General features: G+C 65.5%; 56 protein-coding genes, 1 tRNA gene, 3 pseudogenes and 1 riboswitch (1 of these 61 only partly in view). Of the genes and pseudogenes, 11 read left to right on the top strand and 49 right to left on the bottom strand.

What is annotated here, in order from left to right:
- Both tssK and icmH read left to right on the top strand, forming a co-directional pair.
- Positions 1-1,288, top strand: partial view of a type VI secretion system baseplate subunit TssK gene (gene tssK / locus HWX08_RS28425; protein WP_069255602.1) — the 3' portion only. The gene continues 59 nt to the left of window position 1, outside the view; 1,288 of the gene's 1,347 nt are visible here — the last part of the coding sequence; the start codon falls outside the window, past its left edge; it ends in the stop codon at positions 1,286-1,288.
- On the top strand, positions 1,285-2,067 hold the full coding sequence (icmH, locus tag HWX08_RS28420; protein WP_069255601.1) for a type IVB secretion system protein IcmH/DotU: 783 nt from the start codon (positions 1,285-1,287) through the stop codon (positions 2,065-2,067). The genes tssK and icmH overlap by 4 nt, the downstream gene beginning before the upstream one ends.
- A 94-nt stretch (positions 2,068-2,161) precedes the next feature.
- Here the strand turns inward: icmH and HWX08_RS28415 are convergent, their stop codons facing one another.
- Entirely contained in the window at positions 2,162-2,464 is a 303-nt protein-coding gene (locus HWX08_RS28415; protein ID WP_174922165.1) for a DUF7716 domain-containing protein, read from the bottom strand.
- Positions 2,465-2,715: 251 nt separating this feature from the next.
- Between HWX08_RS28415 and HWX08_RS28410 the strand changes: the two genes are divergently transcribed.
- A complete protein-coding gene (locus HWX08_RS28410; protein ID WP_174922166.1) occupies positions 2,716-3,309 on the top strand; it encodes a DUF1963 domain-containing protein in 594 nt (197 codons plus the stop codon).
- A gap of 368 nt (positions 3,310-3,677) precedes the next feature.
- On the opposite strand, the gene HWX08_RS28405 is transcribed toward HWX08_RS28410, so the two are convergent.
- The 8 genes and pseudogenes from HWX08_RS28405 to HWX08_RS28370 all read right to left on the bottom strand — a co-directional run bounded on the left by HWX08_RS28405 (position 3,678) and on the right by HWX08_RS28370 (position 14,433).
- On the bottom strand, positions 3,678-4,112 hold the full coding sequence (locus HWX08_RS28405) for an SMI1/KNR4 family protein (protein WP_174922152.1): 435 nt from the start codon (positions 4,110-4,112) through the stop codon (positions 3,678-3,680).
- Positions 4,109-4,513 (bottom strand): HNH/ENDO VII family nuclease, encoded by a 405-nt coding sequence (locus tag HWX08_RS34470; RefSeq protein ID WP_425128476.1) that lies wholly within the window; start codon positions 4,511-4,513, stop codon positions 4,109-4,111. Before HWX08_RS34470 ends, HWX08_RS28405 begins: the two co-directional genes overlap by 4 nt.
- Positions 4,505-4,648 (bottom strand): annotated as a pseudogene (locus HWX08_RS34805) (RHS repeat-associated core domain-containing protein); the annotation flags it as partial. The gene HWX08_RS34470 and the pseudogene HWX08_RS34805, both read right to left, overlap by 9 nt.
- 794 nt (positions 4,649-5,442) lie before the next feature.
- A pseudogene (locus tag HWX08_RS34800) lies at positions 5,443-5,587 on the bottom strand (RHS repeat-associated core domain-containing protein); the annotation flags it as partial.
- A 143-nt stretch (positions 5,588-5,730) separates the two neighbouring features.
- A pseudogene (locus tag HWX08_RS34465) lies at positions 5,731-5,955 on the bottom strand (tyrosine-type recombinase/integrase); the annotation flags it as partial.
- A gap of 391 nt (positions 5,956-6,346) precedes the next feature.
- Complete coding sequence (locus tag HWX08_RS28380) at positions 6,347-6,622, bottom strand: immunity 53 family protein (RefSeq protein ID WP_174922168.1); 276 nt, start codon at positions 6,620-6,622, stop codon at positions 6,347-6,349.
- Entirely contained in the window at positions 6,619-11,208 is a 4,590-nt protein-coding gene (locus tag HWX08_RS28375; protein ID WP_244122778.1) for an RHS repeat-associated core domain-containing protein, read from the bottom strand. Before HWX08_RS28375 ends, HWX08_RS28380 begins: the two co-directional genes overlap by 4 nt.
- A 51-nt stretch (positions 11,209-11,259) precedes the next feature.
- A complete protein-coding gene (locus HWX08_RS28370) occupies positions 11,260-14,433 on the bottom strand; it encodes a type VI secretion system Vgr family protein (RefSeq protein ID WP_174922169.1) in 3,174 nt (1,057 codons plus the stop codon).
- Between the two features lie 373 nt (positions 14,434-14,806).
- Between HWX08_RS28370 and HWX08_RS28365 the strand changes: the two genes are divergently transcribed.
- The gene (locus HWX08_RS28365) at positions 14,807-15,607 is read left to right on the top strand and encodes a transporter substrate-binding domain-containing protein (protein ID WP_069255595.1); all 801 of its coding nucleotides are present in this window, start codon (positions 14,807-14,809) and stop codon (positions 15,605-15,607) included.
- A 59-nt stretch (positions 15,608-15,666) separates the two neighbouring features.
- Here HWX08_RS28365 and HWX08_RS28360 read toward each other — a convergent pair whose 3' ends face one another.
- Together HWX08_RS28360 and HWX08_RS28355 are read right to left on the bottom strand one after the other, a co-directional pair.
- Positions 15,667-15,870: a hypothetical protein gene (locus tag HWX08_RS28360; protein WP_174922170.1), complete on the bottom strand. Its 204-nt coding sequence runs from the start codon at positions 15,868-15,870 to the stop codon at positions 15,667-15,669.
- A gap of 355 nt (positions 15,871-16,225) precedes the next feature.
- On the bottom strand, positions 16,226-16,765 hold the full coding sequence (locus HWX08_RS28355; protein ID WP_174922171.1) for a hypothetical protein: 540 nt from the start codon (positions 16,763-16,765) through the stop codon (positions 16,226-16,228).
- A gap of 417 nt (positions 16,766-17,182) precedes the next feature.
- Between HWX08_RS28355 and HWX08_RS28350 the strand changes: the two genes are divergently transcribed.
- Positions 17,183-18,268, top strand: a complete 1,086-nt coding sequence (locus tag HWX08_RS28350; RefSeq protein WP_174922179.1) for a sensor histidine kinase — start codon at positions 17,183-17,185, stop codon at positions 18,266-18,268.
- 1 nt (position 18,269) lies between these two features.
- A complete protein-coding gene (locus tag HWX08_RS28345; protein ID WP_174922172.1) occupies positions 18,270-19,004 on the top strand; it encodes a LytR/AlgR family response regulator transcription factor in 735 nt (244 codons plus the stop codon).
- A gap of 305 nt (positions 19,005-19,309) precedes the next feature.
- On the opposite strand, the gene HWX08_RS28340 is transcribed toward HWX08_RS28345, so the two are convergent.
- The 7 genes from HWX08_RS28340 to HWX08_RS28310 all read right to left on the bottom strand — a co-directional run bounded on the left by HWX08_RS28340 (position 19,310) and on the right by HWX08_RS28310 (position 24,450).
- Positions 19,310-19,385, bottom strand: a tRNA-Thr gene (locus HWX08_RS28340).
- 18 nt (positions 19,386-19,403) lie between these two features.
- Positions 19,404-19,931: a ClpXP protease specificity-enhancing factor gene (locus HWX08_RS28335; protein WP_069255591.1), complete on the bottom strand. Its 528-nt coding sequence runs from the start codon at positions 19,929-19,931 to the stop codon at positions 19,404-19,406.
- Positions 19,932-20,001: 70 nt separating this feature from the next.
- Positions 20,002-20,613, bottom strand: coding sequence for a glutathione S-transferase N-terminal domain-containing protein (locus HWX08_RS28330; RefSeq protein WP_006400565.1), 612 nt, complete (start codon positions 20,611-20,613; stop codon positions 20,002-20,004).
- Between the two features lie 92 nt (positions 20,614-20,705).
- On the bottom strand, positions 20,706-21,464 hold the full coding sequence (locus HWX08_RS28325) for a cytochrome c1 (RefSeq protein WP_069255590.1): 759 nt from the start codon (positions 21,462-21,464) through the stop codon (positions 20,706-20,708).
- Positions 21,465-21,485: 21 nt separating this feature from the next.
- Entirely contained in the window at positions 21,486-22,868 is a 1,383-nt protein-coding gene (locus HWX08_RS28320) for a cytochrome b (protein WP_107312395.1), read from the bottom strand.
- Positions 22,865-23,485 (bottom strand): ubiquinol-cytochrome c reductase iron-sulfur subunit, encoded by a 621-nt coding sequence (gene petA / locus HWX08_RS28315; RefSeq protein WP_011350741.1) that lies wholly within the window; start codon positions 23,483-23,485, stop codon positions 22,865-22,867. The genes HWX08_RS28320 and petA overlap by 4 nt, the downstream gene beginning before the upstream one ends.
- Before the next feature lie 218 nt (positions 23,486-23,703).
- Positions 23,704-24,450, bottom strand: a complete 747-nt coding sequence (locus tag HWX08_RS28310; protein ID WP_107312394.1) for a Nif3-like dinuclear metal center hexameric protein — start codon at positions 24,448-24,450, stop codon at positions 23,704-23,706.
- Positions 24,451-24,471: 21 nt separating this feature from the next.
- On the opposite strand from HWX08_RS28310, the gene HWX08_RS28305 reads away from it, so the two are divergent.
- Entirely contained in the window at positions 24,472-25,677 is a 1,206-nt protein-coding gene (locus tag HWX08_RS28305) for a Do family serine endopeptidase (protein WP_069255587.1), read from the top strand.
- Positions 25,678-25,897: 220 nt separating this feature from the next.
- Here HWX08_RS28305 and tatC read toward each other — a convergent pair whose 3' ends face one another.
- The 29 genes from tatC to HWX08_RS28160 all read right to left on the bottom strand — a co-directional run bounded on the left by tatC (position 25,898) and on the right by HWX08_RS28160 (position 47,350).
- Complete coding sequence (gene tatC / locus HWX08_RS28300) at positions 25,898-26,686, bottom strand: twin-arginine translocase subunit TatC (protein WP_069255586.1); 789 nt, start codon at positions 26,684-26,686, stop codon at positions 25,898-25,900.
- A 41-nt stretch (positions 26,687-26,727) separates the two neighbouring features.
- Positions 26,728-27,258, bottom strand: coding sequence for a Sec-independent protein translocase protein TatB (gene tatB / locus HWX08_RS28295; protein ID WP_069255585.1), 531 nt, complete (start codon positions 27,256-27,258; stop codon positions 26,728-26,730).
- A 26-nt stretch (positions 27,259-27,284) separates the two neighbouring features.
- The gene (gene tatA, locus HWX08_RS28290) at positions 27,285-27,515 is read right to left on the bottom strand and encodes a Sec-independent protein translocase subunit TatA (protein ID WP_006751795.1); all 231 of its coding nucleotides are present in this window, start codon (positions 27,513-27,515) and stop codon (positions 27,285-27,287) included.
- 93 nt (positions 27,516-27,608) lie between these two features.
- On the bottom strand, positions 27,609-27,974 hold the full coding sequence (locus HWX08_RS28285; protein WP_048251402.1) for a histidine triad nucleotide-binding protein: 366 nt from the start codon (positions 27,972-27,974) through the stop codon (positions 27,609-27,611).
- Between the two features lie 31 nt (positions 27,975-28,005).
- Positions 28,006-28,398, bottom strand: coding sequence for a DUF4870 family protein (locus HWX08_RS28280; protein ID WP_069255584.1), 393 nt, complete (start codon positions 28,396-28,398; stop codon positions 28,006-28,008).
- A 69-nt stretch (positions 28,399-28,467) separates the two neighbouring features.
- On the bottom strand, positions 28,468-28,833 hold the full coding sequence (locus HWX08_RS28275; protein WP_174922173.1) for a phosphoribosyl-ATP diphosphatase: 366 nt from the start codon (positions 28,831-28,833) through the stop codon (positions 28,468-28,470).
- Positions 28,830-29,246, bottom strand: a complete 417-nt coding sequence (gene hisI / locus HWX08_RS28270; protein ID WP_069255583.1) for a phosphoribosyl-AMP cyclohydrolase — start codon at positions 29,244-29,246, stop codon at positions 28,830-28,832. The genes HWX08_RS28275 and hisI overlap by 4 nt, the downstream gene beginning before the upstream one ends.
- Positions 29,246-30,019 (bottom strand): imidazole glycerol phosphate synthase subunit HisF, encoded by a 774-nt coding sequence (hisF, locus tag HWX08_RS28265; RefSeq protein WP_069255582.1) that lies wholly within the window; start codon positions 30,017-30,019, stop codon positions 29,246-29,248. Before hisF ends, hisI begins: the two co-directional genes overlap by 1 nt.
- A 106-nt stretch (positions 30,020-30,125) precedes the next feature.
- Complete coding sequence (hisA, locus tag HWX08_RS28260; RefSeq protein ID WP_069255581.1) at positions 30,126-30,881, bottom strand: 1-(5-phosphoribosyl)-5-[(5-phosphoribosylamino)methylideneamino]imidazole-4-carboxamide isomerase; 756 nt, start codon at positions 30,879-30,881, stop codon at positions 30,126-30,128.
- 163 nt (positions 30,882-31,044) lie between these two features.
- On the bottom strand, positions 31,045-31,686 hold the full coding sequence (gene hisH, locus HWX08_RS28255; protein ID WP_069255580.1) for an imidazole glycerol phosphate synthase subunit HisH: 642 nt from the start codon (positions 31,684-31,686) through the stop codon (positions 31,045-31,047).
- Entirely contained in the window at positions 31,683-32,303 is a 621-nt protein-coding gene (locus HWX08_RS28250) for a YchE family NAAT transporter (protein ID WP_069255579.1), read from the bottom strand. Before HWX08_RS28250 ends, hisH begins: the two co-directional genes overlap by 4 nt.
- A gap of 66 nt (positions 32,304-32,369) precedes the next feature.
- On the bottom strand, positions 32,370-32,957 hold the full coding sequence (gene hisB, locus HWX08_RS28245) for an imidazoleglycerol-phosphate dehydratase HisB (RefSeq protein ID WP_011350728.1): 588 nt from the start codon (positions 32,955-32,957) through the stop codon (positions 32,370-32,372).
- A 65-nt stretch (positions 32,958-33,022) separates the two neighbouring features.
- Positions 33,023-34,096 (bottom strand): histidinol-phosphate transaminase, encoded by a 1,074-nt coding sequence (gene hisC, locus HWX08_RS28240; protein ID WP_174922174.1) that lies wholly within the window; start codon positions 34,094-34,096, stop codon positions 33,023-33,025.
- A gap of 147 nt (positions 34,097-34,243) precedes the next feature.
- Positions 34,244-35,560 (bottom strand): histidinol dehydrogenase, encoded by a 1,317-nt coding sequence (gene hisD, locus HWX08_RS28235; protein ID WP_069255577.1) that lies wholly within the window; start codon positions 35,558-35,560, stop codon positions 34,244-34,246.
- A gap of 24 nt (positions 35,561-35,584) precedes the next feature.
- Entirely contained in the window at positions 35,585-36,238 is a 654-nt protein-coding gene (hisG, locus tag HWX08_RS28230) for an ATP phosphoribosyltransferase (RefSeq protein WP_069255576.1), read from the bottom strand.
- On the bottom strand, positions 36,235-37,584 hold the full coding sequence (gene murA, locus HWX08_RS28225; protein WP_069255575.1) for a UDP-N-acetylglucosamine 1-carboxyvinyltransferase: 1,350 nt from the start codon (positions 37,582-37,584) through the stop codon (positions 36,235-36,237). Before murA ends, hisG begins: the two co-directional genes overlap by 4 nt.
- A gap of 14 nt (positions 37,585-37,598) precedes the next feature.
- Positions 37,599-37,838, bottom strand: a complete 240-nt coding sequence (locus tag HWX08_RS28220; protein WP_069255574.1) for a BolA family protein — start codon at positions 37,836-37,838, stop codon at positions 37,599-37,601.
- 55 nt (positions 37,839-37,893) lie between these two features.
- On the bottom strand, positions 37,894-38,649 hold the full coding sequence (locus tag HWX08_RS28215; protein ID WP_069255573.1) for an ABC transporter permease: 756 nt from the start codon (positions 38,647-38,649) through the stop codon (positions 37,894-37,896).
- On the bottom strand, positions 38,646-39,572 hold the full coding sequence (locus tag HWX08_RS28210; protein ID WP_069255572.1) for an ABC transporter ATP-binding protein: 927 nt from the start codon (positions 39,570-39,572) through the stop codon (positions 38,646-38,648). The genes HWX08_RS28215 and HWX08_RS28210 overlap by 4 nt, the downstream gene beginning before the upstream one ends.
- 192 nt (positions 39,573-39,764) lie before the next feature.
- Positions 39,765-40,040, bottom strand: a complete 276-nt coding sequence (locus HWX08_RS28205; protein WP_174922175.1) for an STAS domain-containing protein — start codon at positions 40,038-40,040, stop codon at positions 39,765-39,767.
- A complete protein-coding gene (locus HWX08_RS28200; RefSeq protein WP_069257924.1) occupies positions 40,037-40,666 on the bottom strand; it encodes an MlaC/ttg2D family ABC transporter substrate-binding protein in 630 nt (209 codons plus the stop codon). Before HWX08_RS28200 ends, HWX08_RS28205 begins: the two co-directional genes overlap by 4 nt.
- A 111-nt stretch (positions 40,667-40,777) precedes the next feature.
- The gene (locus HWX08_RS28195) at positions 40,778-41,731 is read right to left on the bottom strand and encodes an MlaA family lipoprotein (RefSeq protein WP_069257923.1); all 954 of its coding nucleotides are present in this window, start codon (positions 41,729-41,731) and stop codon (positions 40,778-40,780) included.
- Positions 41,732-41,762: 31 nt separating this feature from the next.
- Entirely contained in the window at positions 41,763-42,323 is a 561-nt protein-coding gene (mlaD, locus tag HWX08_RS28190) for an outer membrane lipid asymmetry maintenance protein MlaD (protein ID WP_069255570.1), read from the bottom strand.
- Between the two features lie 13 nt (positions 42,324-42,336).
- Entirely contained in the window at positions 42,337-43,104 is a 768-nt protein-coding gene (gene mlaE / locus HWX08_RS28185; protein ID WP_006477137.1) for a lipid asymmetry maintenance ABC transporter permease subunit MlaE, read from the bottom strand.
- On the bottom strand, positions 43,101-43,922 hold the full coding sequence (locus tag HWX08_RS28180; protein ID WP_006477138.1) for an ABC transporter ATP-binding protein: 822 nt from the start codon (positions 43,920-43,922) through the stop codon (positions 43,101-43,103). Before HWX08_RS28180 ends, mlaE begins: the two co-directional genes overlap by 4 nt.
- 84 nt (positions 43,923-44,006) lie before the next feature.
- Positions 44,007-45,131, bottom strand: a complete 1,125-nt coding sequence (gene thiE / locus HWX08_RS28175) for a thiamine phosphate synthase (protein ID WP_175807108.1) — start codon at positions 45,129-45,131, stop codon at positions 44,007-44,009.
- Positions 45,128-45,946, bottom strand: a complete 819-nt coding sequence (locus HWX08_RS28170) for a thiazole synthase (RefSeq protein ID WP_069255568.1) — start codon at positions 45,944-45,946, stop codon at positions 45,128-45,130. The genes thiE and HWX08_RS28170 overlap by 4 nt, the downstream gene beginning before the upstream one ends.
- Before the next feature lie 38 nt (positions 45,947-45,984).
- Entirely contained in the window at positions 45,985-46,182 is a 198-nt protein-coding gene (gene thiS, locus HWX08_RS28165; protein ID WP_014898319.1) for a sulfur carrier protein ThiS, read from the bottom strand.
- Between the two features lie 31 nt (positions 46,183-46,213).
- A complete protein-coding gene (locus HWX08_RS28160; protein ID WP_174922967.1) occupies positions 46,214-47,350 on the bottom strand; it encodes an FAD-dependent oxidoreductase in 1,137 nt (378 codons plus the stop codon).
- A gap of 231 nt (positions 47,351-47,581) precedes the next feature.
- Positions 47,582-47,705, bottom strand: a riboswitch (TPP riboswitch).
- 268 nt (positions 47,706-47,973) lie between these two features.
- On the opposite strand from HWX08_RS28160, the gene HWX08_RS28155 reads away from it, so the two are divergent.
- From HWX08_RS28155 to HWX08_RS28140, 4 genes are all read left to right on the top strand, one after another.
- Positions 47,974-49,743 (top strand): ABC transporter ATP-binding protein/permease, encoded by a 1,770-nt coding sequence (locus HWX08_RS28155; protein ID WP_069255566.1) that lies wholly within the window; start codon positions 47,974-47,976, stop codon positions 49,741-49,743.
- Positions 49,740-50,516: an SDR family NAD(P)-dependent oxidoreductase gene (locus tag HWX08_RS28150; RefSeq protein WP_069255565.1), complete on the top strand. Its 777-nt coding sequence runs from the start codon at positions 49,740-49,742 to the stop codon at positions 50,514-50,516. Before HWX08_RS28155 ends, HWX08_RS28150 begins: the two co-directional genes overlap by 4 nt.
- A 235-nt stretch (positions 50,517-50,751) precedes the next feature.
- The gene (locus HWX08_RS28145) at positions 50,752-52,014 is read left to right on the top strand and encodes an MFS transporter (protein WP_069255564.1); all 1,263 of its coding nucleotides are present in this window, start codon (positions 50,752-50,754) and stop codon (positions 52,012-52,014) included.
- Between the two features lie 25 nt (positions 52,015-52,039).
- Positions 52,040-53,377, top strand: coding sequence for a D-amino acid dehydrogenase (locus HWX08_RS28140; RefSeq protein WP_174922966.1), 1,338 nt, complete (start codon positions 52,040-52,042; stop codon positions 53,375-53,377).
- 102 nt (positions 53,378-53,479) lie between these two features.
- Here the strand turns inward: HWX08_RS28140 and thpR are convergent, their stop codons facing one another.
- Both thpR and HWX08_RS28130 read right to left on the bottom strand, forming a co-directional pair.
- The gene (thpR, locus tag HWX08_RS28135; RefSeq protein WP_174922965.1) at positions 53,480-54,046 is read right to left on the bottom strand and encodes an RNA 2',3'-cyclic phosphodiesterase; all 567 of its coding nucleotides are present in this window, start codon (positions 54,044-54,046) and stop codon (positions 53,480-53,482) included.
- Complete coding sequence (locus HWX08_RS28130) at positions 54,043-55,539, bottom strand: alanine/glycine:cation symporter family protein (RefSeq protein WP_174922964.1); 1,497 nt, start codon at positions 55,537-55,539, stop codon at positions 54,043-54,045. The genes thpR and HWX08_RS28130 overlap by 4 nt, the downstream gene beginning before the upstream one ends.
- Positions 55,540-55,917: the final 378 nt, after the last annotated feature.

The following is a 55,917-nucleotide window of genomic DNA, read 5'->3' as shown; positions in this document are numbered from 1 at the left end:
TCAGCGACAGGACGCTTACCACGAAGCGCGCCTGTTCGAATCGATCCAGGCGATCCAGCCGTACAACTGGGGCGTGCGCTCGGTGCGCATCGACCGCGATGCGCTCGGCAGCAACGTGCTGCGGGTTGCCGAGCTCGCGCTCGTGTTCCCGGATGGCGCGCTGTATGCGGCGCCGCAGGCCGACGACCTGCCGCCGCCGATCGCGCTGGATACGCTGCCTGACGGCATCAACGAATTCGTGTTCTATCTCGCGCTGCACCCGTTGCGCGAGAACGGCACCAACTACAGCGACGATCCGGCCGCCGGCTTCATGACGCGTTTCGTCAGCGAGCAGACGAGCGTCGCCGACAACTTCACCGACGCGGCCGAGGCCGACATCACGTTCCTGAAGACGCAGGTCAAGCTGATCGCGCACAGCGAACCGCGCGATCAGCTGCTGTCGGTGCCGCTCGTGCGCGTGCGCCGCACCGCGACGTCCGGTTTCGAGATCGACGACAGCTTCGTGCCGCCCTGCCTCGCGATCGACGCGTCGCCGATCCTGCACCAGCGGCTGCGCCAGCTCGTCGACGCGCTGCAGGCGAAGGTGAACGCGCTGTACGGCTTTCACCGCGAGCCGTCGAAGAACATCATCGAGTTCCGCTCGGGCGACATCGCGTCGTTCTGGCTGCTGCACACCGCGAACGCCGCGTTCGCGACACTCGCGCACCTGCACCAGCATTCGGCGCTGCATCCGGAGCGGCTGTTCCAGGAACTGCTGCGCCTCGCCGGCCAGTTGATGACGTTCTCGAAGGGCTATACGCTCGCCGACCTGCCGGTGTACCGGCACGACGATCCGGGCCCGAGCTTCGCGCGCCTCGACCTGATGCTGCGCGAGCTGCTCGACACCGTGATCTCGACGCGCTACTTCGCGATCACGCTCGACGAGGTGCGCCCGTCGTTCCACCTCGGCCGCCTCGACTCCGGCAAGATCGACGACAAGACCGAGTTCTACCTCGCGGTGTCCGCGGACATGCCGAGCGTCGAGCTCGTCGATGCGGTGCCGGCCCGCTTCAAGGTCGGCGCCCCCGACGACGTCGACAAGCTCGTGCTGTCGGCGATGCCCGGCGTGCGGCTCTCGTACACGCCGCAGGTGCCGCCCGCGATTCCGGTGCGCCCGGGCGCCTGCTATTTCGCGCTCGATTCGCGCAGCCCGCTGTACGAGCGCATGCTGCAGGCCCAGTCCGCGATGATCTATGCGCCGACTGGCATCAATGACCTGAAATTCGAACTGATCGCGGTCACATCATGAGCTACGCGCCTTCCCTGTTCGGCGACAACGCGCCGCCGCCCCTGCATACCCCGGCGTCGACGGATGCCTCGTTCCAGGCCCGTTCGCTGCTCGACCTGCTGTACGACGGGTTCTTCATGCTGTTCCTGCTCAAGAACGGGCGGGAGCCGGAGAGCGCGGGCGAGTTCAGCACGCGGATCCAGGAATTTCTGTCGGACTTCGAGCGCGGCGCGAAGAAGCTGAACATCGCGGCCGAGGATGTGTACGGCGCGAAGTTCGCGTTCTGCGCGGCCGTCGACGAGATGGTGCTGTCGTCACAGTTCAAGATCCGGACCGACTGGGAACGTCGGCCGCTGCAGCTCGTGTTGTTCGGCGAGCAGTTGGCGGGCGAGAAGTTTTTTCAGTATCTCGAGGATTGCCGGGCGCAAGGGGCGGCACGGCTGCAGTCGCTCGAGGTATTTCATATGTGCCTGCTGCTCGGGTTCCGCGGGAAGTACCTGCTCGAAGGGCCGGAGAAGCTCGCTTATCTGACCGCGCGGCTGGGTGACGAGATCGCGCATATGAAGGGCAAGCGCGCACCGTTCGCGCCGCATTGGCCGCTGCCGGATCAGATCGCGCATCGGTTGAAGCGGGAGGTGCCGGTTTGGGCGATCGGCGCGGTGTTCGCGCTGGTGGCGCTGCTCGGGTATCTCGGGCTCAATACGTATCTGAAGGACAAGACGCTGCAGGCGCTGGCGCCTTATTCGCAGGTGGTCAAGGTCGGGCCGGAGTCGGCTAATTTGACGATTTCGTTGCCTTGAGGGCGCAGGCGTAGTGCTGCATTCGAATGCTGCTGCTCGATGAAGAAAGGACCGCTCGGCGGTCCTTTTTGTCTGTGGCGCAGAGTGCCCGTGCTCAGAGCAGAATGAACTCGTCGTTTTCGATGTAGTACACGAACGCGTCGAGCAATTGCGCGATGCTCGGCTCGTCGACCTGGTCATGGGCGTTGATCACGATGTCTTCGATCGTTGCGATGGGTAGGGTGACGCGCCAGCCGAGCTGGAGAGCGATGGTTTCGGGGCTGTCGGTGTCTTCGGTGAAGGCGCCTTCCGTATCGAGCGTCCAAGGCATCGGCGGGAGGCAAAGCCAACCAGAGAAGTCGCCGGGGTGTTCGAGAATGTGTTTCAGCGACGTGCGGGGCGTGATGGTGGTCGACATGGGTGGTGCGGTTGGAACGGAGGAAGTCTTGGCGGGGGACGCAGGGTCACGTTGGCAGGGCGTCATTATGCCGATTCCGTGAGGGTGACGTTGACGGTCTGCATCGGTGCCAATCAGTCGGACCCACTGCTTGTCGGCAATGAAGGGGTCTTGCGCCAGGCAGGTGTTCCTGCAGCACGTGCGCGCGAACTTCGAAAGCAAGCGGGAAACCTCCTGTCTCGGTGCCTATGTTCATGTGATTAGGAGGGTAGATGTTCAATGAACTGATCTTTGTTGACGGGGAGACAAGCCCATCCGTCGCCTATTTCGGAGGGAATCCATTTTTGCCAGGGTCACTCAACTGGCCGGCTGATTCAAATGGCGCTCCGTTGCTTCATTTGGCCACCTTTCCTGCTGAGTTCCTTAGCAAATATGTATCGGGGCTCCGTGTGAAGAGCAACTTAGTGGTGTCCATCTTCTCCCCATACTCGCTAACAGACGACGGATACATTGACAGCGCGATGAGCGAAGGTGGGGTCGCGTTGGCCTACCAGCCAAGCGATATTTCGGTCGATGGGTACGGAAGTCCTATTCTTCCGCCCAAGCAGATTGATGTCGTGCAGAACCTCGCTGACGACAGCGAAGAAAATGGCGTTGCAAAAATCGGAGGCATCCCAGCGTGGGTTCAAGATGAGGAAAAACGCAACGAGATGATTTACGTCCTGCAGCTTAACAACTCACGTTTAAACAAGGCCGCACCCACGTACAAGAGCATCCTTGTGGGCGGAATTGGCTATTTGCTCCTGAAAAGTCAGCTTGATCAAGAGGATGCAGGCGCTGGAGTGTTCATTATCCAGACGTCGTAAATAGCCAGCACAGCTACTATGATCCGGGCACCGGTCGATTCGTATCGAAGGACCCAATTTGGCTCGCGGAGACAGAGCTCCAGAAACGACAAACCCGGCGCACGGCCGGGTTCGCTTCACTGCGCGTCAATACACCGCTGTGGGCCAGCAAACCGGCGCAAGTCTAGCCGGCGGTAGAGAAATTTCTGCGTTAACGCAAACTCCAGTCTACTGTCGGATAGACTACCACCGGGTTTTATCCGGCCAACCTGGATGACCGGACATACCGGATTCCTGTTCGGGTAGCGCGGTTGCATCACGGTCGAACACGGCGCACTCATCATCACTGCCGCTTAAACAACGAATGGCCGCAAATGTGGCCATTCGTCTTAAGGTTTTGCCTCGAAATACCAAATTAAAAAATCATTAAAGGTCACCCAGCGAGCCGGCACTTTTCCTTGCAGGAAATCATCCAGCACTGAAATGTCGAGGTCATAAACTGCTTGGTCAGTCTTGTTATACAGGTACATACCCTCGCTCTCATCCGACGTCAGCGCAAGATATTGCTCAGGGATATGATAGCGATCACGGACATACTCCGTTTGATCTGGTATCGCAGGAATCGCGGGCCCCTCTATATCCAGAAGCTCAGCGACGGATCGACGGCTTATAAAGCTCCCCTGATACCGTAGATAAAACTCACCAAACTCCGAAGTCGGAGAAACCCCAAAGTTAAGGAGTACTTTCTCTGCCGACTTCGAATCGGTGCGAGCCACATCACCGCTAGCCGTAGCTAGGTAATGCTCTACTGTCGATGGAATCATAAACTACATCGTCCGTTTTTATCTGCACTGGCAGCAGCCCCACGATCTTTCCAATATTGGCTTCGATCAACATCAAACGCATCGCGATCAACGGGGAAGTCAGGATTCTTTTGGTTTCCGAACGGATGCAACGCCTCTCGACCTGCGCCACTCGCCGCTCTATGAGTGCTAGTGGTCACCCCGAATAGAGGACCAACGGATTGCTGCCGCGAATGGTGCAATTTAATCTGTTGCGGCACGCCATCCTTCATCATGAATGGCGCACCACCCTCCATCGCGCGTTGCAAATTCGTTTTCCCGCGATGCTCCATATCCCAATCAATGTCCTGCTGGGATACGGTACAGGAAAGATCCGTTCCCTTTTTACACGGCCCCCAAGTCGTCTTTTTGAATCGACTCAGGCCCAGCGGATCAACCCATTCGGTCGAATTCGGTGCGTACTGATAGACGTTGATCCCGCCGCGCATGCCGATGGGGTCTTTCGAGATGAAGCGCCCCGTCAACGGATCATAGTACCGGTGCCGGTTATAACGCAGTCAGCACTATCGGCGCCATTCAACAATGTCGATTAGGGTCGCGCCGTTCATCTCGAAGAAATCAAGACTGATTGCCCTCTCCATCCCTGGAGAGATGAAAACGAGATCATCAAGTATCGCTTCACCGAACAAAAATGACCGATTGATAGAGCGCGGATCATTGACACGAAGTGCGCCACAATATCTCCAATCCTCGTCGATGAGAACATAGAATCCGTCATGGTATGTCTTGCTTATCATCGACAGAACCAGTCGTATCGCCAAGGGAGAAATTCGCCTTCTCCGGGAACGGAGAGTCAGCCTATGTTCGCCAAATTCAGACAATACGGCGTCGGTCGCCTCCAACGATACTAGATCTTCTTGACCGGCCGTGGGAAACAGCGCGGCCACCTTGCGAAGGTAACCATCCAGGATTTTCTTTCCGTTTGCCCTTCTGTAAAGAAGTTCCCTCTTGCGCTGGGAAGTGTCGGGATCACTCATCACACCCCCGGTAGTACGCTTGCCTTTCGGATTAGCGATCTTAGGTCTACCGTAGTCGTTTATTCTAGTTTCACCCGTAATCGGATCGACCTTTACCTTGCCTGCCTCCCAATGCGGCTCGTCTTGGTGGCTCACATCCATTGTTTGTTGTTGCACCGTCGCTTGCACAACGCCGCCTCCGACTTGAGGAACTTCGTACCTGTACTCACGACCAGATGCATTTCGTGACTGGCTGATAGGTTGCTGGCTCGTTGGGATTCCCGCTTGACGCATGGCTTCGCGACGAGCAGCGCGAGACGAAAGACCGGATTGGCATTTCAACCCAAGTGGATCAATCCATCCTACCGGATTTTGCGCGTACTGATAGACGTTTAAGCCACCCGTCAACCCAATCGGATCCTTCGATACGAACCGACCGCTCTGCGGATCGTAGTACCGATGCCGGTTATAAACAGACCCCTAGACGCGCATCCTCCTTTACACAGCCCGCAATCCCTTATCCAGTAAGGCTTCGCATCATCCTATCCCAAGTCGGTACGCATTATTCCCCTAGACGCGGTTTTTTGCAGTTGTTGATACTGCGGCTCGATTCGATACAACCATCAAGGGGCTGCGTCGTCGTCCTCGTCGGCCAACACGGTCAGCAACGCCGCCACATCCTGCCCCAGCCTCGCCGGATGCGTGGCCGCGTGCACTTGCTTGAGCTTGCCGATCGCCACCTGCGTATAGATCTGCGTGCTATTCAGGTCCGCGTGGCCCAGCAGCGCCTGGATGAACCGTACGTCCGCTCCGTTCTCCAGCATGTGCGTCGCGCACGCGTGGCGCAGCGCAACGTCGCAATTCAGCAATTGTCGGCGTCGACCTCGGTCGACACGAACGACGAACATCGCGTCATTGCCGATACCTGGCTGCAACACGCGATCGCCGGAATTCAGCAAATGCACCTCCACGACGACGCGCGCCGCGAGGTGGCAAGGGGGCTTTTCTAGCCGCCCCCATCCTGACGGCCGCCGCTGCGTTTCTCACCGATCTGGGGAGAAACGAGTAAGTGCACGTTGACCGATTTTGGCGGCTGGGGCAAACCAAGGTTCAACGTTGAACCATTTCGATCCAGTGCAGGATAGGCCTGCGGGCCCAATTTACCGAGCCGCAGCCGATCACCGCGCCATCCAACTGCATTGAATGAATGAAGTGTCGCTTCAGCGGCCCTTCATTTTTTCAGTTCAGCCAGTCAACGGCAAGTGCCAGTATCTCCTGCAAATTGCGCGGCCCGCCATATGCCATGAACTGGATTTCGGTCGCCGTCACTCTTACCCAATCCTCGTCCGTGCGTTCAGTCTTAATGTCCAGCGGCTTTTTGGCCGATGCGCCCGTTATCCTGACCTTCCATCCCGGGTTGTCGATATTGGCAATCTCAATGCCAAACGAATGCTCCCATACATCGTCACACTGAGATGCGTACCAAATCTGCAATTGGTCGATTAAATCCTTCATTTGCACAATCCTTTCCGTCTTGCCAACTCTCTCGCGACACGGACGTCTTGCTTCGTGGCCGCCCTCACAATCTCCGTCTTCTTCGACGTCGTTATTTGACCGTTCGGCCCGATGTTGATAGTTCGAGTCTGTACATGAGGAGTAGGAATATCGGTATCCGTCGCCTTGTCGAAGTGCGACGCTCCTTGTAGATCAATATGGCCTTGCGTCGTCGGCGTGGAAAAGGTCACCGAGTTCTGATTTATCTGGCCCGAAAGTTCTTGCGCCATCTCGGTAGCATCCTTCGGTCCCTGAGACGCAACATCGTTGCAGCTCGGCAAGCATTTCGGACACTTTTTCGAAAGTCCCAGCGGGTCGACCCAGCCCACCGGGTTAGGCGCGTACTGATAAACGTTGATCCCGCCAGCGAGCCCGATCGGGTCCTTGCTGACGAACCGTCCGCTACTCGGATCATAGTACCGGTGCCGGTTATAGTGCAGCCCCGTCTCATCATCAACCCGTTGCCCCTGAAACCGCAACGAATTGCTCGCCATCGTCCCCGTCGCCTTCGACACTCGCGCGATCACCTCCCGCGCTTCCCCCCACGCCTTGTACGCCGCTTCCCACACTACATCACCGTCGTCATCAGTCAGCAGTTGAGGCGTGCCGATCTGATCACAGTGGTAATAGAACAGCTTCGCGCCACCCCGCCGCTCCGGCACCTTCTGCAGCGGATCTTCCTCCGGCACATAGCGATCGGTACTCTTCCACTCCGGCGTGGCGACTCCCTCTACCGGTTCCGCCACATACTGCGCCAGCGGCACGAACTTCCCCGGCTCGTAGATATAGTGCGTGCCGCGCTCCCCGTCGCTCTCATACGCCAGCGTATCGCCATCCCACCCGAACACCGTCCGCTCGCCGTTCACCTCCTTCGCGATCCGGCGACCGAACGCGTCATAGAAATACCGCGCCTGGCTTTGCCGCGACGTCTCCGCAACCCGTGCCGACAGCAACCGATTGAACTCGTCCCACTCGTATTCCTGCTCCCCCGCCGGCGTACGCTTGCGCACCAGATTCCCGCGTGCGTCGTACTCGAAATGCATCCCCGCATATGCCTTCAGCAGGTTGCCCAGCACCTTCGGCACCTCAACCGGCAACGTGCTTTCCGGCCGCACCGGGCTCGGACGCGATGCCGGCGTCTCCGTCGTCCGTACCGGATCGACGATGTTGCTCGCCGGATCGAATGCAAACCGCTCCTTCGCGATGGGACTAACCGCCTCGATCAACCGCCCGACCGGATCGTACCGATAGTCAGTCCCGCCCTTGCGGCTATCCTCGATTCGTGACAACTGCCCCGCCGCGTCATAGCGATACCTCCGCTCGGCAAGCGGCGCGGGCGATGTCGATCGCTGGATCGTCTGCTGCAACACGCGTCCGGCCGGATCGTAGTGCGTGCGCTGCCCGAGCTTGCTCGACAGCACGCGCACCGTCTCGCGATGAAGGTCATCGCGCTCGAACTGCACACGCTCCTCGCCATCGAGCAGCATCCCGTGCACATGCCCCGAGCCGTACATCAACCAGTCGACCGCATGCCCGTCCGGCCGCACCGTCCGTCGCCGATTGCCAAGTTCGTCGTATTCGTGATGCCACACATAGCTGCGTCGCTCGCCGAACAGATCGTATGCGTGATGTTCTCGCACCAGATTGCCGACCGGATCGAAGAAGAATTGCACGCGGCTGTACCGATTCACCGCGTCGATCAACCGGCCGCTCGGGTCGTACGCAAATCGTTCCTCGCTCTCCCCCGCGACCCGCTTCAGCAGCCGTCCGTTCGCATCGACGTCGACCGACGTCACGCAACCTGCCTCATCGACCGAAACAAGGCTGCCGCTGTCCGGATCGTATCGATAGCGCGTCGACTTGCCGTCGAAGCCGACTTCCTCGATCAGCCGCCCGGCCGGATCGTAGTGGAACTGGTACGTCGCAAAGTTGGCATCGGTCAGCGCAGCCAGCCGGCCGAGGCGATCGTAGCGATACGCGATCGTCTGGCCCAGCGCGTCCGCGCGGCTCGCGATGCGGCCAACGGCGTCGTAGCCGTAACGCGTCGAGCGATTGAGTTGATCGGTATGTTGCAACAACCTGCCTTCGGCATCGTATTGCACCTGCTCGACACCGGCCGCCGAGCGCACCTCGGTCAGCTGCCCGTTCAGGCCGTAGCGATACGCAACCACGCCGCCGGCCGCGTCTTTTGTCTCGATCACGCGGCCCGTATCGTCGTAGCGCCACTCGGTCTTTTTCCCGGAGCAATCCGTGTAGCTTGCGATCTGCCCTGCGTCGTTGTATTCGAGCGTCTTCGAGCCGCCCTTCGCATCGGTAATCTGCGTCGGCAACCCGTGGTCGTTGTATTCGTACTTCGTCGAATGCTCGAGCGGATCGATTTCCTCGACGAGGTTGCCCGCGTCGTCGTACTTGCGCTGCCACACATGCCCGTTCGGATCGACGAGCCGAACCATCTGATCCTTGTCGTCGTACGCCATCTCGACAACGCTGCCGTCCGCCCGTTCATGCCGAACGAGATTGCCGCGCGCATCGTATTCCCGGCGCTCGATGCTGCCGTCCTGACGGATATGCAGCACCAGATTGTGATGCGCATCGCGCCGAAACCACTCCTGATTGCCGTCCGGATACACGATCCGGTACACGTAGCCGTGGATGTTGAAGTAGTACCGCGTCATCCGGCCCAGCGCGTCCGTCACGTAAGTCAGGCGGATGTTCGGATTCCATGCGAGCCGGATGTCGAGGCTGCCGTCGTCCGCATATTCGCGAACGCACTTCGCATCCGCATTGTCGTCGGCGTCCGCGCCGTCCCATTCGAGCGTCATTCCGCGGCCGGTGCGATCCGTATAGCGCGTCACCAGGTGACGGTGATACTGATAGGTCCGGGCGTTGCCGTGACGATCGATCGCACGCACCAGATCGCCGTTCGCATCGTATTCGTAGCTCGCCAGCGTGCGGCGCTCGCCGCCCTTCAGCACGTGCTCGATCTGTACGATTCGGCCATGCCGGTCGTGCTCGAACGCAAGCACATTGCCGTTCGCGTCGATCAGGCGTGCAAGACGATCAAGCGCATCGTAGTCCAGCGTGATCGTGTTGCCGGCCCGATCCTTCTGCATCGCGAGCCGGAATGCGTCGCCTCGGCGCTCGTACACGTGCAGCACGACGTGACCGTAGGCGATCGTCACCCACGTCTCGTCGAGACGCGACAGCGTCAGGTTCTCCGACAGGTCGTCGTGCACCGCGCCGACCGCGAGCGCCGGATAGTCGATGCTGCGCCCTTCCGCATCGCGATAGATCCACCGCCCGTTCTCGATATCGATCCGGGTCGTATACGGCGTAATCCAGCGCGCACCCAGTTCGCCATCGTCATACGCGGCGAGCCGCGAACGATACGTACGCTCCCAGACGAGCGGCAGCGCGCCCGGCAACTCGAAATCCACGTGCGAGAACGTTTCGTCGCCGAACGCGAAATCGATCGAGGCCGGCGACTCACCCAGCCCGCATGCCTTGCATCCGCGCTTCCCCGGCCCCTCCGCCGGCGCCTGACCGTCGATCTTCTCGAGCCCTTCCTGCTCACGCGTCTTCCTCGCCTGGCTCTTCCCGCCCGGCTTGACGTCGGTACTCTGCTCGTGAAGCTTCGCGCGTGCCTTGACGCGCCCGACGGCCTCGATCAGTTGCAAAACCAGCCACATCATCTTGCCTTCTTCGCTGCCGGCGAGCGAGCGGATCGACGTCGCGATCTTCGGCGCCTCCGTGCGCAGGAAGGTCACCGTGCCGCGAAACGGCTCGAGCCAGACATCCGGCGCGAGTTTCGCCATCGTGCCCGCCGTCTTGTTCGCAACCTTCTTGCCGAGCGCCTTGGTGCCCTCGTAAGCGAACTGGATGCCGTCGCCCACGCGACTCGGGCTGTACCACGGCCGGTTGTCCGCCATCTTCTTCGCGAGCGCTTGCTGGCGTTTCAGATTGGCGTTGGCATCGAAGAGCTGCCCGTGCAGCGCCTTGTCCATGCCGGTCGCCAGCGCGAGCATGATCTCCTCGGCTTTCGACGCGCATCCGTTGAGCAGTTCGACGAGGCCGGCCTTCAGCTTGTTGAGAAAATCCTCGATCTCGGTCGCGCAGGTCGCGTTGATGTGCGTAACCAGCACGGAGATGATCGCCGCGCCGAGATTGTTGCGCGTCGCCAGCAGTTCATGACGAACGAGTGCGAGCAGCGGGCGCGCCGACATCCGGAACGGCGCGAGCGTCGGCGGAATCGGAATGATGCCGAGCAGGTTGATCGCGAGGCTCATGTAGTCGAGCACCTGACCGCCGCGCTTCTCGATGATTTCGGCGATATCGCCGAGCGCATCGACCATCGCCATGATGTTGCCGACGATCGGCACCGCGCCGGCAAACGTCTTCACATCCTCGAACGTGATGTGGTTGCCGCTGATCCGCCGCAACCATGCATCGAAGCGGTTGCCGACCGCGGCGACGTCCTTCGCGGAAACATCGCTGAGCCAGGTAACGGCCTGTTCCTTCTCGGCGCCCGGTGGAAGTTGTTGTGCCATGTCGTGGTTCGTTCAATTCGTTTTCTTCAAGACGGCTGACGCGCCGCCCTCTCAGGATTTCAGCGGGCCGCCAAACCCGCTCGTCGGCAGCTTCATGCCGCCCGCAGCCGACGCCACCGTCGTCGCGCCCTTGCCGGCAATCCCCGCGACGCCCGGCAGCGCGCTCTGCACCGCACCGGACGCCATGTTCGCGGCCGGCGCGGCCAGCGCCGCGAGTCCGCCCTGGCGGGCAGCCTGCACCATCCCGGCAACCTGCTTCGCCGCACCGCTCAGGCTCGACGCCGTCTGCAACGCCGACGCCACCCCAGCGCCGCCCAGCGCACTCGCGGCCGCCGGCAACGCGGAACTCGCAAGCCCGCCGAGCGCAGCGCCCGCGCTGCCGCCGCTCACGAGCCCCATCGCCGCGGTCGTCGCCGCAGGCGCCATCCCCTGCAACTGGCTCGCGAGCTGCCCGGTCGCCGCGGCCTGCGCAGCCTCCGGCGACGGCCCCACCGGCTCTGCCGGCCACTTCACGTGCTTGAAATAATTCGCCGGCTGATCCGACTCGCGCGGATCCTTCCCGAACTCGACGCGTACCGCGCCCGGCGGCAGTCCGCTCACGACCGTATAACCGTTGTTGTCGAGCGCACCCTTCTTCAGCACGGCGCCGTTCACGTCCTTCACCGTGAACAGTCCGCCCTTCACCGCCTCGCCGTTCACGTACTTGTGAAACAGTTCGAGCTGCCCCGGCTGATCCGGCCGCGGACTCGGCAACGGATACCCCATGCTCGCCGGTCCGGCGAACGTATGCGACGCGCCCTTCACGTCGATCGCGCCCGGCGCATGAATCTCGATGTTGCCGCCTTGAATGCGGATATACCCGCCGCTGCTCGTCAGCAGAATTCCCTGATCGGCGGCGATCTCGATCCGGTCGGTTGCCGACACAACCTTCACCGCCTTCTGCGCGGTCACCTCGACGTTGTCCGACTGCGCCTGGATCTCGACCTTGCCCTTCCCCGCGAACAGCTTCATCCCCGCGTTCTGCACGAACAGGCTCAGCTTCTGCCCGATGCTGCCGATCAGCGACTTGCCTGCCGCAACATGCACGCTCTGCCCGCTCGCGATGTTCACATGATCGTTCGCAATCACATGCAGCGACTGCTGCGTCGACATCCCGATCCCCGACGGGCTGCCGAACAGCATCACCGGCTCCTTGAACGCGTTCGCGTTACCGGTGCCGCCGCCTCCCGTGCGCCCGCCGGATGCACTGCCCGCCTTGCTGTCCTGCGTTGCGTCGGTGAACGCGCGCATCGTGTCCTGCGCATCCTTCAGGCTCTCCGCCTGATGCTGCTCGCTCACGCCCGACATCGCCTCGACGAGACTCTCGCCCGTCACGAGCTGCTGCTGCGCTTCCTTCACGTCAAGCGGCTGGCTGTTCGCCGCCTTCGGATGAGTCGTCACGTACAGGCCCTGGCTCGCCCGCACCGCACCGTACGCATCGGAGCGCAAGTCGAACCCGCTGCCGAGATACGACCCGCGCGCATTGCCGTTCTGGTCGATGATGTAGCCGAGATGCAGCAGGCTGTTCGCGCTGCTGCTCATCAGCTGCACGCGGTTCTGCCCGGTCGCGTCGTCCATCACGAGCTGGTTGTAGCCGCCGCCCGAGTACTCTTTCGATCGATAGCCCGACAGAATCCCGTCGCTATGCCACTGCGGCTGGTTCGCGCCGTTGTACACGCGCCCGACCGCGAGCGGCCGGTCGCAGTCGCCGCCGACGTAGTCGATCAGCACTTCCTCGCCGATACGCGGCACGTGTACGCCGCCGTAGCCGCCGCCCGTATCCGACTGCACGACACGCACCCAGCACGACGCATTCTCGTTGCCCGGGTTCAGGCGGTCCCACATGAACTGCACGCGGATCCGGTTCAACTCGTCGGTATAGACTTCCTCGCCCTGCGGCCCGACGACGATCGCCGTCTCGAGGTGCATCTTCGGCTTCTCGTGCTCGAACGGGCTGCGATACGGCACGCTCACGCGCTGCGCCTCGACCTCGACGAGATAGAAGCCGACCGAGCCGTCGTCGTGCGGCACGCGAAACGCCGGGTCGGCGCCGTAACCGTCCTGAGCCTGCGTCAACGCTTCGCGCAGGCTGTACGGAAAGTCGGCGCTGCTGCTCGCGGCGGGCAGGTTGTTCTCGATCCACCATTCGACGCCGATCGCCGCGAATTCGCGCTGGTCGGCCGGATCGCGATCGTGTTCGGGATGGTCCGACAGCGTGAAGCGCCGGCCGGCATCGATCGCGCGCACGCCGCCCGCGCCATGGAAGCGCTTTGCGTGCGACTCCCACTCCTCCATCCGGATCTTCGTCAGGTGATCGCCGCGCGTCTGGTCGAGATACGTGTACGCCCCGGTGTACTCGTAGACTTCGAGCTGGTCGGGCAACTCGCCCTGACCGGCCATCGTCGGCAGCGTCGTGCCCTTCGGGTTCGACGGCTGCGACGGGTTCTTGTAGTCGAACGTGCGCGTCGTGCGCGTGACGCTCTGCAGCGTGCGCGTGCCCGACCATTGCGTGAACGCGTCGGCTTCGCTTGCCGCGCCGCCGCGATAGAAGCGCACGGTCTCCGGCGACAGCGGCGCGAACGCCTGCAGGTTGTCGGTGATCACGAGCGTATGCGACTTGCCATCGTCGGCCTGCTGCCATGTGCAGTAGAGCCCTTCGCTCTCCATCAGCCGATGCACGAAATGCCAGTCGGTGTCGTGCTGGCGCGTGTACGAGCGGCTCGGCAGCGGTTTCGACAGCGCAAAGCGGAAATGGCCCTGCGCCTGCGGATGCTGGTTCAATACGTCGCTGATGATCTGGTCGACGGTCGTGTCGTTCCAGAGACGCTGGTCGCGACGGAACTTCAGGAAATGGGTGAAATCGGCGAACGTGAGCTGATAGGTCGTGAGGCCGCCGTCGGCGCCGAGGCGGCGCGCGGTATGGACGTATCCGCTGATCGGCCGGTAGCTGCGATCGCCTTGCTGGATCCACAGCGTAACCGGCTGCGCGATCAGCTTTTTAAGTTCCACATCACTGTCGGTCGACAGCACGTCCAGCGTGAACTCGTACGCGCGGCCGATGCGCGAGCGGCCGACTGCCCGCTGAACGGTCAGGACGTTGGCCCCCAATGGCGTATCGAGCTTCAGCAACCGATCCTGCTGAAGCAACCCGCCGCGCAATGCGGCGATTGTGTTCTGCATGTTCATGGCTACGGCCTTTTCTTCTTCTGACGCGCCCTCGGATGGCGCAGTGTTCGATTTCTTCCGCGCGATTTTACAGATAAATTACCGGGCAATTTTGAAAAATGATCTGATTTAAAAGAACATTTTCTCGACAATCGAAACCAGTCCGTGCGGGCCGGGCCCGTCGCGCGCCGCCGACCGACCCGGCCTGCGCGTGACGATCCCGCCTCCTGTTTGTCGTCTGCAGCGCCCCAATGAAATCGCTTTCAATCAGGGCCAATTCGACTTCCGGCGCGGCGCCGTTGCGAGTAGTGTCTACCTGCCCGCATTCCGGCCGCCCCCGGGTCCGAACGATACCCGGCGCTCACACCACGATACTGAACTCTGGAGATCCGCGATGAAACGTTCGAAGTTCCTGCTGTCGGGCCTGCTGCTCGCGTCGGCTCTCGGCTTCACGGCCGTCGCCGCGCATGCCGAAGACCTGCTCGATTCCGTGAAGAAAGCCGGCGTGCTGCGCGTCGGTCTCGAAGGCACGTATCCGCCGTTCAACTCGCGCGGCACGTCCGGCCAGCTGGAGGGCTTCGACGTCGACGTCGCGAACGCCGTCGCCGGCAAGCTCGGCGTGAAGACGCAGTTCATTCCGACCGAATGGAGCGGCATCATCGCGGGCCTGCAGGCCGGCAAGTTCGACGTGATCGTCAACCAGGTCACGATCACGCCGCAGCGCAAGGAAGCGCTCGACTTCAGCGAGCCGTACACGTACTCGGCCGCGCAGCTGATCCAGCGCAAGGACGACACGCGCAACTTCAAGTCGCTCGACGATTTCAAGGGCAAGAAGCTCGGCGTGACGCTCGGCACCAACTACGACCAGATGGCGCGCACCGTGCCGGGCATCGAGGTGCAGACGTATCCGGGCGCGCCGGAGAAGCTGCGCGACCTCGCCGCGGGCCGGATCGAGGCGACGCTCGACGATCGCCTGATGCTGCCGTACATGATCAAGACATCGAACCTGCCGCTGCGTGCCGGTGCAGTGCTGAACGGCGGCAAGCAGGAAATGGCGATCCCGTTCCGCAAGGGCAATCCGAAGTTCGAGAAGGCGATCAACGACGCGCTCGATTCGCTGCGCAAGGACGGCACGCTGAAGAAGATCTCGATGCACTGGTTCGGCAGCGACGTCACCGTGCCGGTCGCGCAGTAAGCGACCCGGCGCTTCAACGCGTCACGTTCTTCGTCTCGACGAAGGCGTGACGCGCTCCTTCAGGCCGCTTGATCGAAGCGCGCCAGCAGCATCCGGCCGATCGGTGTCAGCGCCGGGCGCGCAGCCACGGCGTTCAGGCGCACCTGCGTATCGTCGACCAGCCGCTTCTCGACCAGCACGGCGAAGGCGGGATTCGACGGATCGACGCTGTCCGGCGCACGCGCGATGCGCAACAGCATCGAGAATTCATGCGGACTGAGCATGCTCTGTCTCCTGATCGTCCGCGATCCGGTTCGAACCGTCGTCGATCGTATTTTTGAATGAAATGGCGCGATGCGTGACCGCCGCGCCGCCGGGAGCGAGATCCCGGTCGGCCCCCGTCCGCGACGCGGGCACGTCGTCGCGAGCGGGTGGCGCACGTTCCCGGTCCGGCAGTGCCGCCGCGACGGGAACGTGCAACGTTATGAGCGCACCGTGACGTGACCGTGACAGGAAAACGGGGTGCGAAATAGCGCTCGTTACACGTGGTTTCGGTTTAATACCCTTACGATTGACGAAGGCGAACTGCGTCGCATGCCGGGCCGTCAGTTGCCCCGTTCGCCGGCCGTTGCGCCCCCTTCATCGCGGATCGACCGAATACGGCCCCCCATGCCCCGATCCGCTCGCATGGCGCATGCAGCGCACGACCACGTTCATCGCGCGCCCGAGCGTCATCCCGACGAGCACGCCCCATACCGCGAACGACAGCATCACGAAGCTGCTCGTCGCCGCCCACGGCGCGTGCACGGCGACCGCGTAGTGGATGCCGGTTTCGGCGACGAACGTCAGCATCAGCGTGGCGAGCAGGCTCGCGTCGCCGGGCAGGCGCACACGCAGGCCCGACGAGGCCGGACGATATTCGAGCCGCCACCGGCCCGCGTGCAGCCAGCCCAGCGTCGCGCCGCCCAGGACGGCCGCCAGCGCGATCGCATTCGCGTCGACACCCGCATGTGGAAAGCGTCCGTTCAGGCTGACGATGCCGAGCATCCCGAACGCGACCGGCGAGATCAGCGGTCGTGCCGCCGGCACCTCGCGCGGGAAACAGCGCTTGATGCCGATATAGAGCAGCACGCAGAACATGACGTAGACGTAAGGCTTCAGGTGAAAGATCGTGGACATGGTCGGGGGAGCCTGATCGGTGTGGATACGGCAACACCTTATTGCTTGGTCCCGGCAGACGGCACGACTTGCGACGGGACGCCCGAATTCGCGGACGAGTTGCGCGTCGAGGCGACGATCGCTCGGCGGATCGGGAAGACCGATGCACCCATGGGCCCGGCGGCCGGCGATTGCTGAACCGAAAGAGCCGCCTGCACCCGGCTGCTCGGCGCGTCGTGCTCGACGCGCAACCTGCAATGCCCCGTGTCCATCCGCAGCCCCTTCCACTACACTCGTGACGGAAACCGGCCAACCGTCGGCAGCCGAAGCGCTTCGTCGAGCCCGCGTGCGGTTCGTCGCAGCGCGCACGCAGTCGCCCCGACCGACAGTAAGGTCAGGCCATCAGTGCATCGCGCGCCTATATCCTCACCCGACACCATGCGAGCCACGTCCGACCCTTCGCCGATTCCGCCGTCACCCGCCGGCATCTCGCCGCGGCTGTTGCGCGATCCGGCCGCACTGCTTGCGTTCGCGTGCTTCAACTCGGTCGTCGGCCTGGGTTTCTGGGCGCTCCATTTCCAGGAACCGCTGCTGTCCTACCTCGTCGTCTCCAACGCGATCGGTTTCTGCGCGCTGCTGTTCAGCCATGCCGCCGACCGGCTGTTGCCGCGCAAGCCGGGGCTCGTGCTGAAAGCCATCGTGATCGCACCGGCCAGCGTGCTCATCGGCTTCGAGATCTCGGCGACGATCGTCGGCGCAAACGTGCCGCACGTGTTCGGACGCGCCCGCATCGGCACGTGGGACAGCTACGGGCCGTCGTTTCTCATCTCGGCGATCCTGTTCGTGTGCGTGTCGCTGTTCCTGCAGTCCATGCGCATGCGTGCGACGCTCGAGACCGAGCGCCGCGAAGCCGCCGAAGCACGCCAGGCCGAGACGGCCGCTCGTCTGGCGCTGCTGCAGGCGCAGATCGAGCCGCACTTCCTGTTCAATACGCTCGCGAACGTGCAGAGCCTGATCGAGCGCGATCCGGCTCGCGCGTCGACGATGCTCGACAGCCTGAATCGCTACCTGCGTGCAAGCCTGCGACGCACGCGCGATGCGACGTCGACGCTCGGCGAAGAACTCGAGCTCGTCGACGCGTTGCTGAAGATCGCGTCGATCCGGCTCGGCGAGCGGCTTTCGTATGCGATCGACGTGCCGACGGATCTGCGCGCGCTGCCGTTCTCGCCGCTGCTGCTGCAACCGCTCGTCGAGAATGCGTTGCTGCACGGCATCGAGCCATCGATCGACGGCGGCGTGATCGTGATTCGCGGCAGGATGCGCGGCGACAGCCTCGAACTGAACGTAATCGATACGGGCGTCGGCCTCGGCAAAGGAGACACGCGCCTGCATGGGGGCGTGGGTCTCGCCAACGTCGCGGCGCGTATCCGAACGCTGCACGGCGAGCGCGGCCGCGTCGCTGTCGAAACGAACGCCGCCGCCGCGCATGGTGTCACCGCAACCCTGCTGATTCCGATCGACTGACATGCCGACTGCTCTCATTGCCGACGATGAACCGAACCTGTCCGCGTCACTCGCGCAGCGGCTACGGCAGCTCTGGCCTGAACTGGAGATCGTCGCGATGCCGCGCAACGGCGTCGAAACACTGACCGCGCTGAACGCGTCGCCGCGCCCGGACATCGCGTTTCTCGACATCCGGATGCCCGGCATCGACGGGTTGAAGCTCGCTGCGCTGGCGCCCGACGTACATGTCGTGTTCGTCACGGCCTACGACGATTATGCGGTCGACGCGTTCGATCGGGCCGCGGTCGACTACCTGCTGAAGCCGGTAACGGACGAGCGGCTACTGCGCTGTATCGCGAGGCTTCAGCGTGGCGGGCCGGCGCCCGCGCAGGCCGATGCGCTCGTGCAGGCGGCTCAAGCGAGAGAGACGGCACCGATCCGCTGGCTAACGGTTGGCGTGAAGGACGCGACGCGGCTCGTGTCGGTCGACGACGTGCTGTATTTCCAGGCGTCGGAGAAGTACACGGAAATCGTCACGGCCGGTGAACGGCTCGTGATTCGCACGCCGCTGAAGGAGCTGATGCAGCGGCTCGATCCGGAGCGGTTCGCGCAGGTGCATCGCGGCGTGATCGTTGCGTACGCAGCGATCGATCGTGTCGAGCGCGATCTGCTGGGAAGGTCGCGGATTCGCGTGCGCGGGCAGCGGGAGATGCTGCCGGTTAGTCGTGCGTATGCGGGGTTGTTCAGGCAGATGTGAAGGTGTTTGCGTCCGGTCCGGGAGACACGATTACGCTCTGGCCCGCCGGATTTACGCCACTTCGCCCGAATCACAAGAGCTTAGCGGTTCTTTTCCCGTTCGCCCTGCTCGGCAGCGCCTTCTATCCGATTCTTGTCCATCGGCTCACAACTTACGCCCCGCGCTCAGTCACCCTCACGCAGTTGCGCTTTGCCTCATTCGCTGTGATCAACTCATGGCGAGACTTTCACTCGCAGGAGTACGCCCATGCTGGGCGCCCAAAGACAAAGGGCCGGGAGGAAAACCTCCCGACCCTTCGTTCAATTTGGTGCCGGCTGCAGGACTCGAACCCGCCACCTGATGATTACAAATCAACTGCTCTACCAGATGAGCTAAGCCGGCGTAGCGCGAGATTCTACCTCATTTCACGATCTTGAGGCGAGGTCTGCTGCCACCTTTCGAACCGTCGCCATCGCCGTCGGTTTTCGGCGGTTCGTCGGCGCCTTCGGACGGCTCCTCGTTCGCGCCGCTGTCGGCCACCGGCGTCAATGCAGCAGGCGATTCGTCGCGCGGCGCATCATCCGCCTGCGCCGCATCTTCGTCGAACGCACCCGAATCGGCGCCCTCACCCGCAACCGCATCGACCTGGAACGCCATGCCCTGCCCGTTCTCGCGCGCATAGATCGCGAGCACGTTGGCAACCGGAATCTCGATCTTGTGCGCCTTCCCGGAGAACCGGGCCGTGAATTCGATCCACTCGTTACCCATCTGCAGTTGGCTCGTCGCCTCGAAGCTGATGTTGAGCACGATCTCGCCGTCACGCACGAACTGACGCGGCACGCGCGTCGAGTTGTCGACCCTCACCGCGATATGCGGCGTGTAACCGTTATCGGTGCACCACTCGTACAACGCGCGCAGCAGATAAGGCTTCGTTGAAATCTCTTGCATCACAATCCTCGAACCAGAGCGGGGGCGCGGCACGCCACGCCGCCCGCTCCGTCATGCACTCATTGCACCATCAACGACGCATGACCTTTTCGGACGGCGTCAGTGCTTCGATATAGGCCGGACGGCTGAAGATCCGCTCGGCGTACTTCATCAGCGGCGCAGCGTTCTTCGACAGTTCGATGCCGTAGTGATCCAGACGCCACAGCAGCGGCGCGATCGCGACGTCGAGCATCGAGAATTCCTCGCCGAGCATGTACTTGTTCTTCACGAAGATCGGCGCGAGCTGCGTCAGGCGATCGCGGATCGCGAGGCGTGCCTTCTCGTGGTTCTTCTCCGCCGCCTTGCCCTTCTCGTTCTCGAGCGTGCTGACGTGGACGAACAGTTCCTTCTCGAAGTTGAGCAGGAACAGGCGCGCGCGTGCGCGCTGCACCGGGTCGGCCGGCATCAGTTGCGGATGCGGGAAGCGCTCGTCGATGTACTCGTTGATGATGTTCGATTCGTACAGGATCAGGTCGCGCTCGACCAGGATCGGCACCTGACCGTACGGGTTCATCACCGAAATGTCTTCCGGCTTGTTGAACAGATCGACGTCACGGATTTCGAAGTCCATGCCCTTCTCGAACAGCACCAGCCGGCAACGCTGGGAGAACGGGCAAGTTGTGCCGGAATACAGAACCATCATGTTTGCGTTTTCCTCAAAAAAGCCGAGGGCCGGCACGCGGCGAACCCGTTGCGGGTTCCACCTTGCGCCGGCCCCACGCCGGTCAGGCGTGATTACTTGATATCTTTCCAGTACGCGGCATTGAGCCGCCAGGCCAGGAAAGTCAGGACACCGAGAAAGATCAGCACCCACACGCCGAGGCGTTTGCGGGTCTGCTGAGCCGGCTCGGACATCCAGGTCATGTACGCCACCAGGTCGGCAACCGCAGCATCATAATCCACCGAGGACAGTGTCCCCGGTGTGACCTGCTGGAAGCCGACGAGCGTATGGACCTTCTCGCCCGTCTCCTCGTCCGTCTTGTCTTCGAATTTGGCGGTGCGCTGCCCCTGCAGCTGCCACAGTACATGGGGCATGCCGACGTTCTCGAACACCGCGTTGTTCCAGCCGGTCGGCCGCGTATCGTCGCGGTAGAAACTGCGCAGATACGTATACAGCCAGTCGCGGCCGCGCGCGCGCTCCTCGACCGACAGGTCGGGCGGCGAGGTGCCGAGCCAGTTCTTCGCGTCTTCGGGCCGCATCGCAACGGACATCGTGTTGCCGACCTTGTCGGTCGTGAACAGGAGATTCTTTTCGATCTCCTTCTGGGATATGCCCAGATCCGTCAGACGGTTGTAGCGCATCAGGTTCGCGCTGTGGCAGTTCAGGCAATAGTTTACAAACAATTGCGCGCCGTGCTGAAGCGAAACGAGATTTTCCGTGTTATCGGGCGCCCGGTCGAGCGGAAAATTACCTTCCGCCCGAACCGCCGGCGCCGCCAGCAGCGCACAGGCCGTCGCCCCGATCAGCGCGAGTGTCGAAAGCAGTTTCTTCATGTCGTTCTCTCCTCGCTCACGTTAATGGGGCTTGAAGCGCACCCGCTCCGGCGGCTGCTTGAACGTGCCAAGCGGCGTCCAGACGGGCATGCCGAGGAAGAACGCGAAGTAGATCAGCGCGCAGCACTGCGCGATCAGCGTCGCGGCAGGCGATGGCGGCCGCGTGCCGAGGAACGCGAGGGTCAGGAACGCCGCGACGAAGATCCCGAGGAACACCTTGTGGAACAGCGGCCGGTAGCGGATCGACTTCACCGGGCTGCGGTCGAGCCATGGCAGGAAGAACAGCGTGATCACCGCCGAGCCCATCACGACCACGCCCCAGAACTTCGACTCCGTCAGGTACATGAACACGACGATCGCCGCGGCGAGCACCGGCAGGCCGACCTTCCACTTGCCGCGCGCGCGGATCAGCGCGAGCACGCCGAGCAGCGCGATCACGATCATCAGCACGATCTTGAACGGATCGGTGGTCGCGCGCAGCATCGCGTAGAACGCGGTGAAGTACCAGACCGGCGCGATCTCGGGCGGCGTCTGCAGCGGGTTCGCCGGGACGAAGTTGTTCGCCTCGAGGAAGTAGCCGCCCATCTCCGGCGAGAAGAACACGATCAGCGCGAACACCATCAGGAACACGCACACGCCGAGGAAATCGTGCACCGAGTAGTACGGATGGAACGGGATGCCGTCGAGCGGAATGCCGTTCTCGTCCTTCTTCGCCTTGATCTCGATGCCGTCCGGGTTGTTCGACCCCACCTCGTGAAGCGCGACGAGGTGCGCGACCACGAGGCCGACCAGCACGAGCGGAATCGCGATCACGTGGAACGCGAAGAAGCGGTTCAGCGTGACGTCCGACACGACGTAGTCGCCGCGAATCCACAGCGACAGGTCCGGGCCGACGAACGGGATCGCCGAGAACAGGTTCACGATCACCTGCGCGCCCCAGAACGACATCTGGCCCCACGGCAGCAGGTAGCCGAAGAACGCCTCGGCCATCAGGCACAGGAAGATCGCGCAGCCGAAGATCCACACGAGTTCGCGCGGCTTGCGATACGACCCGTACAGCAGCCCGCGGAACATGTGCAGGTAGACGACGACGAAGAACATCGACGCGCCCGTGGAGTGCATGTAGCGGATCAGCCAGCCCCACGGCACCTCGCGCATGATGTACTCGACCGACGCGAACGCGAGCGTCGAGTCGGGCTTGTAGTTCATCGTCAGGAAGATGCCCGTGACGATCTGGTTGACCAGCACCAGCAGCGCGAGGGAGCCGAAGAAGTACCAGAAATTGAAGTTCTTCGGCGCGTAGTACTCGGAAACGTGCTTCTTCCAGGTGGACGTGAGCGGGAAGCGTTGATCGATCCAGCCGGTGAGACCTGTCGTGGAGACTTCCTTGTTGTCGGCCATCACGCTTCTCCTTTCTCGTCCTTGCCGATCACGAGGGTCGTTGCCGACGTGAACATGTAGGGCGGGATGTCGAGATTCTGAGGCGCCGGCTTGTTCTTGAACACACGGCCGGCGAGGTCGTAGGTCGAACCGTGACACGGGCAGAGGAAACCGCCCGGCCAGTCGTCCGGCAGGTTCGGCTGCGGACCCGGCGTGAAGCGTTGGCTTGGCGTGCAGCCGAGGTGCGTGCACACGGCCATCACGACGAGGATGTTCTTGCGATCGGCCCGCGAGCGATATTCGTTCGCGCAATACGCGGGCAACGGCATCGTGTAGGGCTTTTCGGTGGTGGGGTCGGCCACTTCCTTGTCGGCCTTGACCACATCGGCCAGCATCGCGTCGGTGCGGTTCAGGATCCACACCGGCTTGCCGCGCCACGGCACGGTCACCATTTCACCGGGCTTCAGCCCGCTGATGTCCACTTCGACCGGTGCACCGGCCGCTTTCGCTTTCGCGGACGGCGCAAGCGACGCCGCGAAAGGTATGACGGTGGCTACGCCTCCCACGCCACCTGCTACGGATGTCGCAATCAGCCAGGTACGGCGGCCGCTGTCGACGCGTTTCTCTTCCTTGTCTCGCATCACACGCCCCACTTCTGAGTTGGATTTTCCGTCACGACTTTCCATTCCGCCGCTAGTTTGCTCGAATGGAGTCGCCATTTACAAGGCCCGGAGATGAAAATCCCTTCGAAGTGTTTGATAGTTAAGGGTTTTCCCGCACTATCGGAGCAATTAAATCATTTCGCTTTTAAGCATCCGCTACATTGTGAAATTTCGATGCGCCGCCGCAAATCCGGCATTCAGACCGGGTTATGAATATCGATGAAAAGGTGTTCGATATCGAATTTTTCGGACAAATGGGCGCCCAGCGCCTGGATTCCGTAGCGCTCGGTCGCATGGTGCCCCGCCGCAACGAACGCGACGCCGCTCTCGGCCGCCGTGTGCGTCACGTATTCGGACACCTCGCCGGTCAGGAACACGTCCGCGCCGGCATCAATCGCCGCGTCGAAATAGCTTTGCGCGGCGCCGGTGCACCATGCGATGCGGCGCAGTTGCATGTCCGGATCGCCGAGCACGAGCGGCGTGCGGCCGAGCGTGTGCTCGACCTTGGCGACGAAGTGCTCGAGCGTGACGGGCATCGGCAGCGTCGCCATCCAGCCGAGGTCGCCGTCGCCGAAGCGTTGGTCGCCGATCAGCCCGAGCCGCTCGCCGAGCTGCGCGTTGTTGCCGTATTCGGGATGCGCGTCGAGCGGCAGGTGGAATGCGAACAGGTTCAGGTCGTTTGCGAGCAGCAGCTTCAGGCGCTGGTACTTGCGGCCCGTGATCTGCGCCGGCTCGTTGCGCCAGAAATAGCCGTGATGGACGAGCACGGCGTCGGCCCCCCATTCGAGCGCGGCTTCGAGAAACGCGACAGACGCCGTGACGCCGGTGGCGATCTTCTCGATCTTGCGGCGCCCCTCGACCTGAAGGCCATTCGGGCAATAGTCCTTGAAGCGCGCGGTTTCAAGGGTATTGTTCAAGTACAATTCGAGTTCGATCCGATCCATATAAACCTCTAATCCATTCAGATGCTTAGACGCTTCTGGCTGTTCTTCGCGCAGGCGGTCACCGTGCTGCTCGCGCTGATGTTCATCGTCGTGACGCTCAAGCCGCAATGGCTGCAACGGCAAGGACAGCTCGGCAAGCAGCTCGCCACGCCGATCGTTGCGCTGCGGGAAGTCGCGCCGGGCATCGGCGGCGCTCCGGCGACCACGTCGTACGCGGAAGCCGCGCAAAAGGCGATGCCGGCCGTCGTCAACGTGTTCTCCAGCAAGGACGGCTCGCTGCCGCCCGACCCGCGCGCGAAAGATCCGCTGTTCCGCTACTTCTTCGGCGACCGCAACGCCCGCAAGCAACAGGATGAACCGGCCGCCAACCTTGGCTCGGGCGTCATCGTGAGCCCTGAAGGTTACATTCTAACGAACCAGCACGTCGTGGACGGCGCCGACCAGATCGAAGTCGCGCTCGCCGACGGCCGCACCGGCACCGCGAAGGTGATCGGCAGCGATCCCGAGACCGACCTCGCGGTGCTGAAGATCAACATGACGAACCTGCCGACGATCACGCTCGGCCGCTCCGACCAGTCGCGCGTCGGCGACGTCGTGCTCGCGATCGGCAACCCGTTCGGCGTCGGCCAGACGGTCACGATGGGGATCATCAGCGCGCTCGGCCGCAACCACCTCGGCATCAACACGTTCGAGAACTTCATCCAGACCGACGCGCCGATCAACCCCGGCAATTCCGGCGGCGCGCTGGTCGACGTGAACGGCAACCTGCTCGGCATCAACACCGCCATCTATTCCCGCTCGGGCGGCTCGCTCGGCATCGGCTTCGCGATTCCCGTATCCACCGCACGCACGGTGCTCGAAAGCATCATCACGACGGGCTCGGTCACGCGCGGCTGGATCGGCGTCGAGCCGCAGGACGTCACGCCGGAGATCGCCGAGTCGTTCGGGCTGTCGCAGAAATCGGGCGCGATCGTCGCCGGCGTGCTGCAGGGCGGCCCGGCCGACAAGGCCGGCATCAAGCCGGGCGACATCCTGGTCTCGGTCAACGGCGACGAGATCACCGACACGACGAAGCTGTTGAACACCGTCGCGCAGATCAAACCCGGCACGCCGACCAAGGTGCACGTCGTGCGCAAGGGCAAGGAGTTCGACGTGAACGTCGTGATCGGCAAGCGCCCGCCGCCGCCGAAGCAGACGCTCGACGAGCAGGACAGCGACAGCGAATGACGCGTGGGGCGCGGCGCGCCGCCGCGCGTCGACCGCCAAACGCCGTCGGAAGCAAAAAGGGCAGCCGGTTGGCTGCCCTTTTGCTTTCCATCGAATATCGAAGCCCGTCGTTGCCGGGCAGGTCGTTCCGCCCGCTTCCGGGGCTGCTACACGGCGGTCGCGCTGCCCGGCTCCGACCGAACAAGCCCGGCCGCACCACGCACCGTCCAGCGCGCCAACGTCAGCTGGCGGCTTCGCCGTTCTCGGCGTCGCCTTCCTCGGCCGGCTTCTTGGGTACGAAGAACCGCGCGGCCAACAGCCCGATCTCGAACAGCACGACCAGCGGCAGCGCGAGCATCAGTTGCGAGAACACGTCCGGCGGCGTGACGACCGCCGCGACGACGAACGCGCCGACGATCACGTACGGCCGCATCTCCTTCAGCTTCTTCAGCGACAGCACCCCCATCCGGACGAGCAGCACGACGACGATCGGCACCTCGAACGTGACCCCGAACGCGATGAACATCCCGAGCACGAAGCTCAGGTAGTTGTCGATGTCGGTCGTCATCTCGGCCCCGAGCGGCGCGTTGTAGTGCGCCATCACGCGGAAGATCGTCGGAAACACGAGGAAGTACGCGAACGCCATCCCGCACAGGAACAGGAAGTAGCTGCTGCCGACGAGCGGCGCGACGAGCTTCTTCTCGTGCTGGTACAGCCCCGGCGCGACGAATGCCCAGATCTGGTACAGCACGATCGGCAGCGCGATCACGAGCGCGACGAGCATCGTGACCTTCATCGGCACGAAGAACGAGCCGGTGACGTCGGTGACGATCATCTTGCCGTCCTTCGGCAGATTCTCCATCAGCGGCCGCGCGAGCAGCCGGAAGATGTCGGGCGCCCAGTAGACGAGCCCGAGGAACACGACGATCACGGCCGCCCCCGCGCGAATGATGCGATCGCGAAGCTCGACGAGATGGGAAATGAAGGTTTCTTCCGGGGCGTCGCCCGGGGTCTGCTGGGGGTCGCTCACACCGGCCCTCGGTAGGATTGACGAGCGAGCATGCGCTCGACTCAGAAGAAGCGCGTCGGCCGGCGCAGGCTGGCCGGCTGGTGGCGCGCGACACGCGCGGCGCCCGACTGCACGTGCGTCCGGCGGGTGGTCGCACGCTTGTACCAGACAGGCGCAGCCGCCTGCTTGACGCGCCAGTTGCGACGCTTCGGCGCGAGCGCGGCCGGACTGCCGCGCCACGACGGCGCCGCGGACTCGCCGGAACCGTACGAACCGGCGTCGCCCGCCGCTTCGTTGAGACCGCCAACCGCGGAATGCCACGTGTCGTTCAGTTCCTTCTCGTGCTCGCGCAGGTTGTCGTGAATCGTCGTTTCGACGTTGCGCGCAGCCGTCTCGAAATCGGTCTTCATCGTCCGCAGCGCGTCGAGTTCGATTTCGCGCGAGACCTCGGCCTTCACGTCGTTGATGTACCGCTGCGCGCGGCCGAACAGCGCGCCTGCCGTACGCGCAACGCGCGGCAGGCGCTCGGGGCCGAGCACCACGAGCGCGACGACGCCGATCAGCGCCATCTTCGAAAGACCGAGATCCAGCATCGCGAATGCCTGTCAGCGTGCCGGCGTTACGCCTTGTTCGAGTCGGAACGCGTCGTTTCCTTCGCGTTGACGTCGACCGTGCCCGTGCGCGGCAGCTGCTGCGCGTCGGCCGGCGTTTCGCCTTCCTTCATGCCGTCCTTGAAACCCTTCACGGCGCTACCGAGATCGTTGCCGATGTTGCGCAGCTTCTTCGTACCGAAAACCAGCGCGACGATCAGCAGCACGATCAGCCAGTGCCAAATGCTCAATCCACCCATGATGAAACCTCTCCTCAACCACGCCGCTGCGCGGCGCAAATCGCCGGCAACGCGCCGGCTTCGACTATCGATGCGGGGAAACGCCCCGCGCCGTCAACCCATCCGCTGCCAGGGGCGCGGACCGGCCAGGATATGCGCGTGCAGGTGGTAGACCTCCTGCCCGCCGCCCGGGCCCGTATTGATCACCGTACGGAAACCGGTTTCGCCGCCGGTATACGCGACCCCGAGCTGCTCGGCGAGACGCGACACGAGCAGCATCAGCCGGCCGAGCATCGGCGCATCGCCCTCGCTCGCCGCCGACAGCGTCGGCAGATGCTGACGCGGAATCACGAGCACGTGCGTCTCGGCCGCCGGGCGGATGTCGCGGAACGCGACGAATTCGTCGTCCTCGTGCACCTTCGTGCTCGGGATCTCGCCTGCCGCGATCTTGCAGAACAGGCAATTCGGATCGTGACTCATGTTGCTCCTGCAGACGCCCGAGCGCGACCGGTCAAAACCAGGCCTGCGGATCGAGCGGCTTGTTGTCGTTCAGGTACAGCCAACCCTTGATGATACGGTACAGCGTCCAGATCCATGTGACAAACATCACTGCAAATCCGACCACCACGAACATCAGCGCGAACCCGATCACGTACGCGATCAGCGCGCGCCAGAACGTGCGGATCTGCCACTCGAAGTGGGCGGCATACGGCGTGCCCGCCACATCGTCGCGCTTCACGTAGTTGATGATGATCGCGATGATGCCCGTGACGCCGCCCGTGAGCCAATGAAACGCGTAGAGGCCGTAGAGCACGTGCGTCAGCGTGCGCAGGCCGGCCAGACGTTCGGCATCCGCACCGCCCGGCACCAACGGCGGCGGAAACTCGCTTCGCGTATCGGTCATGAGGCTACCCCCGTTAGATGACAATTCTTACAGCTTACCGCACTGTGGCCATCTCGCGACGAGGGCCTGTCACCCGCCGTTTTCCTCGCGCTCGCGACGCTTGCGCAGCGCCTTCTCCTCGATACCCGACAATCCTTCGCGGCGCTCGAGCTCGGCGATCACGTCGGCCGGGCTCAGGTCGAAGTGCGACAGCATCACGAGGCAGTGGAACCACAGGTCGGCCACCTCGCCGACGAGCGCGGCAGGCGCGCCGCCCTGACGCGCGTCCTTCGCGGCCAGCACGACTTCCGTCGCCTCTTCGCCGATCTTCTTCAGCACCGCGTCGTCGCCCTTGTGGAACAGGCGCGATACGTACGATTGGTCGGGATCGCCGCCCTTGCGGCTATCGATCACGGCCGCGAGGCGCAGCAGCGTGTCTTCGGTCGATTGCGTCATTTGTAGATGTGTTCGGGGTCTTTCAGCACCGGTTCGACCGTGACCCAGTCGCCGCTCTCCACGGTGCCTTCGAATTTCTGGAAGAAGCACGAATGCCGGCCGGTGTGGCATGCGATGCCCGACACCTGCTCGACCTTCAGCAGCACGACATCCTCGTCGCAATCGAGCCGCACCTCGTGCACGTGCTGCACGTGGCCCGACTCCTCGCCCTTGAACCACAGGCGCTTGCGCGAGCGCGAATAGTAGACCGCGCGCTGCGTCTCGATCGTCTTCGCCAGCGCCTCGCGGTTCATCCACGCGAACATCAGCACGTCGTTCGTCGACGCTTCCTGCGCGATCACCGGCACTAGGCCGTTGTCGTCCCAGCGGACCTTGTCGAGCCACGCGGGCAATGCATTCGTTTCCGTATTCATCACAGCCTCACCGGGATGCCCTGGTCGGCCATGAAGCGCTTCGCCTCGCCGACCGTGTGCTCGCCGTAGTGGAAGATACTCGCGGCCAGCACCGCATCGGCGCGACCGTCCTTGATGCCGTCGGCCAGGTGCTGCAGCGAGCCGACACCGCCCGACGCGATCACCGGCACCGGCACCGCGTCCGACACGCCGCGCGTGAGCGCGAGGTCGAAGCCCGACTTGGTGCCGTCGCGGTCCATGCTCGTGAGCAGGATCTCGCCCGCGCCGAGCTCGGCCATCTTGCGCGCCCATTCGATCGCGTCGAGGCCCGTGTTCTTGCGGCCGCCGTGCGTGAAGACTTCCCAGCGCGGCGCTTCGCCGTCGGCCGACACGCGCTTCGCGTCGATCGCGACGACGATGCATTGCGAACCGTACTTGTCGGCCGCATCGCGCACGAGCTGCGGATTCGCGACCGCCGACGAATTCATGCTGACCTTGTCCGCGCCCGCGTTCAGCAGGCGCCGCACGTCGGCGACGGCACGCACGCCGCCGCCGACGGTCAGCGGAATGAACACCTGCGACGCGACGGCTTCGATGATCGGCAGGATCAGGTCGCGCTGGTCGGAGGTCGCGGTGATGTCGAGGAACGTCAGTTCGTCAGCGCCCTGGTCGTCGTAGCGGCGGGCGATCTCGACGGGGTCGCCGGCGTCGCGCAGCTCGACGAAGTTGACGCCCTTGACGACACGCCCGGCAGTCACGTCCAGGCAGGGGATGATGCGTTTAGCTAGAGCCATGATGTTGCGCCAAATGCCGCGCTGGGACGGCCGGTTGCGGAAACCTCGCGCGAGGCTTCCGGTCGGGGCCGCCTGCGGGCAGCCCCGGCGAGCGGGACAACCGCGCTTACGCGTTGTCGAGTTCGCCGTTCAGTTCGTCCGCGCGCTTTTGCGCGGCCGCGAAATCGAGATCGCCGGAGTAGATCGCACGGCCGCAGATCACGCCTTCGACACCGTGCTCTTCCACTTCGCACAGCTGCTCGATGTCCGTGAGGTTCGACAGGCCGCCGCTGGCGATCACCGGGATGCCGACCGCCTGCGCGAGCTTCACGGTCGCCTCGATGTTGATGCCCTGCAGCATCCCGTCGCGGCCGATGTCCGTGTAGACGATCGACTCGACGCCGTAGTCTTCGAACTTTTTCGCGAGATCGACCACTTCGTGGCCGGTCAGCTTGCTCCAGCCGTCGGTCGCGACCTTGCCGTCCTTCGCGTCCAGCCCGACGATGATGCTGCCGGAGAACGCGGTGCACGCATCCTGCAGGAAGCCCGGATTCTTCACGGCCGCGGTGCCGATGATCACGTAGGACAGACCGGCGTCGAGATACTTCTCGATCGTCTCGAGGCTGCGGATGCCGCCGCCGAGCTGGACGGGAATTTCGTCGCCGACTTCATCGAGGATCGCTTCGATCGCCTCGAGATTCTTCGGCTTGCCGGCGAATGCGCCGTTCAGGTCGACGAGATGGAGCCGCCGGGCGCCGAGATCGACCCACTTGCGGGCCATCGCCGCCGGGTCCTCGGAGAAAATCGTGGCCTGGTCCATATCGCCCTGTTTGAGGCGCACACACTGACCGTCTTTGAGGTCGATGGCCGGAATCAGCAACATAGCAATCGGGTGTCGTCGTGGAAGAAGAAAAGAATCCGGCGCGTACCGGCCAATCCGGTACCGCGCCGTCTCGCTAGTTTAGTACAACTCTTTCGGCGCTTAGGCGTGCAAGCCCCGTGCGACGGGCCTTTCCGGCTCGCCGACTGTGGCACGCACGCGACGTTCACGGTTTCCAGTGTACGAAGTTGCGATACAGACGCAACCCGACCTCCGCACTTTTCTCGGGGTGGAATTGGGTCGCGAAGAGGTTGTCCCGCGCGACCGCGGACGTAAACGGCGCGCCGTACGCCGTTTCGCCGACCGTATGCGCCGGGTTGTCCGGGCTCACGTAATAGCTGTGCACGAAGTAGAAATACGCGTCGTCGGGCACGCCGTCCCACAGCGGGTGCGGCTGCGACTGGCGCACGCGGTTCCAGCCCATCTGCGGCACCTTGAAGCGCGAGCCGTCGTCCTGCAGGCGGCCGTCGAGTTCGAAGCGCACGACCTTGCCGGGCAACAGGCCGAGGCCCTTCGTGTCGCCTTCCGCGCTCCAGTCGAACAGCATCTGCTCGCCGACGCACACGCCGAGCAGCGGCTTCGTGCGCGACGCCTCGATCACGGCCTCCTGCAAACCCGATTCGCCGAGCGAGCGCATGCAGTCGGGCATCGCGCCCTGGCCGGGCAGCACGACACGGTCGGCCGCGCGGATCGCGGCCGGCGTGTCGACGATCGCCACGTCGGCGGCCGGTTCGGCCTTCTTGAGCGCCTGCGCGACCGAGCGCAGGTTGCCCATCCCATAATCCACAATCGCAATCGAAGTTTTCATCTCAGTGCAGGCAGTAGCGCCCTCAATCCGTTGACGATGAATTCCACCGCCAGCGCCGACAGCATCAGACCCATCAGCCGCGTGGCGATGTTGATGCCCGTGCGGCCGATCCAGTTCGCGATCGGCTCGGCGAGCCGCATCGCGACGAAACACAGAAAAGCCAGGGCCGCGCCGATCGCGACCAGCCCGGCTCGCTCATACCAGTGACGCGAGTTCGCCGCATAGATGATCACCGTGCTGATCGAGCCGGGGCCCGTGAGCAGCGGAATCGCCAGCGGCACGACCGCGATGTTGTCCTTCAGCTCGGCTTCGTGGCGCTCCTCCGGCGTCGATCGCGTGTTGCCGATCTGCGCATTCAGCATGTTGATCGCCATCAGCAGCATGATGATCCCGCCGCCCACTTCGAGCGACCCGACCGAAATGCCGAAGAAATCGATGATCTGCTGCCCGAGCAGCGTCGTCACCGTGATCACGCAGAACACCGACACCGACGCGATCCGGACCGTGCGCCGCCGCTCGGCCTCCGTCTGCTGCGCCGTCAGGCTCAGGAAGAACGGCACCGCGCCGACCGGATTGATCAGCGCCAGCAGCGAAATGAACGATTTGAGCAGATCCATCGCAAGCCGGCGCCGCGCGCCGAAGCCGTGAGGTTGTCCTTGACGCTTCGTCCGGTCAGTTCAGGTTCAGAGGCTGCCCTTCGTCGACGGGATCTGCCCCGCCGCACGCTCGTCCAGCTCCACCGCCGCGCGCAGCGCGCGGCCGAAGGCCTTGAAGACGGTCTCGAGCTGATGGTGCGCGTTGATCCCGCGCAGGTTGTCGATATGCAGCGTGACGCCCGCGTGGTTCACGAAACCGCGGAAGAATTCGATCGACAGGTCGACATCGAACGTGCCGATCCGCGCACGCGTGAACGGCACGTGGAATTCGAGGCCCGGCCGGCCCGAGAAATCGATCACGACGCGCGACAGCGCCTCGTCGAGCGGCACGTACGAATGGCCGTAGCGGCGGATGCCCTTGCGATCGCCGATCGCCTTCGCGACGGCCTGACCGAGCGTGATGCCGACATCCTCGACCGTGTGGTGATCGTCGATGTGCGTATCGCCATGCGCTTCAACCTCGAGATCGACCAGACCGTGTCGCGCGATCTGGTCGAGCATATGGTCGAGGAACGGCACGCCGGTGGCCAGCTTCTGCTGGCCCGTGCCGTCGAGATTGAGCTTCACACGGATCTGCGTTTCGCTGGTATTGCGAACGACTTCCGCCACACGCATGGCAATTCCTTGACTGAGTCGATGTAAATGGGGATTGATCGTTTCGCGCTGCGGCGCCCAGAGGCTCAACCGGGCAGCGCGAGTTTCAAAGCGGCCAGCAGGCGCGCGTTTTCGTCGGGAGAACCGACGGTCAGCCGCACGCATTCAGCCAGCAACGGATGCATTTTACTCACGTTTTTGACCAAAACCCGTTCGGTGAGCAGCGCGTCGAACACGGCGGCCGCGTCCGGCACGCGCACCAGCAGGAAATTGCCGGCGCTCGGGAACACCGTCGCGCCCGGCAGCGCGGCCACTTCCTGCGCGAGATACGCACGCTGCGCACGCAGGTCGGCCGCCTGCGCGTCGAGCACGTCGAGGTGGTCGAGCAGGAAATCGGTGGTCGCCTGGGTCAGCACGTTGATGTTGTACGGCGGGCGCACCTTGTCGAATTCGGTCAGCCACACGGGCGAACCGACGAGGTAGCCGAGGCGGATGCCCGCGAGGCCGAGCTTCGACACCGTGCGCATCACGACGACGTTGTCGAACTCGGCGGCACGCGGCACCCACGAGTGCACGGCGAACGGCTGGTACGCCTCGTCGATCACGACGAGGCTTTGCCGCGCGGCCGCGACGATGCGTTCGATGTCGGCATCGTCGTACAGCGTGCCGGTCGGGTTGTTCGGGTACGCGAGATAGACAATCGCCGGCTGGTGCTCGGCGATCGCCGCGAGCATCGCGTCGACGTCGAGCGTCAGGTCGGCCTTCAGCGGCACGCCGACGAATTCGAGCTGCGCGAGCTTCGCGGACAGCTCGTACATCACGAAGCCCGGCACCGGCGCGAGCACCTTCGCGCCCGGCTTCGCGCAGGCCACCGACATCATGCTGATGATTTCGTCCGAGCCGTTGCCGAGCAGCACGTCGCAGGCAGCCGGCACGCCCATCGCGTGGCGCAGCTTGTCGAGCAGCGCGGCCGGGCGCGGCGCCGGGTAGCGGTTCAGCGCGACCTGCGCGAGCCGCTCGCCGAGCGCCGCGGCGAGCGGCTCGGGCAGCGAGTACGGGTTCTCCATCGCGTCGAGCTTCACGAACCCGCTCGCGTCCGGCACCGGATAGCTCGTCATCGCGAGCACGTCGCGGCGGATGATGTCTTGTGGCGTCGTCATGGTCTCAAGCCGGCGTGCGTCGCGCCGGCGTCAAATGATCGGCAACGCGGCGGCGGCCGCCCTGCCCAGGTGTCTCCAGCCCCGGCCTTCGGGGTACGGGCCGGGCCGGCGCGTCAGCGCCCGCTCCGGCCCCCGCGCAGCGCGCGGTCAGCTCTTCATCCGGAACTCGGCGCTCTTCGCGTGCGCCTGCAGCCCTTCGCCGTACGCGAGCTCGGACGCGATCTCGCCGAGCGTCTGCGCGCCTTCGGCGCTGACTTCGATCAGGCTCGAGCGCTTGATGAAGTCGTACACGCCGAGCGGCGACGAGAAGCGCGCGGTGCGCGACGTCGGCAGCACGTGGTTCGGGCCCGCGCAGTAGTCGCCGAGGCTCTCGCTCGTGTAGCGGCCGAGGAAGATCGCGCCCGCATGGCGGATCTGCTGGCCCCATTGCTGCGGCTCCAGCGCCGAGATTTCGAGGTGCTCCGGCGCGATGTCGTTCGCGATCCGGCACGCTTCGGCCATGTCGCGCACCTTGATCAGCGCGCCGCGGCCTTCGAGCGACGCGCGAATCACGTCCCGACGCGGCATCGACGGCAGCAGCTCGTCGATCGCCTTCTCGACGCGGTCGAGGAACGCCCCGTCCGGGCACAGCAGGATCGACTGCGCGAGCTCGTCGTGCTCGGCCTGCGAGAACAGGTCCATCGCGACCCAGTTCGGATCGGTCGTGCCGTCGCACAGCACGAGGATTTCCGACGGCCCGGCGATCATGTCGATGCCGACCGTGCCAAACACGCGGCGCTTCGCCGACGCGACGTACGCGTTGCCCGGGCCGCAGATCTTGTCGACGGCCGGCACCGTCGCCGTGCCGTACGCGAGCGCGCCGACCGCCTGCGCGCCGCCGATCGTGAACACGCGATCGACGCCGCCGAGCAGCGCCGCGGCGAGCACGAGGTCGTTCTTCACGCCGTCCGGCGTCGGCACGACCATCACGATCTCGCCGACGCCCGCGACGCGCGCGGGAATCGCGTTCATCAGCACCGACGACGGATACGCGGCCTTGCCGCCCGGCACGTACAGGCCGACGCGGTCGAGCGGCGTGACCTTCTGGCCGAGCACCGTGCCGTCGCTTTCCGTGTACTGCCAGCTGTGCGTGCCGCACTCGATCTTCTGCTTCTCGTGGTACGCGCGCACCCGCGCCGCGGCCGCTTCCAGCGCGGCGCGCGCCTTCGGTGCGAGACCGTCGAGCGCCGTCTGCAGCGCGTCCTGCGGCAGCTCCAGCGCGGCGACGCTGGTCGCGTTCAGCCGGTCGAAGCGGTTCGTGTACTCGAGCACCGCGGCATCGCCGCGCGACTTCACGTCGGCGAGGATCTGCGCGACCGACTGCTCGATCGCCGCGTCTTCGCTCGCCTCGAACGCGAGCAGCGCGCGCAGCTCGGCGCCGAAGCCTTCGCTCGTCGAATCGAGTTTGCGGATGGTGATGGACATGGGAATTCCGTTACGGTGATGCGCTCAACCGCCATTCTGCGACGCGCGTTCGAACGCGTCGAGAATCGGCTTGAGCGCCGTGCGCTTCAACTTCAGCGCAGCCTGGTTCACGACGAGGCGCGACGAGATCGCCATGATCTCCTCGACCTCGACCAGATTGTTCGCCTTCAGCGTGCCGCCCGAGCTGACGAGGTCGACGATCGCGTCGGCCAGCCCGACCAGCGGCGCGAGCTCCATCGAGCCGTACAGCTTGATCAGGTCGACGTGCACGCCCTTCGCGGCAAAGTGTTCGCGTGCCGTTTCGACGTACTTGGTCGCGACGCGCAGCCGCGCGCCCTGGCGCACGGCGTTCGCATAGTCGAAACCGGCCGACACGGCCACCGACATCCGGCAGCGCGCAATGTTCAGATCGATCGGCTGGTACAGGCCCGAGCCGCCGTGCTCGACCAGCACGTCCTTGCCGGCCACGCCGAAATCGGCCGCGCCGTATTCGACGTAGGTCGGCACGTCGCTCGCGCGCACGATGATCACGCGCAGGTCGGGGTTCGTCGTCGGCAGGATCAGCTTGCGCGACGTTTCCGGATCCTCGGTAACCTGCACGCCGGCCGCGGCCAGCAGCGGCAGGGTTTCCTCGAAAATCCGGCCCTTCGACAGGGCGAGGGTCAGCGGCGCGGTCATGCTTGGCTCCCGGAAAGGCGGCGCACGTTCGCGCCGACGGCGGTCAGTTTGGTTTCCATGCGGTCGTAGCCGCGGTCCAGATGATAGATGCGGTCGACGAGCGTTTCGCCGTCGGCGCGCAGCCCCGCGATCACGAGGCTCGCCGACGCACGCAGGTCGGTCGCCATCACGGTCGCGCCGGACAGCTTCTCGACGCCCGTCACGAGCGCGGTGTTGCCGTCGATCGTGATGTTCGCGCCGAGCCGGTTCAGCTCCTGCACGTGCATGAAGCGGTTCTCGAAAATGGTTTCGACGACCTGCGCGGTGCCGGTCGCGACCGTATTGAGGGCCATGAATTGCGCCTGCATGTCGGTCGGGAACGCCGGGTATTCCGACGTGCGGATCGTCACGGCCGACGGGCGGCGGTCCATCTTCACGCGCAGCCAGCTGTCGCCTTCCTCGATCGACACGCCGGCTTCGCGCAGCTTGTCGATCACCGCGTCGAGGATGTGCGGGCGCACGCCCGTCAGCCTCACGTCGCCGCCGGCCGCCGCGACCGCGCACAGGAACGTGCCGGCCTCGATGCGGTCGGGGATCACCGAATGGCGCGCGCCGTGCAGCCGCTCGACGCCCTGGATCACGAGGCGATCGGTGCCGATGCCGTCGATTTTCGCGCCCATCGCGACCAGCAAGTGTGCGAGATCGCTCACTTCCGGCTCGCGCGCGGCGTTTTCGATCACCGTCTCGCCATCGGCGAGCGTCGCGGCCATCAGCAGGTTTTCCGTCCCCGTCACCGTGATCATGTCGGTCACGATGCGCGCGCCCTTCAGGCGCTTCGCGCGGGCTTCGATGAAGCCGTGCTCGATGCTGATCTCGGCGCCCATCGCCTGCAGGCCCTTGATGTGCTGGTCGACCGGGCGCGCGCCGATCGCGCAGCCTCCCGGCAGCGACACCTTCGCCTCGCCGAAGCGCGCAAGCAGCGGCCCGAGCACGAGGATCGATGCGCGCATCGTCTTCACGAGCTCGTAAGGCGCGACGAGGTTGTCGACGCGCGACGCGTCGAGCTGCACGCGGGCGCCGTCGGTCTCGCTCTTCACACCCATCTGGTTCAGCACCTTCAGCGTGGTACGCACGTCCTTCAGGTTCGGCACGTTGTCGAGATCGACCGGATCGGCGGTGAGCAGCCCCGCGCACAGGATCGGCAGTGCGGCGTTCTTCGCGCCCGACACGACGATCTCGCCCGACAGACGGCGGCCGCCTTCGATCACGAGCTTGTCCATTCCCTGCCCCTGCGCTTCCCCGTTGACGGCCGGGTGTGCCGTGGCGACGCTCTGGACGGCGTCGCGCTCGTTGACGGTGACTTGCACTCAGTGATTTCCGGTTATGCGTTCTGCCATTCGGCGGGCGTCAGCGTCTTCATGCTGAGCGCGTGAATTTCCTGTTTCATGCGATCGCCGAGCGCCGCGTAGACGAGCTGGTGCCGCTGGATCGGGCGCTTGCCTTCGAAGGCCGCCGACACGATCGTCGCGAAGAAGTGCTGGCCGTCGCCTTCGACTTCCAGATGGGTGCAGACGAGACCGCCGGCGATGTATTGCTTGACCTGTTCGGGAGTCGGCAACATGGTGTAAGGCTCCTGTCGGCGCGCGCCGCCCGGATGGCGGCCGCTGCCGTCGATATCAATGACGCAGTTTGTAGCCGGTTGCGAGCAGCCGCATCGCAATCAGTGCGAGCAGCACGAAGAAACCGGTGACGATCGCGAGGCTCGCGAACGGGTTGATGTCGGACGCGCCGAAGAACCCGAAACGGAAGCCGTCGATCATGTAGAAAAACGGATTGAGACGCGAGATCTCGCGCCACACGGGCGGCAGCGAGTGCGTCGAGTAGAACACGCCGGACAGGAACGTCAGCGGCATGATCAGGAAGTTCTGGAACGCGGCGAGCTGGTCGAACTTCTCGGCCCAGATCCCGGCGATCAGGCCGAGCGTGCCGAGAATCGCCGAGCCGAGCAGCGCGAACGCAATGATGAACAGCGGCGCCGCGAAATGCATCGGGATAAACCAGATCGTCACGACGAACACGCCCGCGCCGACCACGAGGCCGCGCACCACGGACGCGAGCACGTACGCGCCGAAGATGTCGCGGTACGACAGCGGCGGCAGCAGCACGAACACGAGGTTGCCGGTGATCTTCGACTGGATCAGCGACGACGAGCTGTTCGCGAACGCATTCTGCAGCACGCTCATCATCACGAGGCCCGGCACGAGAAAGCTCACGTACTCGACGCCCGGATAGACCTCGACGCGGCCCGACAGCGCGTGGCCGAAGATCGTCAGGTACAGCAGCGCCGTCACGATCGGCGCGCACACCGTCTGGAACGACACTTTCCAGAAACGCAGCAGTTCCTTGTAGAACAGTGTTTGAAACCCGCTCATGCCAGACCCTCGATCACCTCGGCCCCGTTCATCACCTGGACGAACACGTCTTCGAGATCCGCCTTGCGGACCTCGATCTCGTCGAATGCGCAGCCCGCCGCGCGGCATTGCGCGAGGATGCGCTCGACATCGTCGTAGCTCGTGAGACGCAGCAGGTGCTCGCCCGGCGCGCGGGCGGCCGGATCGGACTCCAGCCCGCGCAGCTCGGCCGGCAGCGCGCCGGCCGCGAAGCGCAGGTACAGCTGCAGCCCCGCGAAGCGGCGCAGCAGCGCGTCGGTGCGATCGAGCGCGACCACTTCGCCGCGACGCAGCATCGCGATACGGTCGCACAGCGACTCGGCTTCCTCGAGGTAGTGGGTGGTCAGCACGATCGTGTGGCCTTCGCGGTTCAGGCGCGAAATGAATTTCCACAGCGTCTGGCGCAGTTCGACGTCGACGCCGGCGGTCGGTTCGTCGAGCACGATCACGGGCGGGCGGTGCACGAGCGCCTGCGCGACCAGCACGCGGCGCTTCATCCCGCCCGACAGCGCACGCATGTTCGCGTCGGCCTTCTCGGTGAGGTCGAGGTTGGCCATCACTTCGTCGATCCAGTCGTCGTTGCGGCGCAGGCCGAAGTATCCGGACTGGAGCCGCAGCGTCTCGCGAACGGTGAAGAACGGGTCGAACACGAGTTCCTGCGGCACGACGCCGAGTGCGCGGCGCGCGCCGCGGAAGTCCTTGACGACGTCGTGACCGCGCACCGAGATACTGCCTTCGTCGGCCCGGGCGAGCCCGGCGAGGATACTGATGAGTGTGGTCTTGCCTGCGCCGTTGGGGCCGAGCAGACCGAAAAACTCGCCTTCCTCGACCGACAGGCTGACGCCTTTGAGCGCCTGAAGCGACTTGTAGCGCTTCTTGACGTGACGGATTTCTATGGCTGACATGACTGTGCGCGACGCCAGGGCCGCGACGCCTATTCTGTGCTTGCTGCGAAAGAAAATGGGGGCCGGACGCCGATTGGCTGCCCCGCAAAACGCTTGATTATAGGGCAAACCGGCTGGTGGAGCCGGCGCCGGAGGCGCGCGGCCTGAAGCTTGCGCGCGCCGGGCGGCGCGGCAGGCTTCGGTCGGACAGGGTCAATGTCGCCCGGTGCCTTCGATGAGCGCGTCGACGCCGTAGGCGCGCGCGAGGCTGGCGAGCTTCGGGGGGAGATTGAGAATGTCGAGGGTCGCGCCGCGGGCTTTGGCGGCACGTTGCCATGCGAGCAGCACGGCGAGCGCGGACGAGTCGAATTGCGTCAACGCCGCGCAGTCGCCGGAGGTCGCCCCCGCGTCGATGCGCGCAAGACCGCCCGCGAGCGCGGACTTCGCGCTCGCGACGGTCAGCGACGAGCCGGCTTCGAAGCCGCTCACGACGCTTGCTTGCCGGCGGCAAGTTGCTGGTTGCGCTGCGTGAGGAACTGGATCAGGCCGTCCACGCCGCTTTGCTGGATCTTCTCGTTGAACTGCTGCTGGTACGTCTGGATCAGCCACGCGCCGAGCACGTTCAGGTCATACACCTTCCAGCCGTTCGCCGTCTTGTACAGGCGATAGTCGATCTGCACCGGCTGGCCGTTGTTCATCGCGACCGTCTTGACCACGACATCGGTATCGGCCGGATCGGCGCGGAACGGCGGGTACTGGATCTGCTGGTCCGGCTTCAGCTGCGCGAGCGCGCCCGAATACGTGCGGATCAGCAGCAGCTTGAACTGCTCCTGAACCTGCTGCTGCTGCTCGGCCGTCGCGGTGCGCCAGTTGCGGCCCATCGCGAGCTGCGTGGTGCGGCGGAAATCCGTGTACGGCAGGATGTCCTTGTTGACGATCGTGATGATGCGGTTGGTGTCGCCCTGCTTGATCGTCTGCTGCTTGACCTCGTCGAGCACCTGCTGCGTCGCGGTCTTGATCAGTGCCTGCGGATTCGACTGGTCGACTTGCGCGTAAGCGGCGCCGCCGAACGAGAACAGCGCGGCGAAAACGGGGATCAGGAACAGTTTTTTCATCATAGTGACCTGCATGAATGAGTCGATGCGAAGGTTGGAGCAGGTAGCTTACGCGCAAGTTCGCGCACGCTACCGACTGAATCGTTTCCGGCTGTAACGAATGTAAGCTCGTCAGTGCAGCCGGATGCTCGGGAAGCGGAACCCGCCCGGCGACGGCGGCGCCACCTGCATCGCCGGCACGTTCGTCTCGCTGGCCGGGTTCGGCGATTCGGCCGTGCCCGACGCCGGCGCAGCCACTGCCGCGCCCGACGCACCTGCCGGCGCCGTCGCGCCGCCCACCGCGGCACCGGCCGCACCGGCTGCCGCCGGTGCCGCGCCGTCTTCCGGCAGGTCGTACTTCGGCAGCGCGTCGTTGCTCGACGTCGCGACCGCCTCGCCGCGCGCGTTGCTGATCAGCATCTGGCGACGCTGCAGGTACGCGTTGCGCACGAACGAATACTTGTCGAGCGCCGCGGCATCCAGCACGTCGCCCGCGCCGAGCAGGTTCGCACGCGTGTTGACGAGGTTCACGCCGAACAGGCCCCAGCTCAGGCCGTCCGGCTTCACGTAGGTGAGCGGGTTGCCGACGTAGTCGACGCCCAGGCCGGCCGTGTCGCGCAGCGTGCTCGGGCCGAGCAGCGGCAGCACGAGATACGGGCCCGACGGCACGCCGTAGCGGCCCATCGTGATCCCGAAGTCGGCCGTGTGCTTCGGCAGCTTCGCGACCGTCGCGACGTCGAACAGGCCGCCGACGCCGAACACCGTGTTGATCACGACCCGCATGATGTCGCCGACGCCGTCCGCGATCCGCAGTTGCACGATGTTGTTCGCCGCGATGTAGACGTCGCCGATGTTCGAGAAGAAGTTCGTCACGCTGTCGCGCACCGGCTGCGGCACCACGTACTGGTAGCCCTTCGCGACCGGCTTCAGCGCGTACGTGTCGACCGTGTCGTTGAACTTGTACATCGTCCGGTTGAAGCCTTCGAGCGGATCGCCCTTGGTCGGCGTCTGCACGGTCGCGCAGCCGCTCAACGCGGCGACTGCCGCTACCGCCAGCGCGGCGTGCCTGATGCGGATCGTGTGCATGGTCATTACCCTCTTGTTTTCTCTCGCGTGGTTATTGGGCCGCCGAACCGGACACCGCGGACGCCGGCACCGCAACCGGTGCGGGCGCGGCGGGTGCTGCCGATGCCCCGGCTGCCGGCTTCGCACCACCCGCATCGGCGGCCTTGCTGTACAGGAACTGGCCGATCAGGTTCTCGAGCACGATCGCCGACTGCGTCATCGTGATCGTATCGCCCGCCTTCAGCATTTCGGTGTCGCCGCCCGGATCGAGGCCGATATATTGCTCGCCGAGCAGGCCGGACGTGAGGATCTTCGCCGACGAATCCTTCGGGAACTGATACTGGCCGTCCACGTCGATCGTCACCAGCGCCTGGTACGTATTCGTGTCGAAGCCGATCGACTTCACGCGGCCGACCACGACGCCCGCGCTCTTCACGGCCGCGCGCGGCTTCAGCCCGCCGATATTGTCGAATTTCATCTTCACCGAATAGGTCGGCTGAAACGACAGCGAGCTCATGTTGCCGACCTTCAGCGCCAGGAACAGCACCGCAAGGAAGCCCACCACCACGAACAGGCCGACCCAGAAGTCGAGAGCAGTCTTTTTCATCGTCATTCCAAAATATGGCTTAGCTGAACATCAGCGCGGTCAGCAGGAAATCGAGGCCGAGTACGGCGAGCGACGCGAACACGACCGTCTTGGTGGTCGCGCGCGACACGCCTTCGGGCGTGGGCTTCGCTTCATACCCCTGATACAGCGCAATGAAGGTCACGGCGAACCCGAACACGATGCTCTTCAGCACGCCGTTGCCGACGTCGGCCCAGACCTGCACGCCGCCCTGCATCTGCGACCAGAACGCGCCCGGATCGACGCCGATCAGCACGACGCCGACGAAGTAGCCGCCGAGCACGCCGACCGCATTGAAGATCGCGGCGAGCAGCGGCATCGCGATGATGCCCGCCCACATGCGCGGGGCGATCACGTTCTTGATCGGGTCCACCGCCATCATTTCGAGCGCGGTGAGTTGCTCGCCGGCTTTCATCAGGCCGATCTCGGCCGTGAGCGACGTGCCCGCGCGGCCCGCGAACAGCAGCGCGGTGACGACCGGCCCGAGTTCGCGCACGAGCGACAGCGCGACCAGCAGCCCGAGCGCCTGCTCGGAACCATAGCGGTTCAGCGTGTAATACCCCTGCAGGCCGAGCACGAAGCCGACGAACAGCCCCGACACGGCAATGATCACGAACGAATAGTTGCCGAGGAAGTGGATCTGCTTCGTGACGAGCCGCGGCCGGCGCAGCAGCGGGAAGAATTCCAGCACGAGGCGCACGAACAGCCGCGTGCCGTAGCCCGCGCGCTCGAGGCCGCCGATGACGTAACGTCCGATCGCGCTGATCATGCGCGCCCTCCGCCGAGCCCGAAATCCGCTGCGAGCGGCGGACTCGTGTAATGAAATTTGAACGGGCCGTCCGGCGCGCCGTCGATGAACTGCCGCACGCTCGGATCGGTCGATGCGCGCAGCTCGTCAGGCGTGCCCTGGGCGAGCACGCCGCCGTTGGCCAGAAAGTACACGTAGTCGGCGATCGCGAACGATTCCGGCACGTCGTGCGTGACGAGGATCGACGTTGCGCCGAGCGCCTGGTTCAGCGTGCGGATCAGGTTCGCGGTGATGCCGAGCGAGATCGGATCGAGGCCCGCGAACGGCTCGTCGTACATGATGAGCTGCGGATCGAGCGCGATCGCGCGCGCGAGCGCGATGCGGCGCGCCATCCCGCCCGACACCTCGGACGGCATCAGGTCGCGCGCGCCGCGCAGCCCGACCGCGTTGAGCTTCATCAGCACGAGGTCGCGGATCAGGTCTTCGGGCAGGTCGGTATGCTCGCGCAGCGCGAACGCGACGTTCTCGAACACCGACATGTCGGTGAACAGCGCGCCGAACTGGAACAGCATGCCCATCTTGCGGCGCAGCGCGTACAGGCCGTCGCGCGTTTGCGCGCCGACATCGGCGCCGTCGAACAGCACCTGGCCGCGGCGCGCGCGCACGAGCCCGCCGATCAGGCGCAGCACGGTCGTCTTGCCGCAACCCGACCCGCCCATGACCGCGACCACCTGCCCGCGCCCGAAGCGCAGGTTCAGGTTGGACAGGACGAGGCGGTCGCCGTAGCCAAAGTCGACGTCGCGAAGTTCCAGCAGTGTCTCGGTAGGAGTGGGGCTCACGGAGCTGACAGTCCTTTTACGCAGAACGCCGAATTATAGGGCCTGCATTGGAATGATGTCGTGACGCCGTTCCGGCCCCTGCAGTCAATGATTGTCAAATTGTCCGGAAAAGCATTGCTGCATCGCAGCAATCGCCGCCCGATAATCGCGCGCGCCCGTGACCGCACTGACCACCGCGACACTGCCGACGCCCGTCGCCAGCACGGCCGGCAGCGCGTCGAGCCCCACCCCGCCGATCGCGACGAGCGGCGCCCGCGTGCCCGCGAGGCGCGCATAGCGCGCGATCCGCGCGAGGCCCTGCGGCGGCGCGGCGACGGCCTTGGTCGCGGTCGCGTACACGGGGCCGAGCGCGAGATAGCTGGGGCGCTCATGCAGCGCCCGCAATATTTCGTAATAACCATGGCTCGAAAGTCCGAGACGCAGGCCTGCGCGCGCGATCGCGGCCAGATCGGCCGTTTCGAGATCTTCCTGGCCCAGATGTACGCCGTACGCCCCCTCTTCCACGGCGATCTGCCAGTGATCGTTGATGAACACGCGCGCATCCGGATAACGGCGCCCGGCCGCGACCGCGCGCGCGATTTCCCGCCGCAACGCGTCCGGCGTCGCGCCTTTCACCCGCAGCTGCACGGTCCGCACGCCGCAATCGAGCACACGTTCGACCCAGTCGGCGTCCGGCACGACCGGATACAGGCCGAGTTGCGCGGGGCACGGCGCGAACGCGGGTTCGGGCGCGGCCGGCAGCCCGGCCACGCGCGGGAACCGCGCGGCGTCGACCGGCCACGCATCGGCGGCGCGCGTTTCGTCGCCGTCGCGCCAGGCCAGCGCCAGCACCAGCGCGTCGACCGGCGCGAAGCCGCAATCGAGGAACGCGGCGAGCGCGGCGATCCAGTCGTCCGCGAGCGGATGCGCGGCGTCGAGCGCATAGCGCGCGCCCGCCGCGTGCAGCACCGCGCGCTGCTCGTCGAATTCGATCGCGACCGCGTCCGGCGCCGCCGGCCGCGATGCGGCCGACGCGCGCGCCTGCGCGGTGCGGTCGCCGGTCGAGACGATCAGCACGTCGCCGTCGGCTGGCGCGTCGGGCACCGCGACGCAGAGCCGCCACGGCGCCGCGTCGCCCGGCCAGTCGCCGAGCCGCGCGCGAATCCGCTCGGCCGCCTCGGCCAGTTCGTCGGCCGGCGGCCAGAATGCATCGGCGAAACGCGCGCTCATGCGCCGCCCCCGTCCTGGTGCCAGAACGGCATCCCGACGACCGGCGTGCTGGCGTGCGCGGTTTCGCGCGCGTCCATCGGCCCGGCCAGATACGCGGCGCGGCCGGCCTCGACGCCCTGCGCGAACGCGCGCGCCATGATCTCGGGGTGCGTCGCCTGCGACACGGCGGTGTTCAGCAGCACGCCGTCGAAGCCCCACTCCATCACCTGGCACGCGTGCGACGGCACGCCGAGCCCCGCGTCGACGATCAGCGGCACGTCGGGCAACCGTTCGCGCAGCACGCGCAGGCCGTACGGGTTCACGACGCCCTTGCCCGTGCCGATCGGCGCGCCCCACGGCATCAGCGCCTCGCAGCCGACGTCGAGCAGGCGCCGGCCGATCACCAGATCCTCGGTGCAGTACGGCAGCACCTTGAAGCCGTCCCTGACCAGTTGCGCGGCGGCTTCGATCAGGCCGACCGGGTCGGGCTGCAGCGTGTAGTCGTCGCCGATCAGTTCGAGCTTGATCCAGTCGGTGCCGAACACCTCGCGCGCCATGTGCGCGGTCGTCACGGCTTCGGCGACGGTCTGGCAGCCGGCCGTGTTCGGCAGCAGCGGCACCGCGTGGCGCTTGAGCAGATCGAAGAAGCCGGCTTCGGCCGTGCCGCCGCCCGTCATCTGGCGGCGCAGCGCGACCGTCACCATCCCGGGACGCGACGCGTCGATCGAATCGGACAGCGACTGCAGCGACGGATAGCGCGACGTGCCGAGCAGCACGCGGCTTGCGAAGGTTTCGCCGTACAGCGTCAGCGCGTCGGCGGAAGTGAGGGACGTCATGTCGTTTTCCTGAAAGAGCGGGGACGAACCGGCGGCGCTCAGCCGCCCGCGACCGGGTGCACGACGTCGAGCTTGTCGCCCGTCGCGAGTGCGCGCGCCGCGTGCTGCGTGCGCGCGACGAAGTTGCCGTTCAGCGCGACCGCGTACGGCGGACGCGCGCCGTACGCGGCGAGCGCGTCGGCCACCGTTGCGCCGTCGGGCAACGTCAGGGTCTGTTGGTTGATCTGGATATCCATGAGGCTTCGTCGAATTCGTCGGCGGCGCGCGTCAGGCCGGCTGGCGCGCGTCGTTGCGGTGATGAAGGAGCGTCGGCCAGCGCGCGTCGTCGCGCCACGCGGCGAACGCGTCGGCATCGCCGAACCCGCCGCCGAGCGCGGCTTCGGCGGCCGCGACCGCCGCCTGCGCGACTTCCGGCGCGATCATGAAGCCGTGCCGGTACAGGCCGTTGACGGCGAGCGTCGACGCGCCGTCCCAGATCACCGCCGGACGGTGATCGGGCAGCGTCGGCCGGCACTGCGCATTGAGTTCGAGGATGCGCGCCTCGCCGAACGCCGGATGCACGGAGAACGCCGCGCTCAGCAGTTCGAGCGCGGAGCGCACGCTGACGGGCGACAGGTCCTCGCCCTCTACCTCGGTCGCGCCGATCACATAGAGATCGTCCTGCTTCGGTGCGATGTACAGCGGATAGCGCGGATGCAGCAGCCGCACGGGCCGGGTGAGCCCGATGCCGGGCGCATGCACGCGCGCGACTTCGCCGCGGATGCCGCGCAACGCGGGCAGCGCGGATTTCGCGCCGAGCCCGCGGCAATCGATCGTGAAATGCGCGTCGGGCAGGTTCGCGTCGTCGATCGCGACGTGCCAGTGCAGCGCGACGCCGCGCTCGACGAGGCCCGCCGCGAGCGCGCGCAGTGCCTGGCGATTGTCGAGCTGGCCTTCGTTCGGCAGCAGCAGCCCGCGTGCGAAGCGGCCCGCGAGCACCGGCTCGGCCGCATCGACCTGCGCACCGGCGAGCGTGACGAAGCCGCTGTCGAGCAGGTCGGCCGGCGCGTTCGCGCGCACGCGCCGCTCGAACAGCGGCGCCTCCGCGCGATCCGCGTGATGCCAGACGACGAGCGTGCCGTGACGCTGGAAGAAGACGGGTTCGGGCAGTTCCGCGAGCCACTGCGGCCAGCGCGCGAGCGACGCGGCGCCGAGCTCGGTGATCAGCAGCTCCGCGCTCGCCGCTTCCGCGAGCGGCGCGAGCATCGCGGCCGCGATCCACGCGGCCGACTGCTCGCCGTCCGGGCCGCCGCGTTCGTACAGCGCGACACGGTGCCCGTCGCCGGCGAGCCGCCACGCGATCAGGCGGCCGACGAGGCCGCCGCCGAGCACCGCGAAATCGGGTCGGGACTCCCGCGCGTTCATCGCGCGACCTCCGCGCCGGCGCGCGCGACGAACGTCGATGCGCACGCAAGCGCGCCGCCCCGTGCGAACGCACGCGACTTCGGGCCGGGAATCATGCAAAAGACTGAAGATTGTGCGGTCATCATTCCTTCCGTAACGCGCAATGCGCGTACCCAAAAGGACGAAACCGGCAGCAAAGGCCGGCCGGGCGGGACAAGGGCGCTGACCATGTGGGATGGCAGCCAGCGCGGCCCGGCGGGTTCAGAAACTTCCCTCGCCGGTATTACCCGGATCGGGTGCGAAGGGTCTTTCTCAGCCTCATCGCGCTGCCCGGAACATCCGCCGGCCGCGCCACGAAGCACCCCTGTTTCGTCGTCGGCCATTAGACCATAAAAGCGGAAAGCGCCGCAAACTGTCCCCCTTGCGGCAAATTCGCGTCGCGTCGCGCCGCTCTGGCACAATGCCCGCAGGCCGGCCGCCCCGAGCGGCCGGTTGCCGCGTCACCGCCGGCCTTAAGTGCCGTTTAAGACGCGCGGGCGACCATCGTGCGCCCGCCGTCAGTCGGCGCCGCGTCCCGGCATGCCTTATCGCGGCGCGCGCCCGGCTTCTCCCGGCCCGCGCGCCGGCTACTCATCAGGAAGCACATGACCCAATCGATCGATCCCGTCCGCTCCGTCTCCGACGCGCCGCAGGACGAGCGCCCGGTATCCGCATGGAGCCTCATCAAGCCCTACTGGGTATCGTCCGAATGGAAAATCGCGTGGGGCCTGCTGGTCACGATCATCGCGATCAACCTCTGCGTGGTCTGGATCAACGTCCGGCTGAACAAGTGGAACGCGCAGTTCTACAACGCGCTGCAGTCGAAGGACGTCCACGACTTCCCGAACCTGCTGATGCAGTTCTCCGCGCTCGCATTCGCGTTCATCATCCTCGCCGTGTACGGCCGCTACCTGCGGCAGATGCTCGGCTTCCGCTGGCGCCAGTGGCTCACCGACCGCTTTCTCGGCCAGTGGCTCGGCGATCGCGCGTTCTACCGGATCGAACGCGACCGTCTCGCGGACAACCCCGACCAGCGGATCACCGACGACCTCCAGTCGTTCGCGACCACGACGCTCGCGCTGTCGCTCGACCTGCTGTCGACGGTCGTCACGCTCGTGTCGTTCATCACGATCCTGTGGTCGCTCGCCGGCGCGCTGACGTTCACGCTCGGCGCGACGCCGATCTCGATTCCCGGCTACATGGTGTGGGCGGCCGCGCTGTACGCGGTGGTCGGCTCGCTGATCATCCAGAAGGTCGGCCATCCGCTCGTGTCGATCAACTACCAGCAGCAGCGCGTCGAGGCCGACTTCCGCTTCGGGCTGATCCGCGTGCGTGAAAACGCCGAGCAGATCGCGTTCTACGACGGCGAGAAGACCGAGACCGACAACGCGCAGAGCCTCTTCATGCGCATCCGCGACAACTGGTGGCGCGTGATGAAGTACACGAAGCGGCTCACGTTCGTGCTGAGCTTCTACGGGCAGATCGCGATCATCTTCCCGCTCGTCGTCGCCGCGCCGCGCTATTTCGCGGGCGCGTTCTCGTTCGGCGTGCTGATGCAGATCTCGTCCGCGTTCGGCACGGTCAGCGATTCGTTCTCGTGGTTCATCAACAGTTACTCGACCCTCGTCGAGTGGCGCGCCACCGTCAACCGTCTGCGCGAATTCAAGCGCGTGATGGGCACGTCGCACCTGAAGGAAAGCCTGTCGCCCGCCACCGAGCACGGCGGCATCAACCTGCACTACGTCGACGCGGCGAAGCTGTCGACGTCGGCGCTGAAGCTCGCGCTGCCGAACGGCAACGCGCTCGCGAACATCGGCAATGTGACGATCGAGCCCGGCTCGCGCTGGCTCGTGATCGGCAAGTCGGGTTCCGGCAAGAGCACGTTCATGCGCGCGCTCGCGGGCCTGTGGCCGTTCGGCGACGGCGCGATCGACGCTCCGGTCGGCGCGAGGATGATGTTCGTGCCGCAATCCAGCTATCTGCCGATCGGCACGCTGAAGGCCGCGCTCACCTACCCCGCGAAGGCCGACGCGTTCAGCGACGAAGCCTGTCGCGACGCGCTGCGCGCGTGCCGCCTGGAAGATTACGTCGAACGCCTCGACGAGACCGCGCACTGGACGCGCGTGCTGTCGCCGGGCGAACAGCAACGCCTCGCCGGTGCGCGCGTGCTGCTGCACAAGCCGGACTTCCTGTTCCTCGACGAAGCGACCAGCGCGCTCGACGCCGACAACGAAGCACGCCTCTATCACCTGTTCGCCGAACGGCTGCCGAAGGCCGCGATCGTCAGCATCGCGCACCGCGAGTCGCTGGCCGCGTTCCACGTCGGCACGATCAACGTCGAGCGCGTGAACGACAGCGACAAGGTCGCGGCGTGAGCGTACGCGCCGCGCCCCTCGCACGGATCGCGCTGATCACCGGCGCCGGTTCGGGGATCGGCGCGGCGCTCGCGCGGCGGCTCGCGGCGCCCGGCATCGCGCTGGCACTGCACGCACGCGGCGCAAACGACGCGGCGCGCGCCCGGCTCGCCGACGTCGCCCGTGCCTGCACGGCGGCCGGCGCCGAGTGCATCACGCTCACCGGCGATCTCGGCGAGCCGGGCGTCGCCGCGTCGCTCGTCGATGCGGCGGCCGCGCACTTCGGCGGGCTCGACCAGCTCGTCGCCAATGCGGGCTTCGCCGCGCGCCAATCCTTTTCCGATCTTTCCGCCGATGCGCTCGCGTGCGCGTTCGCGGCGATGCCCGGCGCATTCTCCGCGCTCGCGGGGCGCGCGCGGCCGCTGCTCGAAGCGTCGGCCGCGCCGCGGATCGTCGCGGTCAGCTCGTTCGTCGCGCACCGCTACCGCGCCGACACGCCGTTCGCGGCCACCGCCGCCGCGAAGGCCGCGCTCGAGTCGCTCGTGCGCACCGCCGCCGCCGAATTCGCCGCGCGCGGGATCACCGTCAACGCGGTCGCGCCGGGCTTCACGCGCAAGGACCACGGGCCGAGCGCCGGCAATGCCGACGCGTGGGCGCAGGCCGAACAGGCGACGCCGCTCGGCCGGATCGCCGAACCCGACGACGTCGCCGCATTGATCGCGTTCCTGCTGTCGGATGCGGCTCGGCAGATCACCGGGCAGGTCATTCATGTCGACGGCGGCCTGACGCTCTGACGCCTGACGCGAGAACGCGTCCGCCGGGCAGGCGTCAAGATCATCGCCGGCGCCTGCCCGGCATGCGAGCGATCGACCATCGCGCCTTCCTCGAACGATCGTCCACCGCCCTCCCGATCCGTCGCGCCGCCGCACGCCCACCTGCACGTGCCTTTTTGGCGCTCCGCATCCGCCCGTAAAATAACCGCCAGACGGCAGCGCGAAACGAGAGACGAGACAACAGGGGGCGGCAAGCATGCAGGCATTCCAGTGGTTCAACGAACTGTCGACGCGCGAGCGCAGGACGCTGTACGCCGGATTCGGCGGCTACGCGGTCGATGCGTTCGACTTCATGATCTACTCGTTCCTGATTCCGACGCTGATCGCCACGTGGGGCATGACGAAGAGCGAGGCCGGAATGATCGCGACGAGTTCGCTGATCTCGTCGGCGCTCGGCGGCTGGGTCGCCGGCATCCTCGCCGATCGCTACGGCCGCGTCCGCGTGCTGCAGTGGACCATCGCGACGTTCGCGCTGTTCACGTGCCTGTCCGGTTTCACGCATTCGTTCTGGCAGCTGCTCGCGACGCGCACGCTGCAGGGCTTCGGCTTCGGCGGCGAATGGTCGGTCGTGACGATCATGATGGCCGAGACGATCCGCTCGCCCGAGCATCGCGCGAAAGCGGTCGGCACCGTGCAGAGCAGCTGGTCGTTCGGCTGGGGCGCGGCCGCGATCCTCTACTGGGCGTTCTTCGCGCTGCTGCCCGAGCAGCTCGCATGGCGCGCGTGCTTCTGGATCGGCATCGTGCCCGCGCTGTGGATCCTGTACATCCGCCGCAACGTCAGCGATCCGGACATCTACACGGCCACCCGCCGCGCGCGCGACGAAGGCCGCGTGTCGGGCCACTTCCTCGAGATCTTCTCGCCGCCGCACCTGCGCGCAACGCTGTTCGGCAGCGCGCTGTGCACCGGCATGCTCGGCGGCTACTACGCGATCACGACGTGGCTGCCCACCTACCTGAAGACCGTGCGCCATCTGTCGGTGTTCAACACGAGCGGCTATCTCGTCGTGCTGATCGTCGGCTCGTTCGTCGGCTACGTGGTCGGCGCGATCCTGTCCGACCGGCTCGGGCGCCGCGCGTCGTTCATCCTGTTCGCGATCGGCTCGTTCTCGCTCGGCATGGCGTACACGATGCTGCCGATCACCGACACCGCGATGCTGCTGCTCGGCTTCCCGCTCGGCATCGTCGTGCAGGGCATCTTCGCGGGCGTCGGCGCGTACCTGTCCGAGCTGTATCCGGGCGCGATCCGCGGCTCGGGCCAGGGCTTCTGCTACAACCTCGGGCGCGGGCTCGGCTCGTTCTTCCCGATCCTCGTCGGCTCGCTGTCGCAGTCGATGTCGCTCGTGAAGGCGATCGGCCTCGTCGCGGGTGGCGGCTACCTGCTCGTGATCGTCGCCGCGCTCGTGCTGCCGGAAACGCGCGGCAAGTCGCTCGCCGACGATCCGGCCGTCGCATCCTGAACCACCGCTTCGTTCCGGAAACCGCATGCACGTGATCGTTCTCGGCGCCGGCGTGATCGGCGTCACCACCGCCTGGCACCTGCGCGAAGCAGGCTGCGACGTCACCGTGATCGAGCGCGAGGCCGACGTCGCGCAGGCGACGAGCCTCGGCAACGCGGGCGTGATCGCGCCCGGCTACGTGACGCCGTGGGCCGCGCCCGGGATGCCCGGCAAGATCCTCAAGTACCTGTTCGAGCCCGCGTCGCCGCTGATCTTCCGGCCGACGCTAGACCCCGCGCAGTGGCGCTGGATCGCGCACTGGCTGCGCGAATGCGAATTCGGGCGGTTCCGCGTGAACAAGCAGCGGATGCAGCGTATCGCGTATTACAGCCGCGCGTGCCTGCACGCGTTTCGCGACCGCCACCCGTTCGATTACGGCGCGAGCCGCGGCTACCTGCAACTGCTGCGCGGCGCGTTCGACGTCGAGATGGTGCAGCCGGCGCTGAAGGTGCTGCGCGATGCCGGTATCGCGTTTCGCGAACTCGATGCGGCCGGCTGCACGGCGATCGAGCCGGGTCTGCGCTGGGCGCGGCAGGCGCCGGTCGGCGGCATCTACCTGCCCGACGACGAAGCCGGCGACTGCGCCCGCTTCACGCGCGAACTGCGGGCGCTGTGCGAAGCGAACGGCGTGACGTTCCGCTTTCGCACCGACGTGCAGGCGCTCGACGTCGAAACCGGCCGAGTGCGCGGCGTGCGGATCGTCGGCAACGGTGACGGCGACGAGGCCGGCGATCCGCGCGACCGGGCCGGCACGCATCCGCGCGCGTCGCGCACCGGCGGCAATCGTCGCGACTCGCAGCTCGCGGCCGACGCGATCGTCGTCGCGCTCGGCGTCGACAGCGCCGGCCTGCTGCGGCCGTACGGCATCGACGTGCCGCTGTATCCGGTGAAGGGGTACTCGGCGACGCTCGCGGTCGTCGACGATGAAAAGGCCCCGCATGCCGCGCTGATGGACGAATCGCTGAAGACGGCGATCACGCGCTTCGGCCCGACGCTGCGCGTCGCGGGCACCGCGGAGCTCGGCAACCGGCACGCGGCGCTGCGGCAGCAGGCGCTCGATACGCTGATGAAGGTGCTCGACGACTGGTTCCCGCACGCAGCCGATCGCGCGTCGGCGCGCTTCTGGGTCGGCCGCCGGCCGATGACGCCCGACGGGCCGCCGCTGCTGGGCGCGAGCGGGATCGACGGGCTCTGGCTGAACGTCGGTCACGGCTCGACGGGCTGGGCGATGTCGATGGGGTCGGGGAAGGTGCTCGCCGATCTCGTCACGGGACGAGAACCGGAGATCGATCTGTCGGGATTGACGCTCGCGCGTTACGGGTAGCGGGTCGGACGTTGCGCGACGTCGCCGAAGCGATGCGGCAGCGGCGGCCCCGCGTTCGGCACGGCGATGATCGCCACCGGCCGTCGGCTGCGCCGGAACGGCTCAGCCCGCTACCGCGCCGTCCGCCCGTGTGATCGGCGCCGACACGATCGGCCGATGCGACACGCCTTCGTGCGACAGCCGGCTTTCGAACAGCGTGAGCGCGTCGAAGCGCAACGCGAGCGGCCGACCGGTTGCACCGCCATGCGCAGGTTGACCGTCCGCATCGTGCAGCAGCCGCGCGAGCGTCACGTGCGGACGGAACGGCCGCCGGTCGGCGGGCACGCCCAGCTCGCGCAGCCGTGCCGACAGGTCCGCATGAAGCGCCGAACACGCCGGCTCGGCCGCGAGTTCCGCGACGATCAGCCGCGCGCGCGGCAGGCTCGGCCACCACGCGATCCGCTCGACCGGTGTCGGCGGCAGCGCATGCGCGGCCGCGAGCGCCGGCAGGCACGCGGCCAGCGCATCGCAGCAGGCCCGCTCGATCGCACCGACGAACGCGAGCGTCACATGCAGTTGCGCGGGCTGCGTGCGCCGCGCGCCACGGGCGACCGGCAACGCGTGCAGCGCGTCGCGCGATGCCGCATCGGGCACCAGCGCGACGAACACGCGCAACCGGTCGCCGTTCATGACTCGCGCACCACCGTGCGCGGCGCGTTCGCGCTGGCCTCATCGGCCGCGGCCGGGCGCTGCGGCAGCGGGCCATGCTCGCCCCACACGTCGGTCGGCAGCACGTTCGCGAGTTCCGGAATCGTGTTGCGCGTGAACACCGGATCGGCCACGCCTTCCGCGCGCTGGCGGCGATAGTCGCGCCACGCCGCGTGCGCGTACTTGCCGAGCGCGAGGATCGCGATCAGGTTGATGATCGCCATCAGCCCCATGCTCGTATCGGCCATCGCCCACACGAGCGGCAGTTGCCCGACGCTGCCGAACATCACCATGCCGAGCACCGCGACGCGGAATAGCGGCAGCACGCCGCGCCGCTTCGTGATGAATTCGACGTTGCCTTCCGCATACGCGTAGTTGCCGATCACCGACGAATACGCGAAGAAGAAGATCGCGAACGCCATGTAGATGCCGCCCCAGTCGCCGACGTGGCTCGCGATGGACCGCTGCGTGAGCGCCGCGCCTTCCATGCCGGTGCCCAGCTCGTACTGGCCCGACAGCAGAATCACGAAGGCGGTCGCGCTGCAGATCACGATCGTGTCGACGAACACGCCGAGCATCTGGATCAGCCCCTGCACGACCGGATGCCGCGTGCTGGCGGTCGCCGCCGCATTCGGCGCGCTGCCCATGCCGGCCTCGTTCGAGAACAGCCCGCGCTTCACGCCCATCGCGACCGCCTGGCTGACCGCATAGCCCGTCAGGCCGCCCGCCGCCTGCTCGAGGCCGAACGCGCTCTTCACGATCAGCGCGATCACGCCCGGCACCAGCGCAAGATGCGTCGCGACCGCATAGACCGCGAGCGCGAGATAGCCGATCGCCATCAGCGGCACGATCACCTGCGCAACCGCCGCGATCCGGCGGATCCCGCCGAAGATGATCGGCGCGGTCAGCAGCACGAGCGCGAGACCGACGCTTGCGCGGCTCCAGCCGAACGACGTGTCGAACGCATCGGCGATCGCGTTGGCCTGCACCGCATTGAACACGAAGCCGAACGCGAGAATCAGCGACAGCGAGAACAGCACGCCGAAGCCGCGCGAACGCAGGCCCGTCTGGATGTAGTACGCGGGGCCGCCGCGATAGCTGCCGTCGGCGTGCGACACCTTGAAGATCTGCGCGAGCGTCGCCTCGACGAACGCGGACGACATCCCGACGAGCGCCGTCATCCACATCCAGAAGATCGCGCCCGGCCCGCCGACCGTCAGCGCAACCGCGACGCCGGCGATGTTGCCGGTGCCGACGCGGCTCGCGAGCCCGGTCGCGAACGCCTGGAACGACGAGATGCTGCCCGGTTCGCCCTTGCTGCCGACCAGTTTCATGCTGAGGAACAGCGCCTTCAACTGGATCATCCGGAACCGCAACGTGAACCACGCACCGGCGCCGAGCAGCAGCGCGATCAGCACGTAGTTCCACAACACGCCATTGATGGCGTCGATCAGCCCATGCACGAATGCTTCCATCCAGAGTCCTTGTAAATAGGGTCGGTCATATGCGGCAGCCGCGGACGCGGCCTGAGAGGCGACATGATATGACAGTTCTCAAGAATTATTACAAAATGAAAGGATTCGGCATCATGACAAATCAAGGGACCGATCTCTCCTGATCAGATGCGTCAACACGCCCCCGTCACCTTGGACACTCTCCCGTGACTGTTTGACACATTGCTCAGTCAACAGGACACGCAGAGGAAAGTGTTTCCGCATTTCGACTTTTCTCGGCCCTTACCCGGACGATACACAGCGGTAGCCGATCGGTCGACCAACCACGCGTCCTCAGCATCCCCACATCCCTAGCCGGCGCCCGGCTAATTCCGAGACAAGGAAGCGCGGTCGCATGCT

It is taken from the genome of Burkholderia metallica, assembly GCF_902832845.1.
Lineage (GTDB): Bacteria > Pseudomonadota > Gammaproteobacteria > Burkholderiales > Burkholderiaceae > Burkholderia > Burkholderia metallica.
The sequence above is the reverse complement of the archived record's forward strand: the minus strand, read 5'-3'. Positions and strand labels throughout refer to the sequence as shown.

Bases quoted from the DNA above. Each gene is read 5' to 3' on its own strand.
- HWX08_RS28375 (WP_244122778.1), bottom strand. From the start codon at position 11,208: ATGGCACAACAACTTCCACCGGGCGCCGAGAAGGAACAGGCCGTTACC.
- hisF (WP_069255582.1), bottom strand. From the start codon at position 30,019: ATGGCTCTAGCTAAACGCATCATCCCCTGCCTGGACGTGACTGCCGGG.
- petA (WP_011350741.1), bottom strand. From the start codon at position 23,485: ATGCGAGACAAGGAAGAGAAACGCGTCGACAGCGGCCGCCGTACCTGG.
- HWX08_RS28155 (WP_069255566.1), top strand. From the start codon at position 47,974: ATGACCCAATCGATCGATCCCGTCCGCTCCGTCTCCGACGCGCCGCAG.
- HWX08_RS28325 (WP_069255590.1), bottom strand. From the start codon at position 21,464: ATGAAGAAACTGCTTTCGACACTCGCGCTGATCGGGGCGACGGCCTGT.
- hisI (WP_069255583.1), bottom strand. From the start codon at position 29,246: ATGAATACGGAAACGAATGCATTGCCCGCGTGGCTCGACAAGGTCCGC.
- mlaE (WP_006477137.1), bottom strand. From the start codon at position 43,104: ATGATCAGCGCGATCGGACGTTACGTCATCGGCGGCCTCGAGCGCGCG.
- HWX08_RS28380 (WP_174922168.1), bottom strand. From the start codon at position 6,622: ATGAAGGATTTAATCGACCAATTGCAGATTTGGTACGCATCTCAGTGT.
- hisH (WP_069255580.1), bottom strand. From the start codon at position 31,686: ATGAAAACTTCGATTGCGATTGTGGATTATGGGATGGGCAACCTGCGC.
- tatB (WP_069255585.1), bottom strand. From the start codon at position 27,258: ATGCTGGATCTCGGTCTTTCGAAGATGGCGCTGATCGGCGTCGTCGCG.
- HWX08_RS28350 (WP_174922179.1), top strand. From the start codon at position 17,183: ATGCGAGCCACGTCCGACCCTTCGCCGATTCCGCCGTCACCCGCCGGC.
- HWX08_RS28210 (WP_069255572.1), bottom strand. From the start codon at position 39,572: ATGTCAGCCATAGAAATCCGTCACGTCAAGAAGCGCTACAAGTCGCTT.
- icmH (WP_069255601.1), top strand. From the start codon at position 1,285: ATGAGCTACGCGCCTTCCCTGTTCGGCGACAACGCGCCGCCGCCCCTG.
- thiE (WP_175807108.1), bottom strand. From the start codon at position 45,131: ATGAGCGCGCGTTTCGCCGATGCATTCTGGCCGCCGGCCGACGAACTG.
- hisC (WP_174922174.1), bottom strand. From the start codon at position 34,096: ATGACGACGCCACAAGACATCATCCGCCGCGACGTGCTCGCGATGACG.
- HWX08_RS28145 (WP_069255564.1), top strand. From the start codon at position 50,752: ATGCAGGCATTCCAGTGGTTCAACGAACTGTCGACGCGCGAGCGCAGG.
- HWX08_RS28130 (WP_174922964.1), bottom strand. From the start codon at position 55,539: ATGGAAGCATTCGTGCATGGGCTGATCGACGCCATCAATGGCGTGTTG.
- HWX08_RS28355 (WP_174922171.1), bottom strand. From the start codon at position 16,765: ATGTCCACGATCTTTCACCTGAAGCCTTACGTCTACGTCATGTTCTGC.
- HWX08_RS28275 (WP_174922173.1), bottom strand. From the start codon at position 28,833: ATGACGCAATCGACCGAAGACACGCTGCTGCGCCTCGCGGCCGTGATC.
- HWX08_RS28405 (WP_174922152.1), bottom strand. From the start codon at position 4,112: ATGATTCCATCGACAGTAGAGCATTACCTAGCTACGGCTAGCGGTGAT.
- hisA (WP_069255581.1), bottom strand. From the start codon at position 30,881: ATGTTGCTGATTCCGGCCATCGACCTCAAAGACGGTCAGTGTGTGCGC.
- thpR (WP_174922965.1), bottom strand. From the start codon at position 54,046: ATGAACGGCGACCGGTTGCGCGTGTTCGTCGCGCTGGTGCCCGATGCG.
- hisG (WP_069255576.1), bottom strand. From the start codon at position 36,238: ATGACCGCGCCGCTGACCCTCGCCCTGTCGAAGGGCCGGATTTTCGAG.
- HWX08_RS28310 (WP_107312394.1), bottom strand. From the start codon at position 24,450: ATGGATCGGATCGAACTCGAATTGTACTTGAACAATACCCTTGAAACC.
- HWX08_RS28360 (WP_174922170.1), bottom strand. From the start codon at position 15,870: ATGCTCAGTCCGCATGAATTCTCGATGCTGTTGCGCATCGCGCGTGCG.
- HWX08_RS28280 (WP_069255584.1), bottom strand. From the start codon at position 28,398: ATGACCGATACGCGAAGCGAGTTTCCGCCGCCGTTGGTGCCGGGCGGT.
- HWX08_RS28250 (WP_069255579.1), bottom strand. From the start codon at position 32,303: ATGGATCTGCTCAAATCGTTCATTTCGCTGCTGGCGCTGATCAATCCG.
- HWX08_RS28330 (WP_006400565.1), bottom strand. From the start codon at position 20,613: ATGATGGTTCTGTATTCCGGCACAACTTGCCCGTTCTCCCAGCGTTGC.
- HWX08_RS28200 (WP_069257924.1), bottom strand. From the start codon at position 40,666: ATGAAAAAACTGTTCCTGATCCCCGTTTTCGCCGCGCTGTTCTCGTTC.
- HWX08_RS28335 (WP_069255591.1), bottom strand. From the start codon at position 19,931: ATGCAAGAGATTTCAACGAAGCCTTATCTGCTGCGCGCGTTGTACGAG.
- HWX08_RS28370 (WP_174922169.1), bottom strand. From the start codon at position 14,433: ATGAACATGCAGAACACAATCGCCGCATTGCGCGGCGGGTTGCTTCAG.
- mlaD (WP_069255570.1), bottom strand. From the start codon at position 42,323: ATGACGATGAAAAAGACTGCTCTCGACTTCTGGGTCGGCCTGTTCGTG.
- HWX08_RS28170 (WP_069255568.1), bottom strand. From the start codon at position 45,946: ATGACGTCCCTCACTTCCGCCGACGCGCTGACGCTGTACGGCGAAACC.
- HWX08_RS28215 (WP_069255573.1), bottom strand. From the start codon at position 38,649: ATGAGCGGGTTTCAAACACTGTTCTACAAGGAACTGCTGCGTTTCTGG.
- tatA (WP_006751795.1), bottom strand. From the start codon at position 27,515: ATGGGTGGATTGAGCATTTGGCACTGGCTGATCGTGCTGCTGATCGTC.
- HWX08_RS28410 (WP_174922166.1), top strand. From the start codon at position 2,716: ATGTTCAATGAACTGATCTTTGTTGACGGGGAGACAAGCCCATCCGTC.
- hisB (WP_011350728.1), bottom strand. From the start codon at position 32,957: ATGCGTGTGGCGGAAGTCGTTCGCAATACCAGCGAAACGCAGATCCGT.
- HWX08_RS28345 (WP_174922172.1), top strand. From the start codon at position 18,270: ATGCCGACTGCTCTCATTGCCGACGATGAACCGAACCTGTCCGCGTCA.
- HWX08_RS28415 (WP_174922165.1), bottom strand. From the start codon at position 2,464: ATGTCGACCACCATCACGCCCCGCACGTCGCTGAAACACATTCTCGAA.
- HWX08_RS28140 (WP_174922966.1), top strand. From the start codon at position 52,040: ATGCACGTGATCGTTCTCGGCGCCGGCGTGATCGGCGTCACCACCGCC.
- HWX08_RS28285 (WP_048251402.1), bottom strand. From the start codon at position 27,974: ATGAGTCACGATCCGAATTGCCTGTTCTGCAAGATCGCGGCAGGCGAG.
- HWX08_RS28220 (WP_069255574.1), bottom strand. From the start codon at position 37,838: ATGTTGCCGACTCCCGAACAGGTCAAGCAATACATCGCCGGCGGTCTC.
- HWX08_RS28365 (WP_069255595.1), top strand. From the start codon at position 14,807: ATGAAACGTTCGAAGTTCCTGCTGTCGGGCCTGCTGCTCGCGTCGGCT.
- hisD (WP_069255577.1), bottom strand. From the start codon at position 35,560: ATGTCCATCACCATCCGCAAACTCGATTCGACGAGCGAAGGCTTCGGC.
- HWX08_RS28195 (WP_069257923.1), bottom strand. From the start codon at position 41,731: ATGCACACGATCCGCATCAGGCACGCCGCGCTGGCGGTAGCGGCAGTC.
- thiS (WP_014898319.1), bottom strand. From the start codon at position 46,182: ATGGATATCCAGATCAACCAACAGACCCTGACGTTGCCCGACGGCGCA.
- HWX08_RS28160 (WP_174922967.1), bottom strand. From the start codon at position 47,350: ATGAACGCGCGGGAGTCCCGACCCGATTTCGCGGTGCTCGGCGGCGGC.
- HWX08_RS28305 (WP_069255587.1), top strand. From the start codon at position 24,472: ATGCTTAGACGCTTCTGGCTGTTCTTCGCGCAGGCGGTCACCGTGCTG.